59 protein-coding genes and 1 other RNA gene (1 of these 60 running past the window's edge) are annotated in these 49,968 nt (G+C 62.8%); 23 read left to right on the top strand and 37 right to left on the bottom strand.

The window, feature by feature from the left end:
* Together ATC00_RS33265 and ATC00_RS08495 are read left to right on the top strand one after the other, a co-directional pair.
* On the top strand, positions 1-280 hold a 280-nt coding region (locus ATC00_RS33265), incomplete at its 5' end, for a hypothetical protein (protein ID WP_206744266.1).
* A gap of 159 nt (positions 281-439) precedes the next feature.
* Positions 440-1,150: a thermonuclease family protein gene (locus tag ATC00_RS08495; protein WP_037386733.1), complete on the top strand. Its 711-nt coding sequence runs from the start codon at positions 440-442 to the stop codon at positions 1,148-1,150.
* A gap of 5 nt (positions 1,151-1,155) precedes the next feature.
* Here the strand turns inward: ATC00_RS08495 and ATC00_RS08490 are convergent, their stop codons facing one another.
* The 3 genes from ATC00_RS08490 to ATC00_RS08480 all read right to left on the bottom strand — a co-directional run bounded on the left by ATC00_RS08490 (position 1,156) and on the right by ATC00_RS08480 (position 3,892).
* Positions 1,156-2,055 carry an aminoglycoside phosphotransferase family protein gene (locus ATC00_RS08490; protein WP_037386735.1) on the bottom strand — a complete coding sequence of 300 codons (900 nt, stop codon included), beginning with the start codon at positions 2,053-2,055 and terminating at the stop codon, positions 1,156-1,158.
* A 3-nt stretch (positions 2,056-2,058) separates the two neighbouring features.
* The gene (locus tag ATC00_RS08485; protein WP_037386737.1) at positions 2,059-3,327 is read right to left on the bottom strand and encodes an NAD(P)/FAD-dependent oxidoreductase; all 1,269 of its coding nucleotides are present in this window, start codon (positions 3,325-3,327) and stop codon (positions 2,059-2,061) included.
* A gap of 100 nt (positions 3,328-3,427) precedes the next feature.
* Entirely contained in the window at positions 3,428-3,892 is a 465-nt protein-coding gene (locus ATC00_RS08480) for an Lrp/AsnC family transcriptional regulator (RefSeq protein WP_064252510.1), read from the bottom strand.
* 219 nt (positions 3,893-4,111) lie between these two features.
* Between ATC00_RS08480 and ATC00_RS08475 the strand changes: the two genes are divergently transcribed.
* Complete coding sequence (locus ATC00_RS08475) at positions 4,112-4,831, top strand: aspartate/glutamate racemase family protein (RefSeq protein WP_064252509.1); 720 nt, start codon at positions 4,112-4,114, stop codon at positions 4,829-4,831.
* A 49-nt stretch (positions 4,832-4,880) separates the two neighbouring features.
* On the opposite strand, the gene ATC00_RS33820 is transcribed toward ATC00_RS08475, so the two are convergent.
* Both ATC00_RS33820 and ATC00_RS08470 read right to left on the bottom strand, forming a co-directional pair.
* Positions 4,881-5,009: a hypothetical protein gene (locus tag ATC00_RS33820; protein WP_268801629.1), complete on the bottom strand. Its 129-nt coding sequence runs from the start codon at positions 5,007-5,009 to the stop codon at positions 4,881-4,883.
* 38 nt (positions 5,010-5,047) lie between these two features.
* Positions 5,048-5,452 carry a winged helix-turn-helix transcriptional regulator gene (locus ATC00_RS08470; protein ID WP_064252508.1) on the bottom strand — a complete coding sequence of 135 codons (405 nt, stop codon included), beginning with the start codon at positions 5,450-5,452 and terminating at the stop codon, positions 5,048-5,050.
* Between the two features lie 153 nt (positions 5,453-5,605).
* On the opposite strand from ATC00_RS08470, the gene ATC00_RS08465 reads away from it, so the two are divergent.
* On the top strand, positions 5,606-6,493 hold the full coding sequence (locus ATC00_RS08465) for an SDR family oxidoreductase (protein WP_064252507.1): 888 nt from the start codon (positions 5,606-5,608) through the stop codon (positions 6,491-6,493).
* A gap of 128 nt (positions 6,494-6,621) precedes the next feature.
* On the opposite strand, the gene ATC00_RS08460 is transcribed toward ATC00_RS08465, so the two are convergent.
* From ATC00_RS08460 to ATC00_RS08450, 3 genes are all read right to left on the bottom strand, one after another.
* On the bottom strand, positions 6,622-7,047 hold the full coding sequence (locus ATC00_RS08460; RefSeq protein WP_064252525.1) for a DUF983 domain-containing protein: 426 nt from the start codon (positions 7,045-7,047) through the stop codon (positions 6,622-6,624).
* Positions 7,048-7,249: 202 nt separating this feature from the next.
* Positions 7,250-8,647 carry an aminotransferase-like domain-containing protein gene (locus tag ATC00_RS08455; RefSeq protein ID WP_064252506.1) on the bottom strand — a complete coding sequence of 466 codons (1,398 nt, stop codon included), beginning with the start codon at positions 8,645-8,647 and terminating at the stop codon, positions 7,250-7,252.
* 172 nt (positions 8,648-8,819) lie between these two features.
* Positions 8,820-9,572 carry a pyridoxine 5'-phosphate synthase gene (locus ATC00_RS08450; protein WP_064252505.1) on the bottom strand — a complete coding sequence of 251 codons (753 nt, stop codon included), beginning with the start codon at positions 9,570-9,572 and terminating at the stop codon, positions 8,820-8,822.
* A gap of 183 nt (positions 9,573-9,755) precedes the next feature.
* Between ATC00_RS08450 and ATC00_RS08445 the strand changes: the two genes are divergently transcribed.
* The 5 genes from ATC00_RS08445 to ATC00_RS08425 all read left to right on the top strand — a co-directional run bounded on the left by ATC00_RS08445 (position 9,756) and on the right by ATC00_RS08425 (position 13,773).
* On the top strand, positions 9,756-10,466 hold the full coding sequence (locus ATC00_RS08445; protein ID WP_064252504.1) for a DUF899 family protein: 711 nt from the start codon (positions 9,756-9,758) through the stop codon (positions 10,464-10,466).
* Between the two features lie 198 nt (positions 10,467-10,664).
* The gene (locus ATC00_RS08440) at positions 10,665-11,768 is read left to right on the top strand and encodes a hypothetical protein (RefSeq protein WP_064252503.1); all 1,104 of its coding nucleotides are present in this window, start codon (positions 10,665-10,667) and stop codon (positions 11,766-11,768) included.
* A 343-nt stretch (positions 11,769-12,111) separates the two neighbouring features.
* Positions 12,112-12,786: a MerR family transcriptional regulator gene (locus ATC00_RS08435; protein WP_064252502.1), complete on the top strand. Its 675-nt coding sequence runs from the start codon at positions 12,112-12,114 to the stop codon at positions 12,784-12,786.
* 275 nt (positions 12,787-13,061) lie between these two features.
* Positions 13,062-13,304: a glycine zipper 2TM domain-containing protein gene (locus ATC00_RS08430; protein ID WP_037386768.1), complete on the top strand. Its 243-nt coding sequence runs from the start codon at positions 13,062-13,064 to the stop codon at positions 13,302-13,304.
* Between the two features lie 115 nt (positions 13,305-13,419).
* Positions 13,420-13,773 (top strand): EF-hand domain-containing protein, encoded by a 354-nt coding sequence (locus ATC00_RS08425; protein WP_064252524.1) that lies wholly within the window; start codon positions 13,420-13,422, stop codon positions 13,771-13,773.
* A 55-nt stretch (positions 13,774-13,828) separates the two neighbouring features.
* Here ATC00_RS08425 and ATC00_RS08420 read toward each other — a convergent pair whose 3' ends face one another.
* The 7 genes from ATC00_RS08420 to ATC00_RS08390 form a co-directional block, all read right to left on the bottom strand.
* Complete coding sequence (locus ATC00_RS08420) at positions 13,829-14,515, bottom strand: hypothetical protein (protein ID WP_037386771.1); 687 nt, start codon at positions 14,513-14,515, stop codon at positions 13,829-13,831.
* A gap of 21 nt (positions 14,516-14,536) precedes the next feature.
* A complete protein-coding gene (locus ATC00_RS08415; protein WP_064252523.1) occupies positions 14,537-15,721 on the bottom strand; it encodes a gluzincin family metallopeptidase in 1,185 nt (394 codons plus the stop codon).
* A 36-nt stretch (positions 15,722-15,757) separates the two neighbouring features.
* On the bottom strand, positions 15,758-16,564 hold the full coding sequence (locus tag ATC00_RS08410; RefSeq protein WP_037386774.1) for a TfuA-like protein: 807 nt from the start codon (positions 16,562-16,564) through the stop codon (positions 15,758-15,760).
* Positions 16,565-16,568: 4 nt separating this feature from the next.
* The gene (locus tag ATC00_RS08405) at positions 16,569-17,777 is read right to left on the bottom strand and encodes a YcaO-like family protein (protein ID WP_037386776.1); all 1,209 of its coding nucleotides are present in this window, start codon (positions 17,775-17,777) and stop codon (positions 16,569-16,571) included.
* Entirely contained in the window at positions 17,761-20,835 is a 3,075-nt protein-coding gene (locus tag ATC00_RS08400) for an ATP-binding protein (protein WP_064252501.1), read from the bottom strand. Before ATC00_RS08400 ends, ATC00_RS08405 begins: the two co-directional genes overlap by 17 nt.
* A 276-nt stretch (positions 20,836-21,111) precedes the next feature.
* On the bottom strand, positions 21,112-21,744 hold the full coding sequence (locus ATC00_RS08395) for a LysE family translocator (RefSeq protein ID WP_064252500.1): 633 nt from the start codon (positions 21,742-21,744) through the stop codon (positions 21,112-21,114).
* A gap of 35 nt (positions 21,745-21,779) precedes the next feature.
* Positions 21,780-22,907 (bottom strand): ATP-dependent DNA helicase, encoded by a 1,128-nt coding sequence (locus ATC00_RS08390; protein ID WP_064252499.1) that lies wholly within the window; start codon positions 22,905-22,907, stop codon positions 21,780-21,782.
* Positions 22,908-23,171: 264 nt separating this feature from the next.
* On the opposite strand from ATC00_RS08390, the gene ATC00_RS08385 reads away from it, so the two are divergent.
* The 4 genes from ATC00_RS08385 (at position 23,172) to ATC00_RS08370 (ending at position 26,107) form a co-directional block, all read left to right on the top strand.
* Entirely contained in the window at positions 23,172-24,260 is a 1,089-nt protein-coding gene (locus ATC00_RS08385; protein ID WP_064252522.1) for an AbrB family transcriptional regulator, read from the top strand.
* 131 nt (positions 24,261-24,391) lie between these two features.
* Complete coding sequence (locus ATC00_RS08380) at positions 24,392-24,766, top strand: COG4315 family predicted lipoprotein (RefSeq protein ID WP_037415719.1); 375 nt, start codon at positions 24,392-24,394, stop codon at positions 24,764-24,766.
* Entirely contained in the window at positions 24,750-25,298 is a 549-nt protein-coding gene (locus tag ATC00_RS08375; RefSeq protein ID WP_037386789.1) for an RNA polymerase sigma factor, read from the top strand. The genes ATC00_RS08380 and ATC00_RS08375 overlap by 17 nt, the downstream gene beginning before the upstream one ends.
* Positions 25,295-26,107: an anti-sigma factor family protein gene (locus tag ATC00_RS08370; RefSeq protein ID WP_064252498.1), complete on the top strand. Its 813-nt coding sequence runs from the start codon at positions 25,295-25,297 to the stop codon at positions 26,105-26,107. The genes ATC00_RS08375 and ATC00_RS08370 overlap by 4 nt, the downstream gene beginning before the upstream one ends.
* Before the next feature lie 9 nt (positions 26,108-26,116).
* Here the strand turns inward: ATC00_RS08370 and ATC00_RS08365 are convergent, their stop codons facing one another.
* The 5 genes from ATC00_RS08365 to ATC00_RS32505 form a co-directional block, all read right to left on the bottom strand.
* Positions 26,117-26,512 (bottom strand): nitrile hydratase accessory protein, encoded by a 396-nt coding sequence (locus ATC00_RS08365; protein ID WP_161951903.1) that lies wholly within the window; start codon positions 26,510-26,512, stop codon positions 26,117-26,119.
* Positions 26,481-27,140, bottom strand: coding sequence for a nitrile hydratase subunit beta (gene nthB / locus ATC00_RS08360; protein WP_064252497.1), 660 nt, complete (start codon positions 27,138-27,140; stop codon positions 26,481-26,483). Before nthB ends, ATC00_RS08365 begins: the two co-directional genes overlap by 32 nt.
* Positions 27,137-27,781: a nitrile hydratase subunit alpha gene (gene nthA, locus ATC00_RS08355; protein WP_064252496.1), complete on the bottom strand. Its 645-nt coding sequence runs from the start codon at positions 27,779-27,781 to the stop codon at positions 27,137-27,139. The genes nthB and nthA overlap by 4 nt, the downstream gene beginning before the upstream one ends.
* 90 nt (positions 27,782-27,871) lie before the next feature.
* The gene (locus ATC00_RS08350) at positions 27,872-28,465 is read right to left on the bottom strand and encodes a LysE family translocator (protein ID WP_064252495.1); all 594 of its coding nucleotides are present in this window, start codon (positions 28,463-28,465) and stop codon (positions 27,872-27,874) included.
* Between the two features lie 115 nt (positions 28,466-28,580).
* Positions 28,581-28,895 carry a hypothetical protein gene (locus ATC00_RS32505; protein ID WP_156911496.1) on the bottom strand — a complete coding sequence of 105 codons (315 nt, stop codon included), beginning with the start codon at positions 28,893-28,895 and terminating at the stop codon, positions 28,581-28,583.
* A gap of 87 nt (positions 28,896-28,982) precedes the next feature.
* Between ATC00_RS32505 and ATC00_RS08345 the strand changes: the two genes are divergently transcribed.
* Positions 28,983-29,828 (top strand): aldo/keto reductase, encoded by an 846-nt coding sequence (locus ATC00_RS08345; RefSeq protein ID WP_064252494.1) that lies wholly within the window; start codon positions 28,983-28,985, stop codon positions 29,826-29,828.
* Between the two features lie 229 nt (positions 29,829-30,057).
* Here the strand turns inward: ATC00_RS08345 and ilvN are convergent, their stop codons facing one another.
* From ilvN to ATC00_RS08330, 3 genes are all read right to left on the bottom strand, one after another.
* Positions 30,058-30,630 (bottom strand): acetolactate synthase small subunit, encoded by a 573-nt coding sequence (gene ilvN / locus ATC00_RS08340; protein WP_037386807.1) that lies wholly within the window; start codon positions 30,628-30,630, stop codon positions 30,058-30,060.
* Between the two features lie 21 nt (positions 30,631-30,651).
* Positions 30,652-32,430, bottom strand: coding sequence for an acetolactate synthase 3 large subunit (locus tag ATC00_RS08335; protein ID WP_037386810.1), 1,779 nt, complete (start codon positions 32,428-32,430; stop codon positions 30,652-30,654).
* A gap of 242 nt (positions 32,431-32,672) precedes the next feature.
* Positions 32,673-34,013, bottom strand: coding sequence for an Ig-like domain-containing protein (locus ATC00_RS08330; protein ID WP_037386813.1), 1,341 nt, complete (start codon positions 34,011-34,013; stop codon positions 32,673-32,675).
* A gap of 266 nt (positions 34,014-34,279) precedes the next feature.
* Here ATC00_RS08330 and ATC00_RS08325 point away from each other — a divergent pair, with 266 nt between their 5' ends.
* Together ATC00_RS08325 and ATC00_RS33900 are read left to right on the top strand one after the other, a co-directional pair.
* Positions 34,280-36,262, top strand: coding sequence for an ATP-binding protein (locus ATC00_RS08325; RefSeq protein ID WP_173827767.1), 1,983 nt, complete (start codon positions 34,280-34,282; stop codon positions 36,260-36,262).
* Positions 36,263-36,716: 454 nt separating this feature from the next.
* Complete coding sequence (locus ATC00_RS33900) at positions 36,717-37,148, top strand: hypothetical protein (protein WP_037387274.1); 432 nt, start codon at positions 36,717-36,719, stop codon at positions 37,146-37,148.
* An 11-nt stretch (positions 37,149-37,159) separates the two neighbouring features.
* Here the strand turns inward: ATC00_RS33900 and miaA are convergent, their stop codons facing one another.
* Positions 37,160-38,071: a tRNA (adenosine(37)-N6)-dimethylallyltransferase MiaA gene (miaA, locus tag ATC00_RS08315; RefSeq protein WP_064252492.1), complete on the bottom strand. Its 912-nt coding sequence runs from the start codon at positions 38,069-38,071 to the stop codon at positions 37,160-37,162.
* Between miaA and serB the strand changes: the two genes are divergently transcribed.
* Positions 38,070-38,957: a phosphoserine phosphatase SerB gene (gene serB, locus ATC00_RS08310; protein WP_037386820.1), complete on the top strand. Its 888-nt coding sequence runs from the start codon at positions 38,070-38,072 to the stop codon at positions 38,955-38,957. The two genes, miaA and serB, sit on opposite strands and share 2 nt — an antisense overlap.
* Positions 38,954-39,526, top strand: coding sequence for a GNAT family N-acetyltransferase (locus ATC00_RS08305; protein ID WP_037386822.1), 573 nt, complete (start codon positions 38,954-38,956; stop codon positions 39,524-39,526). Before serB ends, ATC00_RS08305 begins: the two co-directional genes overlap by 4 nt.
* A gap of 39 nt (positions 39,527-39,565) precedes the next feature.
* On the opposite strand, the gene ATC00_RS08300 is transcribed toward ATC00_RS08305, so the two are convergent.
* The 8 genes from ATC00_RS08300 to ATC00_RS08265 all read right to left on the bottom strand — a co-directional run bounded on the left by ATC00_RS08300 (position 39,566) and on the right by ATC00_RS08265 (position 46,148).
* The gene (locus ATC00_RS08300; protein ID WP_037386827.1) at positions 39,566-41,074 is read right to left on the bottom strand and encodes a Do family serine endopeptidase; all 1,509 of its coding nucleotides are present in this window, start codon (positions 41,072-41,074) and stop codon (positions 39,566-39,568) included.
* Positions 41,075-41,282: 208 nt separating this feature from the next.
* On the bottom strand, positions 41,283-41,669 hold the full coding sequence (locus tag ATC00_RS08295) for an ACT domain-containing protein (RefSeq protein ID WP_037386830.1): 387 nt from the start codon (positions 41,667-41,669) through the stop codon (positions 41,283-41,285).
* Positions 41,670-41,675: 6 nt separating this feature from the next.
* On the bottom strand, positions 41,676-41,861 hold the full coding sequence (locus ATC00_RS08290) for a DUF2065 domain-containing protein (protein ID WP_012708553.1): 186 nt from the start codon (positions 41,859-41,861) through the stop codon (positions 41,676-41,678).
* A gap of 7 nt (positions 41,862-41,868) precedes the next feature.
* On the bottom strand, positions 41,869-42,801 hold the full coding sequence (hflC, locus tag ATC00_RS08285) for a protease modulator HflC (RefSeq protein WP_037386835.1): 933 nt from the start codon (positions 42,799-42,801) through the stop codon (positions 41,869-41,871).
* Positions 42,798-43,880, bottom strand: a complete 1,083-nt coding sequence (hflK, locus tag ATC00_RS08280; RefSeq protein ID WP_037386837.1) for an FtsH protease activity modulator HflK — start codon at positions 43,878-43,880, stop codon at positions 42,798-42,800. Before hflK ends, hflC begins: the two co-directional genes overlap by 4 nt.
* A 203-nt stretch (positions 43,881-44,083) precedes the next feature.
* Positions 44,084-44,623 carry a dihydrofolate reductase gene (locus ATC00_RS08275; RefSeq protein WP_037386840.1) on the bottom strand — a complete coding sequence of 180 codons (540 nt, stop codon included), beginning with the start codon at positions 44,621-44,623 and terminating at the stop codon, positions 44,084-44,086.
* Positions 44,616-45,221, bottom strand: coding sequence for a glutathione S-transferase (locus ATC00_RS08270; RefSeq protein ID WP_037386843.1), 606 nt, complete (start codon positions 45,219-45,221; stop codon positions 44,616-44,618). Before ATC00_RS08270 ends, ATC00_RS08275 begins: the two co-directional genes overlap by 8 nt.
* 132 nt (positions 45,222-45,353) lie before the next feature.
* A complete protein-coding gene (locus ATC00_RS08265; protein WP_064252491.1) occupies positions 45,354-46,148 on the bottom strand; it encodes a thymidylate synthase in 795 nt (264 codons plus the stop codon).
* Positions 46,149-46,326: 178 nt separating this feature from the next.
* Here ATC00_RS08265 and ATC00_RS08260 point away from each other — a divergent pair, with 178 nt between their 5' ends.
* Positions 46,327-46,749: a gamma-glutamylcyclotransferase family protein gene (locus tag ATC00_RS08260; RefSeq protein ID WP_064252490.1), complete on the top strand. Its 423-nt coding sequence runs from the start codon at positions 46,327-46,329 to the stop codon at positions 46,747-46,749.
* Positions 46,750-46,760: 11 nt separating this feature from the next.
* Here ATC00_RS08260 and ATC00_RS08255 read toward each other — a convergent pair whose 3' ends face one another.
* From ATC00_RS08255 to ATC00_RS08240, 4 genes are all read right to left on the bottom strand, one after another.
* Entirely contained in the window at positions 46,761-46,979 is a 219-nt protein-coding gene (locus ATC00_RS08255) for a hypothetical protein (RefSeq protein ID WP_037386852.1), read from the bottom strand.
* Positions 46,980-47,039: 60 nt separating this feature from the next.
* On the bottom strand, positions 47,040-47,282 hold the full coding sequence (locus ATC00_RS08250; protein ID WP_064252489.1) for a hypothetical protein: 243 nt from the start codon (positions 47,280-47,282) through the stop codon (positions 47,040-47,042).
* A 19-nt stretch (positions 47,283-47,301) separates the two neighbouring features.
* A complete protein-coding gene (locus tag ATC00_RS08245; RefSeq protein ID WP_037386856.1) occupies positions 47,302-47,508 on the bottom strand; it encodes a hypothetical protein in 207 nt (68 codons plus the stop codon).
* Positions 47,509-47,766: 258 nt separating this feature from the next.
* Entirely contained in the window at positions 47,767-48,075 is a 309-nt protein-coding gene (locus ATC00_RS08240) for a DUF2853 family protein (RefSeq protein WP_037386859.1), read from the bottom strand.
* Positions 48,076-48,203: 128 nt separating this feature from the next.
* Between ATC00_RS08240 and ssrA the strand changes: the two genes are divergently transcribed.
* From ssrA to ATC00_RS08220, 4 genes are all read left to right on the top strand, one after another.
* Positions 48,204-48,561: a transfer-messenger RNA gene (gene ssrA / locus ATC00_RS08235) on the top strand.
* A gap of 200 nt (positions 48,562-48,761) precedes the next feature.
* A complete protein-coding gene (locus tag ATC00_RS08230) occupies positions 48,762-49,271 on the top strand; it encodes an SspB family protein (RefSeq protein ID WP_037386862.1) in 510 nt (169 codons plus the stop codon).
* Positions 49,272-49,286: 15 nt separating this feature from the next.
* Positions 49,287-49,508: a DUF4169 family protein gene (locus ATC00_RS08225; RefSeq protein ID WP_037386865.1), complete on the top strand. Its 222-nt coding sequence runs from the start codon at positions 49,287-49,289 to the stop codon at positions 49,506-49,508.
* 93 nt (positions 49,509-49,601) lie between these two features.
* On the top strand, positions 49,602-49,832 hold the full coding sequence (locus tag ATC00_RS08220; RefSeq protein WP_037386867.1) for a ribbon-helix-helix domain-containing protein: 231 nt from the start codon (positions 49,602-49,604) through the stop codon (positions 49,830-49,832).
* A gap of 29 nt (positions 49,833-49,861) precedes the next feature.
* Here the strand turns inward: ATC00_RS08220 and ATC00_RS08215 are convergent, their stop codons facing one another.
* Positions 49,862-49,968, bottom strand: the 3' portion of a protein-coding gene (locus tag ATC00_RS08215; RefSeq protein ID WP_064252488.1) for an AsmA family protein. Its footprint extends 3,637 nt past the window's final position; the window shows 107 of its 3,744 coding nt (coding positions 3,638-3,744); the start codon falls outside the window, past its right edge; its stop codon occupies positions 49,862-49,864.

Here is a 49,968-nt window from a genome sequence, read left to right as displayed (position 1 = left end):
GGCGGCTCCGGCGGTGGCGGTGGCTCCGGTGGTAGTGGCGGCAGTGGCGGCGGCGGCTCCGGTGGTGGCGGTGGCTCCGGTGGTGGCGGCGGCTCCGGCGGCAGCGGCGGCTCCGGCGGTGGCGGTGGCTCCGGCGGTGGCGGTGGCAGCGGAAATAATGGAAATGGCAACGGCGGTGGCGACGGGACCCCGGGCAATTCCGGTAAAAGCGACGACACGCGCTAACGCATCGCAGTTACTGCGCGATCGCATCAAAGAGTGTGACGCTCGCCGAGCGTGACATAGCAGCTACCGAGGCAAACGACGACAAGGGGCGGGTTCCGACGGGGCCCGCCCTTCGTCGTGGAGGACGTGAGAAACGAAGGCGCCCGACCTTCGCGAAAACCTTTCAGCAACTCCTCGATCCGATAATGCCCGCGCAATTCAAGGATCGAATCGGATGGCCAAGGCAAAATCCCCGCGACGGAAACGCAGCACACGCTCGAAAGGCGGCCGGGGCGGCATGATGCCCTGGTATCTGGCCGCTACGATTCTTATCGGCGGCATCATCGGCTATGACCACCGGGAACAACTCCGCGACTGGGTGGACGATCGCGAAACGACTGCGTTCCTTTCGAAACCGGAGAAGGCGCCCGAGAAGAAGCCGAAGACGGCGGGCATCGCCCCGCCTCCGAAGGAGCATACGGGTTCCGTCGCGGCGAGACCTGCCTTGGTCCCACCGGCACCGGTCGGCAGGCCGATGCAGCAGCCGCCGGCGCAACTCGCCTCCGTTGAAACGGGAAGCAACACGTTCTTCTTCTGCGGCATTCGCCACGACAACTGCGTGATCGACGGCGATACATTCCTCTTCAACGGTGAAAGAATTCTCATCGCCGATATCGACGCGCCCGAGACGAAGCTCGCGAAATGCGATGCGGAGCGGTCGCGCGGTTCCTATGCCAAGGCAAGGCTGCGTGAGTTGCTGAACGCCGGCGAATTCACGCTGGTTGCTTCGGCGGGCGGCTTCGCCGACGAGGAAGCGGGGAAGCCGCGTGTGGTCATGAGAGGCGGCAGGTCGTTGGGAGACCTCCTCGTTTCTGAGGGGCTGGTGAGAAAGCGCGCCAGCCGGCCGGCAAGCTGGTGCGGCCAGGCGGCGCGCGCCTCCGGCTGAACCCATCAACCGTACCGCAGGTGATCGGCGAGAACTTCGCCAATCACGCGCCGCGACTTTTCGACTTCGAGCCGATCGGTCCCCGGCATCTCGGCTGCAACGATCATCGCTTTCCACAGGGTCCAGCCGCGGCCGCGCGCCCAGGTTCCCCGGTCGAGAGGGAGTGCCGCACGAAACGCTGCGCGGCTTTCGCCGCTGAACATCGTCCAGGCAATCGAGAGATCGCAGGCCGGATCGCCGACGCCGGACGTGCCGAAGTCGATGACGGCGGCGAGACGGCCGCCTTCGACGAGCAGGTTGCCGGAACTGACATCGCCATGGAACCAGACCGGCTTTGCCGTCCAGCTGGCGACGAGCGCCGCCTCCCAGACGGATCGGGCCGTATCGGTGTCGATTTTGCCCGCAAGCGCCTCGAGCGCCCAGCGCGCTTCATGGTCGTAGACGGTGAGCGCACCGCCGCGGAAGAAATTGTGCTGCCCCGGTGACGGCCCGCCATCGGCGTCGATCCGCTGCAGAGCGGCAAGGAATTCGCCGAGCGTCGCGGCGAAGGCTGGCAAATCGCCGATCGGAGCATGCGTGGCGATCTCGCCATGGCGCCATCGATAGACGGACCAAGACCAGGGATAGCCTTCGTCCGGTCGCCCCATCGCCACCGGTTCCGGGATCGGCAGCGGCAGGTGAGGTGCCAGCCGCGGCAGCCAGCGCTGCTCCTTCTCGACCTGCAGCGCATAGGACGCGGCACTCGGCAGACGAACCGAGAGGTCATCGCCGAGATGAAAGGTCCGGTTGTCCCAGCCGCCATGCCGGACCGGTCGCACCGGCAGGTCCGTCCATTGCGGAAACTGCGCTGCGATCAGCCGCCTGACAAGGGAGCTGTCGATTGCGATGCTTTCGGAGGAACCCAAGGCTTATCCATCTCCACGCATCGTTTCCTTTTGCGTGATCAGCCGCGCGCTGTGCTGACCGCTCAGATAGATCCACAACCAACTCCAGGCCACCGCAAAACGGCTGCGAGTGCCGATCAGGAAATAGATATGAGCGAGGCCCCAGATCCACCAGGCAAGGCCGCCTTTGAGCTTTATCCTGCCGAAGTCGATGATTGCGGCCCGCTTGCCGATCGTGGCAAGACTTCCCTGGTGGCGGTAGCGGAAAGGGCCTGGCGCGGGCTGACCAGTGAGCCGGGCGCGGATCACCCGAGCCACATAGGCGCCCTGCTGCTTGGCGGCGGGCGCAATGCCCGGCACCGGCATACCATTCTCCTGCTTGACCGCGGCGGTGTCGCCAATAACGAACGCATCCCCGTTGCCTGGTGCGCTGAGGCCCTGATCGACCAAAGCCCGGCCCGCGCGGTCCGCCTCGATCCCGAGCCATTGGGCGGCCGGGGACGCCTGAACGCCCGCCGCCCAGACGAGCGTGCAGCTGGGCACGAAACTGTCCCCGATCCTGACGCCCTCCGCCGTGCAGTCAGTCACCGGCGTTCCGGTGCGCACCTCGACGCCGAGCTTCCCGAGTTCCCTCAGCGCATAGGCGGAAAGCTCTTCCGCAAAGGCCGGCAGGATGCGCGGCCCAGCCTCGACGAGGATGACACGGGCCCGGCGCGTATCGATGCGACGGAACTCGTCCGGCAAGGTTCGGTGCGCCATTTCGGCGATGATGCCGGCAAGCTCCACCCCCGTTGGACCGGCGCCGACGATCGTGAAGGTCAACAGCGCATCGCGCCTGGCAGGATCCTCCTCGACTTCCGCCTGCTCGAATGCGAGCAGCACGCGCCGGCGAATGGTCGTCGCATCCTCGAGCGTCTTCAGCCCGGGTGCGACCGCGGCCCATTCGTCATGGCCGAAATAGGCGTGCGTCGCGCCGGTCGCGAGCACCAGCGTGTCGTAGTGGACGGCCCGGCCGCTCGCCAGCCTCACGGCCTTTGCCGCCCTGTCGATGCCCTGCACCTCGCCGAGCAGGGTCGTGACCTCCGGTCGGTCGCGGTAGAGATGACGGATCGGCCAGGCAATCTCGGAGGTCGCAAGAATGGTGGTAGCGACCTGGTAGAGCAGCGGCTGAAAGAGATGGTGGTTGCGCCGATCGATGAGCGTGATGCGAACCGGCGCGCCCTTGAGGTCATGGACGAGTTGCAACCCGCCGAATCCACCGCCCACGACCACCACGTGATGTCTTTCCTGCATCGCTGCTGCCTCGTTCGCTGATAAACCGCACGCATCGACGGCGCTTCAGGTATCGCTCCGTCGCCGATCCTTGCGCCGCGCCATGCCGCGCCGCAGAACCTTACTCGGCGTAACGGACCGGAACCGCGGTGCCGCTTTTCAGGACCTCCATGGAAATCGATGCGGAAACGTCGAAAAGCTCCACCTTGCGCACGATCTGCTTGTAGACCATGTCATATTGCTCGACTCGCGGCAGGACAACCTTGACGATGTAATCGTAATTGCCGGTCAACCGGTGCGCCTCGACAATTTCGGGAATATCGCTGATCGCCCGCCGGAACGTCTCGATCCATTCATCGGAGTGATGCGCAGTCTTGATGAGCGCGAAGACCGTCGTGGGCACGCCCATCTTCTCCCGGTCGAGAACGACGATGCGCCTTGACACATAGCCCGCCTCCTCCAGCCGCTGGATGCGGCGCGAGCAGGCGGACAAGGAAAGGTTTACCCGCGCGGCGAGATCGCCCATCGCAATGCTCGCATCTTCCTGCAGAAGTGTGAGCAGCTTTCGGTCCCTCTCATCCAGCACGCCCTTTACTCCTCACTCTATGCCACAACGACGCCTGAATTTTGCACAAACAGAAGAAATAACGCAAAAACCTATTGATGTCTTTCTTAGATAGCCCTCAAAGCAAACAAATCCAACCCGAGTCGCGTCATAATCTTACCGGTGGAACGAGATAGGAAAGTGGCAACGCGCCCTTCCCGCTTCAGTTCCGGCGATCGGATGCAAAAAGGGAGCGAGTTGATGGAAATGCGCAAGATCGGCCTTATCGGCGGCATGAGCTTCGAAAGTTCGGCGGTCTATTACCGGATGGTCAACGAGGCGGTTCGCGAGCGGCTGGGCGCCTTGCATTCGGCCGAGGTGCTCCTCCATTCCGTCGACTTCCAGAAAATCGTCGACCTGCAGAAGGCCGGCCGCTGGGACGAGGCCGCCCGGCGCCTGTCCGAGGTTGCGCGCGCACTCGAAGCAGGCGGCGCCGATTGCGTGCTGATCTGCACCAACACCATGCACCTGATCGCCGACGCGGTTGCCGCTGCCGTCGAGATCCCGCTGATCAACATCATCGACGAGACCGCAGTTCGTCTCAAGGCCGCCGGCAGCCGCCGGCCGCTGCTGCTCGCGACCCGTTACACGATGGAGCACGGCTTTTATGCCGAGCGCATGAAAACGCACGGCATCGATCTGATCGTCCCCGATGCCGACGGTCGCACGCTGACCCACGGAGTGATCTTCGACGAACTCTGCGCCGGCAAGGTGCTGGACCGCTCGCGCGAGGCGCTGCTGGCACTCATCGAAAAGGCGAAGGCAGCAGGCGCCGATGCGGTCATTCTCGGCTGCACCGAGATCTGCCTGATCCTCGACCCAGCCAATCTGCCCCTGCCGGGTTTCGATTCCACGGCCATCCACGCCGAGGCGGCCGTCGAATTCTCCTTGAGCATGCGGGATGTAAGCCGCGCCGCCTGACGGAGCGCCAACGCGATTGCAGGCAGCGGACAGGCGGACCAGCGCGCCTTCAGTGCCGCAGATACATCCCCATCGCGGCAGCTAGAGCAATGCCGATAGTGATACCGAGCGGAACGCTATCGAGCGCGGCTCCTATGGCCGCGCCAACACCGATGCCGATTGCAATACCAACTGCCATCAGCTCGCCGATAGCACGGGCGTGTGGCGATAATCTGCCTATGGCACTTCATCAAACTCCGCCCGCGCCTTGCGGATTGCCTCGTGATTTTCGAGGGACCAGTCGACGAACAGTCTGAGGACAACCAGAAACGACCGGCCGAGGTCGGTGAGGCTGTATTCCACGCTCGGCGGCTGCGTCGGATAGACGGTGCGGCTCAAATAGCCGTCTCGCTGCAGGTCGCGCAGCGTCTGCGTCAGCATCCGCTGGGAAATGTCGGGGATCAGCCGGCGCAGTTGCGAAAAGCGCAGCGGCCCGTCGGCGAGCGACAGGATCATCAGCGAATTCCATTTGCCGCCGATATTGTCCATCACATCCCGCACCGGGCAGTCGTCGATGTCGAACGGCACGCCGCCGATCAGAGCCACGCGCTTTCCCTTCACCTTGCCGGTCGCCTTGTTCATGGCGGTACCCTTTCCGTAACCTTCGCAGAAAAAACTGCCTCCTTTACAGCTCTTAGCAGATTACGAGATAAGAGCAACTCTCAAAAAGAGACCAGCATTCGACATGGCCGTTCGAGGCGTTGCGAAGCTGGAAAGCGAAGTGAAAGGAAGATCATGTTCCAGAGATTGCTCGTAACCGGCGCTGCAGGTCAGCTCGGCAAACTCGTCCTCGATGCGGTTCTCGCCTCCGGCAAGACGAAGCCCGCCGACATCATCGCCACCAGCCGCGTTACCGCCAAGCTCGCCGATTATGCCGCCAGGGGCGTAGAGACCCGCGTCGCCGATTTCGACGACCCTGCCTCGCTTGAAAAGGCCTTTGCCGGCGCCGACCGGGTTCTTATCATCTCGACCGACACGCTTGACGAGCCGGGCAAGCGGCTGAAGCAGCACCTCGCCGCCGTCGAAGCCGCCAAGAAGGCGGGCGTCAAGCACATCCTCTATACGTCCATGCCCAATCCGGAAACCTCGGTCATTCCCTTCGCCGCCGACCATCTCGGCACCGAAAACGCCATCAAGGCGAGCGGGATTCCTTATACGATCCTGCGCAATGCCTGGTACATGGAAAACCTTTTCCTGGCCCTGCCGCATGCGCTTCAGACCGGGCAATGGTTCTCGTCGGCGGGTGAAGGCCGGATTTCGCACGTGGCGCGCGACGATCTCGCCAAGGCTGCTGCCGCCGCGCTGGAATCGGGTTCGACGGAAAGCCGCACCTATACGCTGACCGGAACAGAGGCGATGACGACCGCGGAGATCGCCGAACTCGTCGCAGCGGCAACCGGCAAGCCGCTCGAGGTCGTTCAGATCTCCGACGAGGCTCTTGCAGGCGGGCTTAAGGGAGCCGGGCTGCCGGACTTCTTCGTGCCGATCCTCGTCTCCTTCGACACCAATACGCGCGAAGGCCATTTCGACTTGGTGACCGATGACGTTGCCACCCTCACCGGCAGAACCCCGGTCGGGCTGCCGGCCTTCCTTGCGGCAAACAAGGCTGCGCTCGTTCAATAGCAATCGCCGCGATGACGACCGGCCCGGCGTCCGCCGCCGGGCCTTTTCCATGAGCGGCCGGCACGATCGCCTGGAAGACGCGATCGTGTGGCAGCACAATCTGATCCAAGGGAGTCCGGGGTGAACTCCTATGCTGCCCGCTGTCCTTCCTTCGCATCAGGAGACGTTGAATTTGGCTTGCGCATCAGCTTGCCCTCTTCGGCCTTGTAGAAGAATTGGCTGGCGACCAGCCAACCCTTCAGCGGTCGCAGGGGCGGAATACAGGTCAGCAGCATGAAGGGCCCGGTGAGCAGCAGATGCACCCAGAGCGGCGCGCTGTATTGCACTTCCAGCCAGACGCCGAGAAACACGCTGGGCACGCAGGCAAAGCAAATCACGAAGAAAGCGGGGCCGTCGGCTGGATCGGCGAAGGAATAGTCGAGGCCGCAGACCTCGCATCCTGGCCGGAGCTTCAAGAATCCTTCGAACAGATGCCCCTGCGCGCAGCGCGGGCAGCGACCACGCAGGCCCGTGTGCAGCGGCGACAGGGGCGGCCACTCCTCGCTTGAAGACATCATTCTTCCTTTCCAAAGATACGCTTCGCGCGCATGTGCAACCGCGAAATGAGATCGACCTCCCACAGTGCCCGGCGCCTGCTAAAGGCCTCGTCTCGGAGCATACATACCATACACTCTTGCTATTGTATGCATTCGCTGCTGCGACAATTCCGCCCGATGGCGCGCAACGCGCGGCGACAAAGAGCCAAAAGCCCCCCCGTCAGACGACGAGATTGAGCGCCGCGGGCGATTGCGCGAGAAGATCGGAAATGACGTCGAGGCTTCCTTGCAAGTCGGCCTTTGTCTCCGGTGCGCCGAGGCCGAGACGCACCGCCTCCGGCGGCTCGGAGAGAGCGAAGGCATCGCTCGCAACGACGCTGGTACCGGCTGCCCGGAGCCGAGCGGCAAACTCGCCGCGGTTCCAATGGGCCGGCAATCTCAGCCACAGGTGAAAGCTCTCGCGGTCGGTGAGGACGTCGGCGCCCGGCAGGCTGGCGGCAACCAGCTTCTGGCGGCGCCCCGCCTCGCCTCGTATGGCGGTCAGCACCGCTTGTGCCGTCCCCTCCCCGATCCAACGGGTAGCGATTGCGGCAGAAAGCGGCGAGGCCATCCCGACCGTTGCCCGGATGGCGCTCTCCAGGCGACCGGCCGCTATCGGATTCGGCACGACCAGATAGGCGATCCGGAGTGCCGGCGAGAGACATTTGGCAAGCCCCGCCACATGATAGACGAGGTCGGGTGCGAGCGCCGCAAACGGCGGCACGGGTGCTGCGGGCAATGCCCCATAGGCGTCGTCCTCTATGATCGCGACCCCGTATCTGCGCGCAATCGCCACGATCGCCTCGCGCCTCTTCAGCGGCAGCGTAGCTGTTGTCGGATTGTGCAGTGTCGGATTGCAATAAAGAACCTTGGGCCGCTGCTCGCGGCATACGGCCTCGAAAGCCTCCGGCACAAGGCCCTCTTCGTCCATTGCAACGCCGAGAACTTCGATGCCGAGATAGGCCGCCACGGAACGAAGACCCGGATAGGTGAGCGCCTCGGCACAGATCCTGTCGCCCTTCGTCGCCAGCGTGCCAAGAACCGCAAGCAACGCGCCCTGAGCCCCTGGGCAAACCAGCAGCCGTTCCGGCGACACCTCGCCGAGCCGCGGCTTCAGCCAAGCCGCCCCCGCCGCCCGGTCTTGCCGGGCACCGCCCACGGGTTGATAGCGCATCAGCACAGCCAAACCCTGCTCGTGCTGCAAGTCGGCGATATCGCGCCACAGGCGCTCCGCAAGCGCAGGATCATCGAAAAGCGGCGGCAGGTTCATGCTCATATCGACGAGTCCGGCCGAGGACGAACGGCCCGCGCCTCTCGGCCGCGCCCGCACATAGGTGCCTTGCCCCACGCGGCCTTCGATCAGGCCGCGGCGCCGTGCCTCGTTATAAGCGCGGCTCACGGTCGTGAAGTCGATGCCGAGGGCGGCCGCGAGCGCCCGCTGCGGCGGCAAGCGTGTTCCGGCCGGCAGCCGCCCCGCCGCGCTGTCGGCAGCGATCTGGTCGGCGATGGCGAGATAGCGCGGCCCGCGCGCCTTGCCAAGCATCGGCACCCACGAAAGCCTTTCGCGATTTCCAGCCATGCAAACCTCCGTCGTAATGTATGGATATTGCATGGAAGCGCTTACTGGGCAAGCACGCGGTTTCCGCCGCCGCGCGCAGGCTCTGGGAGGAGGCAAGCCTCAAAGAAAGCAAAGGCGCCGCCCTCGGCGGAGTTCTGGCCGATCCGGGATGTCGGCTGCCGTGGTGGAACGCTTACACGGTCTCTCCGCAGGCGCGGCGGAAGCGGCGCACGGTCTCCGCCATGCCGTATTCCAGCGCGTCGGCCGTCAGGGCGTGGCCGATCGAGACCTCGGCAAGCGCCGGGATATGCTTGGCGAGCCGCGGCAGGTTGGCGACGGTCAGGTCGTGCCCCGCATTGACGGCGAGGCCGAGATCGATTGCGATTGCGGCCGTGCGGCCGAGCTCATCGGCGATCCGTTCCGCCTTCTCAGGATCGTCGTGGCAGCCGCCATAAGGGCCCGTATAGAGTTCGATGCGGTCCGCCCCGGTCTCCTTGGCGATTTTCAGCGCTTCGGCGTCCGGATCCCCATCGGCAAACAGCGACACGCGGAAGCCCTTCTTCTTGAGGCGCCCGACGACGCTGGCGAGCAGCGTTCGGTTCTCGCGGAAATTCCAGCCGTGGTCGGAGGTCGCCTGCGCCGGATCATCGGGCACCAGCGTCACCTGCTCCGGTTCGTGTCGCTCAACGAGTTGCAGGAACTCCTCGTTGGGATAGCCTTCCATGTTGAACTCGGCGCCCGGAAATTCGTCGTCGATCAGGTTACGGATCGGCTGCAGGTCGGAAAACCGGATGTGCCGCTGATCGGGACGCGGATGCACGGTCAGTCCGCTCGCCCCCGCCTGAAGCGCGATCCGGCCGAGACCGGTCACCGAGGGCCATGGGAGATCGCGCCGGTTGCGCAGCATGGCGATGGCATTGAGATTCACGGAGAGCTTTGCGGGCATATTGAAACTTTCAAAGCGACAGCTGGAAGGCGGGCGTCGGCGACCAAACCGATCGTCGCAGTTCTACCGCAGATTTTGCAAGACCGGAAACGGCCTTTGCACGGCTTCATCGCGAAGTTTTGACACCACTTAATTATGTTGATATCAACGTTATCTGTCGCAACGATCAAGGAGGAGAGCACCATGACGACGCAGGCCCCACTCGTTCCCGCAACGGAACTCGCCGCAAGGAACCGCGCCCGCTTCCCGAACGAGAGTGCGGAGTATCGTCAGGCACGCAACGCCTTGCTCGCCGAGGAAATCGAACTCCGCCGCCATATCGAACGCGTGGCCGCGCAGCGCCGGCAACTGCCGCCGGGCGGCGAAGTCCCACGGACCTACGTTTTCTTAAGTGAGAACGGTCCTGTGACGCTCGACGATCTCTTTGGGGACAAGGACACGCTCGTCATCTACAGCTACATGTTCGGCCCGAAGCGTGAAAAACCCTGCCCCATGTGCACCTCAGTCATGGCCGCCTGGGAGGGGAAGGTGCCGGACATCGAGCAACGCGTCGCTCTGGCGATGGTCGCCCGCTCGCCGATCGAGCGGCTCCTCGAGGCCAAGAAGGCGCGCGGTTGGACCCAGCTGAAGGTCTATTCCGATAGCGACGGGAGCTTCACCCGCGATTATGTCAGTGCCGAGGACGCGGACGTCCCCGGCTACACGGTTTTCACCCGCCGAGACGGTACGATACGGCATTTCTGGAGCGGCGAGATGAACGGCGAAATGGCCGATCCCGGCCAGGACCCGCGCGGCGCACCCGACCCCGATCCGTTGTGGCACCTGCTCGACACGACCCCCGAGGGCCGCGGCGCCGATTGGTATCCGAAGCTCAACTATCGCCGCGACGCATAGTTTAGTTAGGTCACACTCTCTCGATCCGCCAGGATCCGGACATCGGCCGTGCCGCTCGCGCGGCGCGGCTCTCCGGCATGCGGAAAAGCTGCAATTTCTTGCTGCCCAACCTGACAACCACCATTTTTTCGGTCTAACTTCCGAATCAGGGTATTGTCGCCCGCTTTTCATTCGACACGGCTTCTTCCGGAGCAATTGATGACGCCAGCCGAAAGGCCCCGCGACGAGGCGATCCGCTCGGCGCTCGGCCGGATTCTCGACAGCAAGAGCTTTCAGCGCTCCGAGCGGCTGCGTGCCTTCCTCACCTATGTCGTCGAGAAGGAAATCGCTGGCGAAGCCGGGCAACTGAAGGGCTATTCGATCGCCGTCGACGTCTTCGGACGCAGCCAGGCTTTCGATGCCGATAGCGATCCGCTCGTGCGCGTCCACGCGGGAAAGCTGCGCAAATTGCTGAAAGGCTTCTATGACGCCGAGGGGGCTGGCGAGGTATGGCAGATCAGCGTTCCGAAGGGAACCTACGTGCCGGAGTACCGCCGGCTGCGGGGGCCTGCGGCGGAACTCCCCGAGGGGCCGGCCATGGCTGCGCGAGATCGCCCTTCCGAGCGCCGCCCCGCATGGCAGCCCCCTCCCTTCTCCTCCCCCTGGGCTGTGCTGACCGTGCTTCCGCTTCTTTTGTTCACGCCGTTGCCGTCACCGAAGGTGGCTCTTGACTTCGGTGCAGAAGCCAAGCTCGTGAATGGCCCTATGGCCGCCGTCCGGGGTCTTCCCTCGGCAGGTTTCGCCGTCGACGGGGAGCATGGGACCGCAGGGCATTTCGCGACGCTGTTGCGTGCAGCCGCGCTTCGTTACAAGACCCTTGCCGCGGCAGACGTGGCCGGCACCCCGCACCCGGCCGGTTCCTTGAATCCGGCGCTCGCCTTCTCCGTCAAGGTCGCCTGGCACGACAGCCCGGAGCCCGGCCTGCGGGTCACGCTTTCGCACAATGGCGAACGTGTACCGCTCCGCCAGGATTTCATCGGCGCGCAACAACTCGCAAATGAATCGGACCTCCTCTACCAGACCACCTCGCTTGCGGCGCAGCTCTTCGCTCTTGATGGCGAGATCTACGCCCACGCCGCTACGGAAGGGCTGCAGAGTACATTGATGCGATGCATGGTGACGACGGCGCGCTACAAGAAGCTCCTAACGCGCGGGGCCTTTCAGGAGGCCTGGACATGCCAGCAGGAACTTGCCCCGCTCAAGGGCGATGAACCGCTCTTCATCCTCTCCTCCAAGAAATCGAATGAGCTCTTCAGCCACTGAGCAGCTCAATCGGGCGGCAATGCGCCGTCCGTAAACATCGCCAAGATTTCGCCCGCAACATTGGGGGCTGTTCATTTCGATGATTCGCGCTTACCGTGAATTCGTGCATTAGACAGCAAATGCCTGGTTGCTCGATGGGGCGCCGCGCGTTCGAGGAGCGCGCGAAGGAGCTCCAGCCCGTTACTGCGGCTCGCGCCTCGAGAAGGCAGGGCCGGTGAAGGGCAAGCACATTGGTCTGTAGTAAATCGTGCCGTGCGCACGATGTGCCCCGAGAGGCAGCCGGTAGCGGCGATTGCGATGGCGGATCGCATTCGTCACGGCGCGGGAAACGGGGGGCGCGAAAATGCCACAGGATCCATGGAAGAATGCGGAGGCCGGCATAGCGCCCGGCACCGGCGGCTTTCTGCCGAAGCTGCCCATCCCCTATGGAGGCTCGAACGATCGGCTTGCCATTGCCGAAATGGCGGAGGCTTTCGGGGTGACGCATCGCACTTTGCACTTCTACGAAGAGAAGGGACTGCTGAACGCCGCACGCCTTGGTCCGATGCGTGTCTATGGCGAGGGGCATGTTCGCCGCATGGCTGTGATCAACGCATGCCGGGAGATCGACATGCCGATTGCCGCGATCCAGGACCTGATGGCGGCGCTCGACACGGCCCGAAGCCAGACCGAGGCCGACCGGTTCTTCGAGACGGCGCTTCGCTCGCGCCGGCGCGAGCTTGCGGCTCAGCAATCGATCCTGCGCCGCCAGATGCAACGCATCGCCGAGCTCCTCGAAAACGGCTCCGGCGGGTCCGCCGATCCGGCATCCGGGAACGTCCACCTGTCGCCGATCGAGAGCGAATGCCTCGGCCTGATGGCGGAAGGGCACGCTGCCGCCCGCATCGCGCAGCTGATGGAAATGGATATCACTGCCGCCCTCGCGCTTGAGTCCGGCATTATCCGAAAGTTCGATGCACAGAACCGTTTCCAGGCGATCGCGAAGGCCGTTCTCGCCGGCATGATTGCGTCGGAATAGCTCCGTCCGGCACGAATCTGCTCCACCAAGAGCTGCCTCCGAGAGGCGGAAGCGCGCAAAGAGTTGTCATCAACCGTCCATGGCGGTAGTATTCGCGCGCAGTTCCGGACGGCTTCGTCGGCAGACTGCATGTTTCGTCAATGAGCTGCTTCTGATCGAACAGAAGAGCCTCTCGCACTTCGGGAGACATACTCAGAAGCTTATTTGCATCCGACGCCAAGATTGGCGCCTCCGCCGATTCGTATTGCATTTGGACGAATATTTTGGAGGAGAAGATGAGCAAGCCTACTGTAACTCTCATTGTCTTTGGCGCCCTTGCCTTATCCGGGTGCCAGTCCGCTGCGACATCCCAGGGGGGACGCGGCGAGTTCGGCTGTATTGCCGGGACCGTCGGCGGCGCGATCGTAGGCGGCGTGGTCGGCGCGACCATCGGTTCAGGGACCGGCCAGCTTTGGGCCGTCGGCGGTGGTGCCACGCTCGGCAGCGCGGCCGGCAATGCCTTGACCTGCGCCTACTAAAGCGGAATGCGCTCGCGTAAGTTCGCGGCGCCCAGCTCTATATGTTTGTTTTGCCGCATTTGTGCGACGTCAGGCGATTCCGCCTGACCGCAAAATGCTCCAGCGGAAGGTCGCCATGCTGCCAAAACTCGTTCTTTCCACGGCGCTCGCGCTTTGCCAGCTCGTGCCGGCCGCGCAGGCCCAATCTGCGGCGATGAACCAAGGTCAGATGGATCGCCTCGACCGTGACGGAAACGGAGCGGTCGACCGCTCCGAATACCAGGCCTTCATGACGATGGCCTTCGCAAGCCTGGACAAGAACAAGGACGGCAGCCTGCGCTCCGACGAGGTGGCGCAGGCACTCACCGCCCAACAATTTGCCGCCACCGACAAGAACGGCGACGGCAGGCTCAGCCAGACCGAATTCCTGAACAGGGTCATGGCGGATTTCCAGGCCGCCGACCGCAGCGGCGACGGCAACCTGGAATAGCGGCGCGAACGCCGCCTGACGGCTTCCATGGACCGGGGACGTATCGTCGTATGCCTCAATCGCGGTGTCGAGCTGGCGCCAGCGCCATGGTTTGTGCATAGGCCATTGGCGAACGGCTGCCAGGCATGTTTTCGTCGAGAACCAGCGTTTTTACATCATCGGAACGAACGTCGAGAGCAATGACACGTTCGAGCTTGTCAATCTGCCAGACGGCGTAGCCAAGTTCCGGGACATATCCGCAGTCGCATCCGCAATCGCCACCAAGGATTTCTCTCGGCTCCGCAGGCAGATACATGATCTGTGGCTTCGGCAGCTTGTAGCAATGCCCTTCATAGGCGTATCCATAGATCACGCCAATGCTCTTTATGTATTTACTGTCGTCTCCACGAAAATTTCGCGAGGGAATGTTTATCTCTACAGTAAGTTTTAAAACCTCCGCCTGACTCTCATCAACTAAAGCCAAAACTATCTGCTGCTGAAAAAGGTCAATGAGCTTCTTTTGGGCAACACGCCTGATGATGCCGGAAATAAGCTTCTTATCCTCGCTACTTATCTCACGACCTCTCAGTTCCTCTTCGAGAGTGACGTCGATATTTCCGATTTCCTCAGGCGTAAATATCGACAGAGAGACAGCCGGGCGGCCATAAAGACGCACCTCGCTTGGATTGTAAGCGTCATATTGGGGGGCATCGAGGCCTTTTGCCGGGTTACCGACGCCGGGATGATTGCAACAATCGCTCATGTTCCTCTCCTTTTCCTGGCTTCACCTTCGACCGATAATCTCGCGCCATGCGAAATTTGCTTCCAACACCTCTGCGGCCGCGCCAGGGGCAGCGGCAATGACGGCGGTTGCCGCCTGATCCAAACGCATCGTTGTCGGATCGAGCGTCCGCAACGAAGACGCAAGAGCCTGTCCGACCGTGTCACGAGCGGCGGCCAAGCCGAGCTCGAAGATCAACGGCTTCACCCGAAAGGCTTCGGCCGTCGCAGCGCGGAACTCATCGAAATCCCGCTGGCTCAACGTGCGAAGGTCGATGTCGAGAAGCCTGCTGTCTGCGCAATCCCGGGCAACCAGCTCGCGGTGATAAAGCTCGACAATCGTATCGAAAATTGCGCCGACGAAGGGGAGCGCGCGGTCGTGCACTTCCCGGGTCACCTCCGACATGCGCCGAAAATTGGTGGCGAGCCGCACCTGGCTCTCAGGACTCGTTTCCGCAAAGCGGTTGAGCTCATTGTATAAGAGAAGATTACCCCTCGTTCGCCGCAGCAGCCGGTCAATGGCCGAGCCGAAATGCAGGAACGAGATCAGTGAAACAGCGTCGGAAAACGCCTCCGAAAAGGGAAAGAAGTCGGCTTCGCGCGAGACTATTGTCGGCACGCCGGTCTCGGACAGGAGGATCAGATGTCCGACTTCGTGAGCGATCGTATCGAAATTCAACGCATACGGCCGCCGCACTCCGTCGGTATCCGAGCATCCCAATTCCAGGAAGCCATAACCCGCTTGTGCGTTGTCCCAATTCACAAAGGCAACGATCTCGAGACGTGGAAAGGTCTGCTCGAAGAACCATCGAACCGGCCGGCCGAGGTAGCTCTGCCATATGTCGAGAACGAAGTGTACGCAGGCATAGGCGTGCACGGCCAGAAATTCTCGTGAGCTCGGCGATACATTGTCGAAATGACGGTCCGCCCCCGGCTGCGGCGGTGGGCGCCGGAGCCCTTCAAAGGGCGGCAGACGGTCGAAGCCGTATGGTTGCTTTTCGGAGAGCGGATCGATGACATACATCGCCGCGTCACTTGGCCCCACTCCGATTTCGTCCCTCAAAATCGGCAGCCAAACCCGGTCCGGTTGCTCGTATCCCGGAATGAAAGGAGGCTGGGGAAAGATCCAGAATCGCGTACCTAGACGCGCCTCGCCAGACTCGAGGGCCTCGTTCCGAAGCGAATGCATCGCACAATTGCCCCCTCGATCGATGAAATCCGGCAATCAGGGATTCAATTTATAAGTGTTCACTAATTTTGAGTCAATGCCGCCGGCTTCCAGGTCCCGGATGAAGGTGTTCGTCGCGGTCCAGGAATTCTGGTCGCCCGCCATCTGTGCCTCTCGCGCAAGGCGCGGTGCTGTGTGAAGTGCCAGCAGGGCGTCTTCTCTCTTCTGATACACCGCTGTCTGCCGCACCTCTTGAATGCGGCCATCCGTCCAGCCCGCCGCACCCAAAACCGCCGCAAGCGTCCGGTCGCGAAAGTTCATATTTCGCGCCATTGTTGTGAGCTGCGCCCGTTCGGCAGCACTAATGACCCTGCGGCGCATCAGCGTGGAAAAGGTGCGCTGCAGATCGACGAGCGCGTCGGTCAGTTGCAGGAAGCCGAGCTCGGCTGGCCCCGAATGTACCGCCACGGCGTCGTCCGGTACCAGCGCGGAAAGCGAACCGCGAACCTCAATCCGGGACGAAAGAGCCCATCGGCGATACCACCTGTAGATCAGGCCGACGCCGATCATGCCGAAGTCGCCGAGTTCCGCTGCTCTGAGCGCCCCCATGCTGGCGCCTCCGACCATGATAATTCCCTGTGCCATCGCCCAAAGGATTTCCTTGTGTCTGACGGCGGGCCGGTCCTCGAACTGGCCGTCGATCAGGACCATGGCACGGGGCCGGAAGGCGTGCGCGGCCAGCAGAATGTCACCCTGGGCGGCGGGCTGCAGATAGATCGCGTCGAGCACCGCACGGGCGTCCTCGACCCGCAGGGTCGGACCGAGAAACACCAGGATCGGACCGTCGTCTCTCGCATCTGCCATCTGCTCACCGTACAACAGAAAAAGGCTGGGCGCGGGCGAGGACCGTCCTCACGCACCGCACACCCGTTTCGAGATCATGCCCCACCGGCACGGCGATGGCTGGACCCAGGCCGGCCGCGAGGACGCTGCTCAACAGGGAGCCAGCATCAGGAATCGCCGACCCAAGCGCCCCCGGCATCGGGCTTGCGACACCGTCCGCGATCAGCTTGCGGGCTCTCGCTACGACGTCCTCGGTGCTTCGCTTGTAATGTGCCCTCGTCTGATCATCGCGAGCACCGGAGATCGCCCCTGCCCTCGCCGCCAGCGCTTCGAGCATGGCGCTCATGGCGGCTGCTTCGACGCTCGGACCTGCGGCATAGCCTTCCGTCGGCAGGGCGAGCATCGGCTCTCCAGGACCCGTCTCGATCGTCTGGCACCAGATTACCGGAACCCCCGTCGGCGAAGGGGCCTGCCACAGGGCGACGGCTATGCCGCAGGATTCTGCAACGGAACAGACCTGATCGACCCCAGGCCCGAGGCCCGTCGTCCGAATGCGCATCCGGTCGAAAAACCCGTGCGTGGCGAAGGCTCGGGCCATGGCGTCGCGCTCGATGCACTCGAACAAGCCGTGCAGATAAGCGCTGTGGGCGTCGACATGGCAGGCCAGACCCGTTGTTGTGCGGACAAACCAGCCATCATGGACCGGTGGCGGTTCCGTGTAACAGGTGTGGACCAGTTCTACGGGAACCGGCAGCGCATGTCCCGTGGCGACATCGACGCCCATGATCCAAGCTATGGTCCTGCTCCGCCAATCTTCCGAACCGGCCACGACAAGAGTATCGAACAGGCCATTGGCGATTTCGAGTTCCTCGGCCGTCGCCAAAAAGATACGGTCGGCGGGAATGGCTTCGGCATAATAGCGCTCCAGCGATTCCATGATTGCTCCCATTGAGGCTTCAATCGTCGTGAAGCCCCGCCCCAGAGAGGTGACTTCCGATAAAGCCGCCGGACGAACGGCTTGCACCACGGGGAGCCCCAGCCGGTCCAGTCCCGTCAGGTCGCCGATCCGTGTTATTCGAGCTCGCCGGCAGAGTGGCATAAGTGTCTGGAACCGGCGTTTGGTCTCCTCAGGCGTAGGGTGAACGGAAAGGATGGCGCGCCTGTTTGCAACTATGGACGCATGAAAATCGGCAAGATTCCCATTCAGGCTGGTCCGATCAGCGCCCTGCGACAAGACCCAGCTCCTGCACCGATCGACGGGCGCGCCTGACTAGCGTTGTCGCCCCCTGGCTTTCGGCAATTTCGACGGCCGATCGAAGGTCTGCCGCCAGCGCATCCTGAGGCGCTCCAGCTTGTGCGCTGAGAACCGCACGACAGCGGTGAAGCTCCGCCAGCCAATAGGCGTGGCCTGTTTCCTCGGCCTTTTGGATCGCCTCGTTCACAATGTCGATCGCGTCCCCGATCCTGCCCGCGCGCCCCACCAAAGTGGCACGCATATAGAGATAGATCGGCAGGTCGGCGACCGCGCCCAACTTCCTGAGAAGCGACAGGCCCTCTCGGAAAACACTGTGGCCGCCCGCGAGACTTCCCCGATGAGCCTCGGCCCAGCCCCTAAAGAGCTGCGACAGGCCCGAGAGGGATTGCATGTCGTGCTTCCTGGCAAAATCCGCCATCCGCGCCGAAACCTCGATGAGGCGGTCGAAATCGTCCCGATAAAACGCCGAGACGGCTTCCGTATCGAGCGAATGCGCCTTGCTCGGCGCATGCGCTATGCGGTCGACAAAGGCGATCATCCTGGACAGCGCCGCATCCGATGCCTTGGTTTGCCCGGTCAGCCAAAGGGAAAGCGCCATCTGCCCAAGCCCGCAGACCTTCGCGTCGTGCCCACCGAATTCCGTTCGGCTCTTCCTCGCGGTTCGCTCGTCATAGAGGGCCAGGCCGGCTTTGATCGCATCCTGGGTTTCCCGGTGCCGGCCGAGATTGAAATCGATGGCCCAGATGCAGTGGTTCACCTGCAGTTGGATCTCGGGATCGTCGGCCTTCGCCAGCATCGACTGCACTTCCAGGGCACGGTCATGCATGGTGCGGAAGTCCGACCCGGTGAACCACCAGCCCCAGTAGATCGGGAACCACTTGGATTGCTCCTCCATGGGCTGCCGGCGAGCGATTTCCACGCCATCTTCGTAGAGCTTTCGCGCTGGAGGCGAGTTCAGCCCCACCAGCCCCGTCAGGATCGGCCCGAGCGCCGTCAGCGCCGCTAGCTGCAGGGTCTCGACCGCGCTCCCCTCACCCAATTGGCTGCAGAGCGCCAGCGCATGTTCCAGATACTGCCGCGCCTCGATCATTGCCGAGCGGCTCGAGCTCTCCTTCCCGGCGGCGATCAACAGTTCGACCGCATTCTCGATGAGCCCTGCCCGCTCCGCATGCTCGGCCAGTGCGCCGGTGTCGATCCAGGCGGCCACGCCACGGCTCTGGTTGACGGCACCGAAGAGCCGCCGGTGCAGCACCTGGCGCTGCTTGCGCAGCAGCGCGTTATAGATCGTCTCCTGAATCAGCACGTGGCGAAAGCCGTAGGCGATCCGTCCGGGCGCCCGGACGCGTGTCAGGAAGCCGGTCTCGCACAGCATGTCGGCCGCACTTGCGATTGCCTTCTTGCTGAATTCTGGCAGAAGCACGCGCAGCAGCGGCAGCGTCACCTGGGTGCCGGCGGCGGCCGCCGCCCGCGCCACTTCCCGGGCCGGCCCCAGATGCTGCAGCCGCGCGTCAAGGATGGATTCGAACGCCGATAGGTGGACCGGCTTCAGGTTCTCCGACAGGCTCGCCTCATCGGCTTCGGCACTTTGGGATGCCCATTGGCAGATTTCCTCGATGAACAGCGGCACGCCGCCGGATATCCGTTCCGCCACTTCGAAGAGCTCCGGCAGCCTCGCCAGCCGATGCTCCGGCCACTTCGCCCGGATCGCCAGCCGCGTCTCGTCACTGTCGAGCGGCCGCAACGACAGCCGCAGCGGGTTTGCCGCTTCCAGCCACTCGGCGGGCGCACCGCGGCGCGACGTCAAGATGAGAAAGATCGGGAATTGACCGATGAGCCGGGCCGCTTCGCCGAGCAGATCGCGCGAGGTCGGGTCTATCCAATGGATATCCTCTACGGCGACGACCACCGGCCCGCTTCGCGACACTGCTTCGAGCGTCCGCAAAAGCGCCCGGTGCGCCTTTTCACGGATTGCCTTGGGGTTGTCAGTCGCCAGAAGCTGGTTTCGTCCCTCTGCTCCGAGCAGATAGGCGAAGACATCGATCGCCTCCTTGTCCTCGATGCCGTTCCGCCCGAACAATGCCGCCACATCGGACGCCGTGACGCCCATCTGGCCGTTTCTCGTCGTCGACCCGGGAAAGCTGTGCAGGAGGGGATGCAGCGTCGAGCGCAATCCCCCCGGTAGGCACTGAAAGAAGAACAGCTTCGAGCGCCGATCCCGCGTTCTCCTGCGGATCTCCCGCAAGAGGCGGGACTTGCCGATGCCGGCGTCCCCCTCGATGAGCAGGCTTGCGCCCCGGCCGTCACGAACGCCGTCCCAGGTGCGAACGATCGTATTCAGCTCGCTCTCGCGGTTGATGAACGGACCGCGCAGCCGCCCGTAGGCATGGAAGCGATCGACCTCCATCTTGTGCCCAAGAGCCCGCCACACTTTCTCGGGTGTCGAAAAGCCCTTGAGCGGCTTGCTGCCCTGAAAAACGAAGGCGTGCGATCGCCCGGCCAGGTTGCGCGTCTCCTCCGAGACCAGGACGCTGTTCGGCTCGGCGATGACTTGCAGGCGAGCGGCCATGGCGAGTGCCGCGCCGGTGACGGGCTCCTGCAGCCAGCTCTCGCGCTCCATGTCGCGGATCAGGGCCGCGGACGTAGCGATCCCGACGCGGACGCGAAGATCATCCCGCCCCCACTCTCGGCCGACGCGCTTGCAGGCATCGACGATATCGAGCCCTGCCCGGATGGCGAGCGAAGCCGCATCCTTGGCATCGAGATCGATCGGAAACAGCGCCACGCCGCCATCGCCCGCCTCATGCTGCATCACTCCGGAATGCGCGGCGATCGACTGCCTGCTCGACCGCTGGAAGGCGGACATCAGGTCCTGATAATCCTCGATGTCCATCACATGCAAGAGATCGGTCGACCCGACGAGGTCGTAGCAGAGCGCGGTAACGATATGGCGCTCGCTGCCATGCGCCGACGAACCGCCGGCACGCGCCGTGCGATTGACTGCTTTTCGTGGTGTATTGGTCCGGTTCTCGCGCAGCATGCACCACCACCCCGCGTTCGGCAGCGCGCTCCCCGAAGACTATACGCGCATGTTCAAGATAAATAATCTGGTTCTTGTATTTCCTGAAATATCCGGCTTGAGGAGGCGTGCTGCAAAGTCCAGCCTCTTCCTCTCCCTTCTGCGAAGCCAAAGCTGCTCGCCGGACCTCTGTATGTCAATCGGCGAAGAGTTGAGGCGATCCAAATTTCTCTAGTCTTGCCTGTATATATCCGTGCCCGGGCCGATCGTGACCGGATGATCGGCGCGGCCATTTCGTCAGCTCTTCTGCAGGGCGAGATGGGCACCCAAGCCAATGAGGGTCGCGCCGCCGGCACGCTGAACGAGCCGCTGTATGCGGCTCGAACGCCTGAGCCCCGACAGAAGCGCGCTGGCAAGCAGGACACAAAGTATATCCGCCGACGAAAACATAAGGTTGACGATCGAACCCAGCACGACGAATTGCGCCCACAGGGGAAGCGTCGCCGATGGGTCGATGAACTGCGGCAGGAAGGCGACGAAGAAAATCGCGGTTTTGGGGTTCAGAACCTTGACTGTGATGCTTTCGAAAAGGGCGCGCCGACCCGATTTCGCCTGCATTTCCGGCAGTGCCACCTCGCCTTCGGCCCTCGCGCGGAAGAGCGAAACACCCATCCAGATCAGATAGGCGGCACCGGCCAGCTTTACCGTCAGATAGAGCGTGGGCACGGCATGAAAAAGCGCCGAGAGCCCCGCAGCCGCTGCAGCGACATGCACATAGCCGCCGATGTGAATACCGAGCGTCGCCATCACGCCGGACCGGCGGCCGCGCGCCATCGTCTGGGCTGCCGCGTAGAGCATAGCCGGGCCCGGCACATAGGCGAACAGCGCGGTGGTGATGAGAAAGGTGATCAGCAAACCGGTCGACGGCATTGTTGGCTCCTCTCAGAGAACGGATTCACAGACCATCACCGGACGATCGTCAGCCGCTCCGCCGCACGGGTGAGTGCAGTATAAAGCCAGCGCTCACGCGTGTCGCGGAAGGCCCAGCTCTCGTCGAAGAGCACGACATTGTCCCATTGCGAGCCCTGCGCCTTGTGCACGGTCAGCGCATAGCCATAGTCGAACTCGTCATAGCGCTTGCGGGTGGACCAGGGAATCTCGCCCTCGACCTCCTCGAAGGCTCCCTTCAACAGCTTGATCTTCGCCGCGCCGCGATCCATGTCGTCGTCTTCGGGACGGATCATCAGATTGATCCCCGGCTTCACCGTCTCCTTCGACGAGCTCATCACCTGCCAGAGTGAGCCGTTGAGCAGGCCCTTGGCCGGGTCGTTCCTGAGGCAGACGAGCTTGTCGCCCGATTGCGGATACTCGCTCGTAAAGCCCTTCAGCTCGCGCAGACGCTGGTTGTAGCGCCGCCGCGTCCGGTTGGTGCCGACAAGAACCTGGTCGGCCTCAAGCACCAGCGGCTGGGTCACCTCGCTCTTGGAGATGATCTGCGCGGTGCCGTAATCTCCGTGCATGAGCTCCTTGCCCTCACGCACATGCATGGCGAGCTGGATGATCGGGTTGTCGCGCGCCTGGCGGTGGATATCGGTCAGCAGATAGTCCGGCTCGTGATTGGTGAAATAGCCGCCGCCCGACACCGGCGGCAACTGACCCGGATCGCCGAGCACGAGGATTGGCGTGCCGAAGCTCATCAGGTCCTTGCCGAGCGCCTCGTCGACCATGGAGCATTCGTCGATGATGATCAGCGCCGCCTTGGCGACCGGGCTCTGGCGGTTGATGGCGAACATCGGCGCGATCGAGGTCTTGCCGGTTTCCTCGTCCGCGACCTCCTCCTCACCGCGCGGCCGGTAAATCAGCGAATGGATGGTCTTGGCACTACTGGCGCCCTTGGAGCGCAGCACCTGCGCGGCCTTGCCGGTGAAGGCCGCAAAGAGCACCTCGCCATCGACATGCTCTGCAAAATGCCGCGCGAGCGTCGTCTTGCCGGTGCCGGCATAACCGAACAGCCGGAAAAGCGGCGAGCGGCCTTCCTTCAGCCAACGCGAAACGGCCTTCAGGGCCTCATCCTGTTGCGGAGCGAACTGCATGACCTGCAGTGTCAGGATTCGGTGGCTTGGCGCAAGCCCGGATTTCTACCTGCCAACGGATGCCGTCGAGCCGCGCCAGCACGAAATCTTCTGCGGCGGGCGAGCCGTCAATCAGTTTCATGCGCTGCAAGCGGCAGCCCACTCTGCATCAGATCGCACGTGGCAGTTTCTTGCCCTGCACTTGAAACGGCTTGCGCGATGCTGCTAACAACACGGCGACTGCATACTGTGTGCACGAGCAGCTGTCCTCGCCGGAGAATGCCGTTGAAGCCGGAACAGCCCGCAACGCCGATGACGCCCGAAAGCACCGGTCTCGGTCGCTTGCCGCGCACTTGGCAATGGTGCCTGCTGGCCATGCTTTCCCTGATGTTTGCTGCTCTTTTTGAAATAGCGGGCATCCCGGCCGGGCTTCTCATGGGACCCATGATTGCCGGCGCGCTTGTCGGAATGAACGGCGGCACGATCCGCCTGCCCCGCCAGTTCTTTTTCTGCGTCCAGTTCGTCCTGGCGATGATGATCGCCGGCTCGATGCGACCCGATCTGTTCGCCACCTTCTCCAGCAACTGGCCGCTCTTCCTCGCCGTTATCCTGTCGGTAATCGGCGTCAGCACGCTGTGCGGCTGGACGATCACGCGGATGCGCATTCTGCCGGGAACGACGGCGATTTGGGGCTCCTCGGCCGGTGCGGCGTCGACCATGCTGCTGATGGCCGACGCCTATGGAGCGGATGCCCGCCTCGTTGCCTTCATGCAATATTTGCGGGTAGTCTGCGTCGCCGGTGCCGCAACGATGGTCGCGCATCTCTGGGTCACAGGCACGGAGGCCGAGATGGCAACCCGCTGGTTTGCACCGGTCGCCGGTTTGCCCTTCCTCGCGACGCTCGCCGTCGGCGTCGTCGGCGGTTTCCTCGGCAAGCTGCTGCGCGTGCCGGCCGGCGCTTTCCTCGTCCCGTTCGCGATCGGCTCGGCTCTCAATGTCTCCGGCATGCTGACGATCGAATTGCCGCAGTGGCTGCTGGCGCTCTCCTTCGCGCTGCTCGGCTGGAATATCGGGCTGGGCTTCACCCGCAGCATCATCGCGCATGCGCGCCGTGCCTTCGTGCCAACGGTCATCTCCATCCTCGTGCTGATGGCCTTTTCCGGATCGCTCGCACTGCTCCTCACCAAGGCGGTCGGCATCGACCCGTTGACAGCCTATCTCGCCACCAGTCCCGGCGGCCTCGATTCCATTGCCGTCATCGCCGCCTCGAGCGATGTCGATCTGCCCTTCGTCATGGCGCTGCAGACGGCCCGGCTGCTGATCATCACGCTGATCGGCCCGGCTCTTGCCCGCTTCGTCGCCGACCGGGCCTGACGCGGCCACTGTCCCCGCGGAAGCACCTTTTCTGGCAATTGCAACCAAAACGAGCGCGAGGGAATAAATCCGTCGTTCGCCATGTCTCATCCATGAACCCGCTTGGAACGGTTCTAGGAAGGAGCCCCGCAATGAGAACGATCCCCTTGACCATCACCATTTGCCTCGTCACCAGCGCTTCCGCTTTCGCGGCACCGCCGGTCAAAACGGTGGAGAGCGAAAAAGGTCCGGTGCTTGCCGCGGCAAACGGCATGACGCTTTACACCTACAAGGATGATCAGAAGGGCGTCTCCACCTGCTATGATCAATGCGCAAAGAACTGGCCGCCCTTCATGGTGGAAGGCGACGCGATGGCAGAAGGCGCCTATTCGATCGTCGAACGCAAGGACGGCAGCAAGCAATGGGCAAAGGACGGCATGCCGCTCTACTTCTGGGTAAAGGACAAGAAAATGGGCGATATCACCGGTGACGGTGTGAAGGGCGAATGGGATGTCGCACGGCCGTGACGATTCGGAAGCAGGTGCGGATGCTTCCGCACCCGACGCTTTCGAGGAAGACGTCCTCACCCTGATGCCGGCGCTCAGGCGCTATTCACGCAGCCTCGCGCGATCCGATACGGACGGCGAGGACCTTCTGCAGGACTGCGTCGAAAAGGTGCTGGCGCGCCGTCAGCAATGGCGCGGCGTGAACCTGCGCGCCTGGGCCTTCACGATCATGACGAACCTCTACCGCAACCGTCACCGCCATCGCGCCCTGCATCCCGAGGTCGAATATGAGGAGGCTCTCGGCCTCGTGGCGGAAGACCAGAATGCCGACCCTTTGCAAAGCCGCCGGCTCGAACGCGCGCTGGAGCGGCTGTCGGTCGACAACCGCTCCGTGCTGATGCTCGTGGTGATCGAAGGATACCGATATCAGGATGTGGCGGAGATGATGGCTATCCCGATCGGCACGGTGATGTCGCGCCTATCGCGCGCCCGCCGCCAGCTCGCCGAAGCGATGAAGGACGACAACGTGATCGCCCTGCGGAGGCCCAAATGACGGACGAATTCAACACCGTCTCCGAAGACGAACTGCATGCCTATGTCGATGGCCAGATCAGCGAGCCGGAGCGGAGGCGTATCGAGGCCTGGCTCGAAAGGCACCCGGATCGTGCTCAGGAAGTCCGCGAATGGCAAGCCCAGGCGGCGGCGCTCCAGCACCATTTTGCATCCTATGCCCGTGATAGTGAGGGCGATCGGGCGCTGGTCTCGGCCCGTCGAGGCCGGGGGCAGGGCGTCGCGTCGGCTCCTGCGCCCGTCCTTCTGCGGATCGCCGCCGGTCTCCTGATCTTCGCCGCCGGTGCCCTGACCGGGTTCTACGCCCCTGCGATCGTCTCCGGAGACCGATTGCCCGAGACGGCTGAGAACCCCGACAGCCTTCCGCGCCAGGCGCAATCCGCTTTTCTCGTCTATGCGAGCGAGGTGCGCCATCCGGTCGAGGTCGGCTCCGACCAGGAGGCGCATCTTGCGACCTGGCTCGGCAAGCGGCTCGATTACGGGTTGAAGATTCCGGATCTGACGGCTTTCGGATTTTCGCTCGTCGGCGGCCGGCTGATCCCCGTCAACGGCACGGCGGGCGCCCTGCTGATGTATGAGGACGGCTCCCGCCAGCGGCTGACCGTGCTTCTCGGCCGCAACAGCGACAATCGCGAGACGAGCTTCCGCATCGCGAGCCAGGGCGACCTCGAAACCTTCTACTGGATCGACGGCGAGATCGGCTACGCGGTTACCGGCGAGGTGCCGCGCAGCCTCCTGCAGCGGGTCGCCGACGCGTGTTACCGCCAGTTCGAGGGGTCCGAAGGCTCATAGCACGCGGCCTCATCCTCGTCGCAGCGGATCGTTCTCCAGGACGATAGGCTTGCCATGCGGCGTCCCTTCGGCAGCACGCTGCCAGCTTCGGACGAGCGCTTCCAGCTCCGGCCCAGAGGTGATGGAAAGCTGCTCGACCAGGTGGCTGAGGGCCGCCACCCAGCAATCATAGTAATCGCTGCCGTCCGACTTCCGGCCGGGCTTGTGGAGTTCGGCCGAAAGCGCCTCTGCCCATTCGCTCCAGGAAAACACGCCCTGTTCATGGAGCCGGACGGTCATGGCGAAGGCGGCAGCCTGCCAAGGCTCGGCAAAGACTGGATCGCCGTCCGCCGATTTCGGCAGTTCGGCAGAGGCGACCAGCGGAGAGGTGGTGCTACACGTGCTCAAGATAGCTCTCCCAGGCATCGATCGAGACGGTCAGTGACTGATCGGCGCCCTCGCCCCAAATTTCCCCGGCATCAAAGACGACCGTGTAGACCCATTGCGGATTCTCGCCCTTGCCGTGGGCGTTGTCGTCCGGAAAGACAAAATTGCCCTGCACCGCTTCCACCACGCCGACTTTGGCACGGGCGTAGCGCGGCAGGCGCGTGTGGGTTTCCGGATGGAAGTTCTTCGTACGGACACGGTCGCCGACGCCGAAACGCGGCGGCGTAGCGACCGGCCGGTCGCAAGGCCCGCCTCTGGCGAGCACGCCCGCCACCATATCGGCCTTGAGCACCCGCTTCGGCTCCCGCCCCTTCTCGTGCATATGGCCGTCATCGAGCTCCGCTTGGGTCACGAAGCCGTGGCGCGTCAGGAGCGTTTCCAGCGCACGGGTCCAGATCTCGTAATAGCTTGCGGCAAGATAGGTGGCGGGGGGCAGGCTTTCGCGCGCATGCCGGCTCTCGTCGATCGTCCAGGCGCCGAAGGCTCCGCAAGAGAGCGTGATCCCGAGTGCGCGCTTTTCCCATTCCGCATGGAAATAGGGCTCGTCCTTTTCCGGCGCGATCGGCCCAAGGCCATGCTGGCCGCCAAGGTCGTGAGGCCCGTTCATGGCTTGGCCTGCCGGGAAAGGGCGAGCCCGGTGCCGATCATCGAGTCGCGCGTGACGAGATCGGCGAGCGCCTCCTCGCTGAAGTCTTCGGTGCCGTCGGGCCGCTCCGGCACCACGAGATAACGCAGCTCCGCGGTCGAATCCCAGACGCGGATCTTCTTGTCGACCGGCAGCTCCAGCCCGAATTCGGCGAGCACGCCGCGCGGATCGATGACGGCGCGCGAGCGATAAGGTGGCGCCTTGTACCAGACGGGCGGCAAGCCGAGCACCGCCCAGGGGTAGCAGGAGCAGAGCGTACAGACGATGAGATTGTGGGTATCGGGCGTGTTGAAGACGGCGCGCATATGCTCGCCCTGCCGGCCGGTAAAGCCGAGGCTGGCGATCGCAGCGGTGGCGTCGCGCCTCAGCCAGTCGGCGAAGTCCGCATTGCTCCAGGCCCTGGCGACGACGCGCGCACCATTGCGCGGACCGACCTTCGTCTCGTAGGTGTCGACGATCGCATCGATTGCCGCCAGGTCGATCAGTCCCTTCTCCGACAGCACCGTTTCCAGCGCCTTCACCCGAGCTTCCACATCGTTGAAATGATTGTCGTGATGGTGATGGCCGTGATCGTCGTCGTGGCCACGATGATGCTCGGACATTCCGTGCCTCCTCCGCCGGAAATCCGGCCATTTCTAACGCATTAGGGCGGGAATCGGAATCGATATTTCAAGAGTTTGATCGATCATTCCTTACTTCAGCATCGGCCAAAGGCTGACGACGAGCAGCACGGCCATGGTGATGTTGAACCATTTGAGCCGCGCCGGCTCGGAGAGCCACTGTCTCAGCGCCGAGCCGAAGCCCGCCCAGGTCGAGACGCTTGGCACGTTGACGAGCGCGAAGACGAGGCCGACGACGAGCACGCTCGCGAGATAGCTTTCGCCACTGGTATAGGTTGCCATGGCCGAGACAGCCATCACCCAGGCTTTCGGATTGACCCATTGAAAGGCGGCAGCCTGGAGGAAAGTCATGGGCGCGGCACCTGCTTTGCCCTCGCCAAGCGAGCGCGAGGATCCGATTTTCCAGGCAATCCAAACGAGATAGGCACCGCCGGCGAACTTCAGTCCCGTATAGAGAAGCGGCACGGAGTGAAGCAGCGCGCCAAGGCCCAGTCCAACCGCAATCAACAGAAGGAAGAAGCCGCCCCCGATCCCGAGCATATGCGGGATAGTACGGGCGAAGCCGAAATTCACGCCCGAGGCAAACAGCATCATATTGTTCGGGCCGGGCGTGATCGATGTCGTGAAGGCGAACAGGAACAGCGCCAGAAGCGTATCGGCTTGCATGCATTTCTCCCAAGGCATTGTTGAGACGGTCGCCGGCAGCGACGTTCCCGCATTTTTGGAAATTTAGGTCAGGCTAACTGACCTAAATCCAAAGACCAGTCAAATCTTGTCATGGTCACAAAACCGAAAGCGATGAATCGCCCAATGCTAGGAAGGAAGGCAACAAAAAAGGCCGGGTGAAAACCCGACCTTCCTCATCATCTCGACCTGCCGATGCCAGTACATCCGTGGTCAAAGGCAGGGAGATGACATCTGTTGAACGAATATCCGCACCGCAATGGCCCGCCTTGCGTCTCCGCAGGCAACCAAACTCGGGAGAACCTCGAGACATCGCGCGTTGGCGCAATAAAGAACGTCGCCGATCAACATCGATGAGCCGCATGTAGTGAGACAATGTGGTCTTCGCAAGGCATTGGACGAAATTATTCAATCAGGTCTCCTGTCGCCCGCAGCTCATGGACTTTTTCCGCCCCGGTTGCCATTTTGTCATCGTCAGAAGCGAGCGAGGGCGCATGTCATGCACGATCCTATCCCGACCACCACGTTCCCGGATGGGCGCAAGGTTCCGGTCCTCGGTCAGGGAACCTGGCGGATGGGCGAGAACCGTACCAAGGCTGCCGACGAAATCCGCAGCCTCCAGATTGGGCTTGATCTCGGCATGACGCTTATCGACACGGCCGAAATGTACGGGAACGGCGGCTCCGAGCGGATTGTGGGCGAGGTGGTCCGCGGCCGTCGCGACGAAGCCTTCATCGTCAGCAAGGTGCTGCCCTCCAATGCCAGCCGGTCGGGCACTATTGCCGCCTGCGAGCGTAGCCTCCGCCATCTCGGCACCGACCGCATCGATCTCTATCTGCTGCATTGGCGCGGCGGCTATCCGCTCGCCGAAACCGTCGCCGCTTTCGAGGAGTTGAAGCGGGACGGCAAGATCATCGCCTGGGGCGTTTCGAACTTCGATGTCGACGACATGGAGGAGTTGATATCGGTGCCGGAGGGCGGCAACGTCGCGACAAACCAGGTGCTCTACAACCTTGGCCGCCGCGGGATCGAGTACGACCTCCTGCCCTGGTGCCGCGACCGCAGCGTGCCGATCATGGCCTATTCGCCGCTCGACGAAGGGCGCCTGCTCCACGATGCGGACCTCGTCCATATCGCCAAGGCGCACCAGGCAACCCCCGCCCAGGTCGCCCTCGCCTTCTTAAAGACACGCGCCGGCGTGATCTCCATACCGAAGACCGGCTCCGCCGAGCGCTCCCGGGAAAACCGCGACGCCATGGATATTCACCTGACGGCGGAAAACCTCGCCGAACTCGACCGCGTCTTCCCGCCGCCAAGGAGGAAGATGCGGCTGGAGGTTATTTGAGAACACAGGGAGGCAGCCTTGCCCAAACGAGCTTCACGGGAAGAATGCCCCTCCCCAACCCCTCCCCACTGGTGGGAGGGGCTTGGCGCTCGCGGCGCGCTCCTGCAATTTTTATCGCTTCATGCTCGCTGGATCGGGCAGGAAGTGCCGGGAAGGGCGCGGCAGGTTCAGCCCCTCCCACCTGTGGGGAGGGGTTGGGGACGGGCGCGCACCAAAGGCGCGCAATCCCTCACATCCCCTGCGGTCCGCGGTTCATCGCCGCAATACCCGTACGGCACACTTCGATGAGTCCGAGCGGCTTCATGATGGCGATGAACTGCTCGATCTTCGACGGCTTGCCAGTGATCTCGAAGACGAAGTGATCGATATTGGCGTCGATCACCGAAGCACGGAAGGCGTCGGCAAGTCTCAGCGCCTCCACGCGGTGCTCGCCTGAACCATGCACCTTGACGAGCGCCAACTCGCGCTCGACCGGTCGGTCGTGGCCGAGGCCCGCGGCGCGCACGGTCAGGTCGACGACGCGGTGCACCGGCACGAGCCGCTCGAGCTGGTTCTTGATCTGCTCCAGCACGTGCGGCGTGCCGCGGGTGACGATGGTGATGCGCGACAGATGCGCCTCGTGCTCGGTCTCGGAGACCGTCAGGCTTTCGATGTTGTAGCCGCGGCCGGAAAAAAGGCCGATGACGCGGGCCAGCACGCCCGGCTCGTTGTCGACGAGGACGGAGAGCGTATGGGTCTCCGCAAGCTGCGTCTCCTTGGCGATGAAATAGGCGGAACCCGTCGGCTGAAGATGTGCACTCATTCTCTTGTTCCTACCTTTTCATCAAACGAGCTGGCGGCCCTTGGCGTCGATCGCATTCGCAACCGCTTCGTCCGTCGCCTCGTCGGGCAGCAGCATTTCGTTATGCGCCTTGCCGGACGGGATCATCGGGAAGCAGTTGGCAAGGTTGGCGACGCGGCAGTCGAAGATCACCGGCGCCGGCGTGTCGATCATCCGCCGGATCGCATCGTCCAGTTCGCCCGGCTTCTCGCAACGGATGCCGACGCCGCCATAGGCTTCGGCCAGCTTGACGAAGTCGGGCATCGCCTCCGTATAGGAATGCGACAGGCGGTTGCCGTGCAGCAGCTGCTGCCACTGCCGGACCATGCCCATGTACTGGTTGTTGAGGATGAAGATCTTGACCGGCAGCCCGTACTGGACCGCACAGGACATTTCCTGGATGCACATCTGGATCGAGGCGTCGCCGGCAATGTCGATGACGAGACTCTCCGGATGCGCGACCTGGACGCCGATGGCGGCCGGAAAGCCGTAGCCCATCGTCCCCAAGCCGCCCGAGGTCATCCATCGGTTCGGCTGCTCGAAGCCGAAGAACTGCGCCGCCCACATCTGGTGCTGGCCGACCTCGGTGGTGATGTAGGTGTCGCGATCCTTGCTGAGCTCGTAGAGCCGCTGGATTGCATATTGGGGCATGATGACGTCGTCGTTTGGCGTATAGGCCAGCGAATTGCGCGCCCGCCACTTGGCAATGGCACCCCACCAATCATTGAGACGCGCCTTGTCGACCGTCTTTGCCGCTGCGCGCCACAGCCGGACCATATCTTCGAGGACATTCCCGACGTCGCCGAGGATCGGAACATCGACCCGGACGTTCTTGTTGATCGACGACGGATCGATATCGATGTGGATCTTCTTCGAGTTCGGCGAAAACGCGTTGAGCCGGCCGGTGATGCGGTCGTCGAAGCGGGCGCCGATGCAGATCATGACGTCGCAGTCATGCATCGCCATGTTGGCTTCGTAGGTGCCGTGCATGCCGAGCATGCCGAGCCAGTTCTTGCCTGAGGCCGGATAGGCGCCGAGCCCCATCAGCGTGGAGGTGATCGGGAAGCCGGTGAGGTCGACCAGCTCGCGCAGGAAGTGGGAAGCCTGCGGTCCCGAATTGATGACGCCGCCGCCGGAATAGATGATCGGCTGGCGCGCCGACTTCATCAGAGCGATCGCTTCCTCGATCTTTTTCAGGTCGCCCTGCGTCTTCGGCTGATAGCTCTTCTGCGTCGGAACGGCGGAAGGGGGCGTATAGGTGCCGGTCGCGAACTGAACATCCTTCGGGATGTCGACGACGACCGGCCCCGGACGCCCGGACTGGGCGACGCGGAACGCCTCATGGATGATGCGGGCCAGATCGTTGACGTCCTTGACCAGCCAGTTGTGCTTGGTGCAGGGCCGCGTGATGCCGACCGTGTCGCATTCCTGGAAGGCGTCCGAGCCGATCAGTGGCGTCGGAACCTGGCCGGAGATGCAGACGAGCGGGATCGAATCCATCAGCGCGTCCTGGAGCGGCGTGACGGCATTGGTGGCGCCGGGACCGGAGGTGACCAGCATGACGCCGACCTTGCCGGTGGACCGGGCATAGCCCTCGGCCATGTGGCCGGCGCCCTGCTCGTGGCGAACAAGAATGTGCTGGATCTCTTCCTGCTGGAAAATTTCGTCGTAGATCGGAAGCACGGCGCCGCCCGGATAGCCGAAGATGTGTTCGACGCCATTGTCCTTCAGGGCCTGGAGAACGATCTCCGCCCCTGTCATCTGGTTTTCAGTTCCGCTCATTGGCCTGCTTCCGTCCCTTTTTTAAGGCTTGGGGTGATTAGCTTGTTTGAGGACATAAAAAAAGGCCCCATCAGGAGCCTCGTTCAGCGCATGGGTGGCTACCGCCGGATGGTTACACCATCCTGCCCATGCGCCGTCCCACCACAAGAATAACCGCGAAATTTTTCATGGGGCGATTTGATAAACAGAAATCCGTGACCCGTCAACGCTGTTTTGCCAAATGCCTTTTCCGGACCGCGGACCTAGAAAACCAGGAAATCCTCCGCGGCGAGCGAAATCCCGCGGCTCACGATGGCGAACCGAACTGCATCTGCGCCCCCGATGCCATCCGCATCGTAAAACAGCTCCCCACGGGCTTGGTCATATATGATGCGGTCGTCCTCGTCGGCCGCAGCCTTGCCGAAAGCCAAGGCCTCGCTGTCCAGCGTGCCTACTGAGAGCGCCGCAAATACGGCGGCGTCGAGCCTGAACAGGTCATCGGCCGCGCAGAAGTCCAGGACGCGGTCGCAGTTTGCCGTCCCCGGAGCAACGTCGAACAGGAAGGAATCGGCTCCCTCCCCGCCGATCAGCTTGTCGCGACCGACGCCACCGCTGAGGATGTCGTTACCCGCGCCGCCATTCAGCCGGTCATTGCCCTCCACGCCCTCGAGCGTATCGTCGAACCGGCTACCCACGATCCGGTCGTTGCCGCCCGCGGCGGCGACCAGCACAGCGTGGTCATACGCCTGATAGCTGATCTTCTCGGCCGCATCGGTTAGTGTGATCGATTGAGCTGGCGGAGTGATCGTTATGGTGATGGTCGCCAGATTGCTGTTTCCGTGACCATCGGTGACGTAGATGGTGAAGCTGTCGGTCCCGAGAAAACCCGCCTCGGGAGTGTAGTCGAACAGGTTTCCACTTAGGAAATCCTGATGAAAGTGAAGGCTGCCCCCGTATTCACCCTGAGGGAATGGATAATAGCCGCTTTCGTAGCGCGTCTCCTGTTCCAGCGTGCCATGGGCCGGCCCCTCCACGACAATGAAGGCCAGCAGATCGAAATCGGTGTCCGCCGCACTAAAGGCCACGTCGTCGAGGGACTGGCCAGGGAGAAGCGTGAAGCTCATATCGGTCGCTACCGGGACATGGTTGACGAAGCTGTCCAGCTGCAGCGCGCCATCCTGCAGGATGATCTGGTGTTGGCCGTACTGCGTGTTCTCGCCGCCAAAATATTGGTTTGCACCGATCCAGGTCACCGTGATGTCAGCGGGACTTTCCGCGGTCACTGAGACGATCTGGGCCGAAAGATAAGCGGCCTGATCAGACAAGCTGCGAATGTAATTCCCCTCGTTGTCGAAGACGAGGGTCTCGATCGGCGTCGCGATCTCGGTCCTGCCGTCATGGGTGAAGGTCGTGATCGTGAAGAACCCGTCGAACACGTCGATCGAAGCCACTTCAATCGAACCAAAAGGGTAATCCGCGCGTGCGCCGACGGGGCCGAGAACATTTCCATTCGATGCCGTTATCGTGAAGAGGACCGCATCAGGGCTTTGATTGTCGAGGTCCTCCCAGACGATCAACTCGCTCCCATTGCTCAAGCTCGGCATGGCTTCCCCCTCGTCGACGCGGAGAAATGAATGGCTGCGCGGTTCCTGTCGTGGATAACACGGGCCAAGCGTCGCGACATCCCTCAATGCTTAGGGATGTGAGCGAAGATCATTCTGGCCGTTTGAACCTGATGGGCGCCACAGAGTGTGCAACCACTTATTAAAATCGTTCCGCTATTCTGGAACGCTATTAGCCGAGGTGTGCGTTGTTCAACAGTGAAACTCAGGCCCCGAGCAGTGCCGGGGAACAGGATCGCCGCGACGGCATGAAGCCGGGAAACCGTTTCCTCGGACGGGTCGTCGCATGCAACGGGTCGCGCGCGACCATCGCAGCCGTGGCCGAGGGGGGCGAGACCTCGCTCACCGAACTCTGGTCGGTCGGTCGGCTGATCTCGATCTCGGTCGGCACAAACCGGATCGTCGCTCTCGTCTGCTCCATGCAGACCGCGGCCGAGGAATGGAGCGAGGAGAACAGCAACACCTTCCGCATCGAAGTCGAACTGATGGGCGAGGTCTTCAAGGGGGCCGACGGACAGGAAGAGTTCTCGGCCGGCATCAGCCGCTATCCCTATCTCGGCGCCATAGCGCATCGTATCCGTGCCGCCGATCTTGCGCGGATCTATGATTCCAGGCAGGCGGACAGTTGCGTCATCGGCAAGCTGACGCAGGACGAAAGCCTCGATGCCACCATCCATGTGCCGTCGATGCTCGCCAAGCATTTCGCCATCGTCGGCACGACCGGCGTCGGCAAGTCGACGGCCGTCACCCTGCTGCTCAACAAGGCGATTGCCGCCGATCCGAAGCTGCGCGTCCTGATTCTCGATCCGCACAACGAGTTCGCGGCCGCCTTTCCGGAGAGTGCGGTGGTCATCGAGACCGATACGCTCGACCTGCCGTTCTGGCTCTTCCGCCTCGAGGAATTCGCGGAAGTCATCTTTCGCGGCCGGCCGCCCGTGCCCGAAGAGCTCGACATTCTGCGCGACGTGATCCCCGATGCCAAGAAGGCCTTCAAGGGCGGCGAGTCTGGCCTGATGCGCCGCCAAACCGAAAAAAGCTCGATCACCGCGGACACACCGGTCCCCTATCGCATCGCCGATCTGCTGGCGATGATCGACGAGCGCATCGGCCGGCTCGAGGGCCGCAACGACAAGCCGCATCTGCGCTCGCTGAAGGTCAAGATCGTCTCGGCGATCAACGATCCGCGCTATCACTTCATGTTCTCATCGAACACGATCACCGACACGATCCAGGACACGATCGCCAAGATTTTCCGCATACCGGGCGAAGGCAAGCCGATCGCCACGTTCGAACTCGCCGGCATCCCATCCGAGGTCGTCAATTCCGTCGCTTCGGTGCTCTGCCGCATGGCGTTCGAAATCGGCCTCTGGAGCAATGGCGGCATCCATATGCTGGTGGTCTGCGAAGAGGCGCACCGCTATGTGCCCGCCGATCCGACGCTCGGTTTCCTGCCGACGCGCCAGGCAATCGCCAGGATTGCCAAGGAGGGCCGCAAATACGGCGTCTCGCTCGGCATCATCACGCAGCGCCCCGGCGAGCTCGATCCGACGATCCTGTCGCAATGTTCGACCGTCTTCGCCATGCGGCTCGCCAATGACCGCGACCAGGAAATCATCCGTTCGGCAATTTCCAATTCGTCGATCTCGACCACCAGCTTCATTTCCTCGATCGGCAATGGCGAGGCGATCGCCTTCGGCGAGGCCGTGGCGGTGCCGATGCGCATGCGCTTCGGCCGGGTTGAAGAGGCGAGGCTTCCCCGCGCGCACGGCATCATCGACAAAGTCGACGAGGATGCGCCGCCGGTCGTCGACCTTCGTTCGATCGTCAGCCGCATGCGCGCCATGAACGGGCCGGACATTTCAAGCTTCCAGCAAAGCTATCTTGCCGCCCAGAGCACCCTGGCGGTTCCCTATGAGGATCGTACCGGCGATGCGACCGACGAAGTCGAGCCGGTGGATCCGCGCGACGATTTCTCCGCGGCCGCGCTCGAATCCTATCGGCCCGAAATGTTGCCGCGCGGATCCGAGCCGACCAATCCGCAGCTTGAACGCTTCAATCAGATCCGCGAGCAGATCCTCTCCGGGCAGGCAGAAAGAGACGCCGCGCGGATGCTGAACACGCCGGCGCAGCCGGAGCGCGGCTTCTCGGGCGCCGCAATCGAACCGCAGCGCTCGGGATCGTTGCGCGAGAGCCTGCTGAAGCGTCCTCTCGGAAGCATCATCCGCAAATAGCAGGGATCGGATCGTGACCTCCGACGTTGTTGCCATAAAACGCGCAGCAACCGGACAGGAGGGTGCAATGGACGAGCAAGAGGCCTGGGAACGGGAGCGCCGACTGTGGCTCGAAGGTGCCGGCGCATACCAGCAACTGCTCGATGACGAATGCCTGATGGCATTTGCGCCGGTGGGCATCCTCGGCGGGGTGGAAATCATCCGGGCTCTCGACGGCGCGCCGCGCTGGCTGGACGTGGAGATGACGGAGCGGAGGAGCGCCCGGCCCAATGACAGCCTCCTCGTATTGGCTTACCGCGCCGACGCCCGACGCGACGCCCATGACCCCTATGCGGCCTATTGCACCTCGACCTATTCACGAACCGGCGAGGTGTGGCGGCTCGTCCAGCACCAGCAGACGCCGATCGATCCGTCGGCAAGGCAACCGGGCACGGCGCCGCGACAGGGGAACTCAATGGATGAAATCCTTCGTAGCTTTTTCAAGCGCTACGAGAGCATGGCAAATCGGGTGCTCGCCAGGGAAATGGATGTAGCCGAGACGACCTACGCCTTCGCATCCGATTTCATCGCGGCCTCGCCGGCGGGCGTCATGGCGGGGAAGAACGACCAGAGCCTCAAAGCCTCGATGGAAAAGGGTTACGCCCGCTACAGGGAAATCGGCACGAGGGAACTGAAGATCCGCGATCTCAAGATAACGCCGATCGATGCGCTGCATTCGCTCGTCCGCGTCGACTGGCGGTCGGTTTATGAGGCGGATGGCAGGCCCGATGTCGTCATCGACTTCGAGGTCCACTATCTTGTCCAGCTGCGCAATGGAGAGCCGAAGATCTTCGGCTGGGTGAGCGGCGACGAAGAGGCCGTGCTCCGGGAACACGGCATCGGCTGAGCGAAACGCGCCTAGAGAACTTCGTCTGGCTGCGCGATCCGCCGCCAGCTGTCATCGAGCTGGTTGCGGAACCAGGTCATCTGGCGCTTGGCATATTGCCGCGTCGCCGCCGCTCCCGTGGCGACTACCTCCGCCTCGCTCATCTCGCCCCTCAGCATCGCGGCGATCTGCTGCACGCCGATTGCTTTCATCACCGGCATGTCCGGCGAAAGCTTCAGCGGCAGGAGCGCCTGCACCTCCTCGACCGCTCCGCCTGCCAGCATCGCCTCGAAGCGCCGATCGATCCGGCTGTGAAGAAGCGACCGTTCGGGCAGCACGACGATCTTCCGGGCTCGGTCCGGATCGACCACCACCGGGCCGCGCATCTGCTGAAAAAGACCAATCGGCTTACCGGTCGCCTCGACGACCTCGAGGGCGCGGACGATCCTTTGCCCGTCCTCGGGCCGCAATTGTGCCGCCGCCTGCCGGTCGCTGCGTTCGAGTTCGGCGTGGAGTGCGGCAGCCCCTTCTACCTTCAGCCGCTCTCGCAACCGCTCCCGGATCGCCGGCGGAATCTCGGGCATGTCCGCTAGGCCACCGGTCAGGGCCTTGAAATAGAGACCGGTACCGCCGACGAAAACGGGCAACCTGCCCTCGCCGCGCAGCCTTGAGAGCAATGCCTCGGCGTCGCGCAGCCAGGCGCCGGTGGAATAGTGGCGCCCCGCCGGCACATGGCCGTAGAGAAAATGCGGGATGCCGCCCATCTCGGACGCATCGGGACGTGCGGTCAGCACTTTCAAAGTGTCGTAGACCTGCATGCTGTCGGCATTGACCACCACGCCGCCATGGCGCTTCGCCAGCGCCACCGCAAACGCGGACTTGCCGCTGGCGGTCGGCCCGGTTATCAGGATCGCGTCCAGATCTCGTTCAAGGTTTCTCATCATGGCTCTCGTTGCCACGCTTATCGCCAATCCGTCAAATCCTGTCCTGACCCCTGCGCTGGCTGAGGCTGCGGCCGTGGCCGTTGAGGCATCCGGGCTTTACTGGCTGGCCGATGGCGTTGCCTGCGACCTCGCCCTCAAGGACGGTACGGATCCAAATGAAGCCGAAGCGCGGCTGCGGGCGACGGTGGATGGAGCCGCGATCGACGTCGCCGTGCAGGACGCCGAGACGCGCCGGAAGAAATTTCTCATCGCCGATATGGATTCAACGATGATCGGCCAGGAATGCATCGACGAACTCGCCGCGGAAGTCGGCCTCAAGGAAAAGGTCGCCGCGATCACGGCCCGCGCTATGAACGGCGAGATCGCCTTCGAGCCGGCGCTTATCGAGCGCGTCGCGCTCCTGAAAGGCCTACCCGCCACGGTCATCGCCGAAGTGATCGCCAAGCGTATCACCCTGACCCCCGGCGGACGCGAGTTGATTGCCACCATGAAGGCGAAGGGCCATTACACGGCGCTCGTTTCCGGCGGCTTCACCGTCTTCACCGGTCCAATTGCCGAAAAGCTCGGCTTCGACGAAAACCGTGCGAACGAGCTCCTGGAAGATAACGGAGCACTGACCGGCGAAGTCGCCCGGCCGATCCTCGGCAAGCAGGCGAAGGTCGACGCGCTGATCGACATTACGGAACGGCTCGGCATCTCGACGGCGGACGCCATCGCCGTCGGCGACGGTGCCAACGATCTCGGCATGCTGCAGCTTGCCGGCAGCGGCGTGGCCCTGCACGCCAAGCCCGTCGTTGCCGAACAGGCGAATATCCGCATCGATCATGGCGATCTCTCAGCCCTCCTCTATCTCCAGGGCTATCGCAAGACGGATTTCGTGACGTGATCATCCGCAAGACCGAGCGCCTCATCATCCGCAACTGGCGTGAGGGCGATCGCGATCTCTTCGCCGAGATCAACAACGATCCGAAGGTGATGGAATTTTTTCCGTTTCGACGTGACCGGGCGGCGGCCGATGCGCTGTTCGACCGCAATGCCAGCACCATCGCCGAGACGGGCTTCGGCTTCTTCGCGCTTGCGCTGCGCGATGGCGACGTGCCGATCGGCTTCTGCGGCCTGTCCCGCACCCATCTTGCGCCGCATCTGCCCGGCGGCACGATCGAAATCGGCTGGCGCCTTGCCGTTTCCTATTGGCGCAAGGGCTACGCAACCGAGGCGGCGCTGGCGCTCCTCGACCACGGTTTCGGTGAAAGGAATCTCGGCGAAATCGTCTCCTTCGCGGTGGCGACGAATGCCCGGTCGATCGCCGTGATGAGGCGCATCGGCATGCGGCCGGACCCATCTCGCGACTTCGATCATCCGGGCGTGCCCGACACGCATCAGCCTCTGAAGCGCCACGTGCTTTACACGATCACGGCGGACGAATGGAGGCTGGGCGCAAAGACACCGAACTGATTTCGGCGCCTCTCCGGCGAGCTCGAAGGCTACGCCTCGCTACTCCATCCGCACCGTCACGAAACGCAGCTCGCCGGTCTTGCTGGCGATCATCAGCAATGCGTTGCGGCGGCCGTCGGCCTTCAGTTCACCGACGCGGGAGGTGACGTCTTCGGGCGAGTCCATTGCCTCCTGACCGACCTCGACAATGACGTCTCCCGCCTCGACGCGGCGCTCGGCGGCGGGCGAGTTCGGCTGAACCTCGGTCACAACGACGCCGTTGACATTCTCGGCAATTCCAAAGCTCTTGCGGCGATCGGCGTCGAGCACCGCGAGCTTCATACCGAGGACGACATCCGTCGCCGGCAACGTAGCGGCCGGCGGCTCGCTCGGCTTGGCGCTCTCTTTTTTCAGTTCCCCGCCAGTTCCGGCGGCCGCCAGGTGCTCGCCATCCTCGAGCCGGCCAAGCGTCACGCGCACCGTCTGCTCCTTTCCGTCCCGAATGATGACGACCTCTACCGCCTTGCCGACAGGGCTTTCACCGACGGCACGCATGAGATCGCGCATTTCGCCGATCTCCGTTCCGTCGAACCGGATGATGATGTCGCCCGCCTTGATCTCCCCACGCGCAATCGGGCCGCCCTCGATGATGCCGGAAACCAGAGCCCCTTTCGGCACGCCCATCTTCAGACTCTCGGCGATATCCTCGGTAACCGGCTGAATGCGCACGCCGAGCCAGCCGCGCCGCGTCTCGCCGAACTCCTTGAGCTGGTCGACGACGTTCATCGCAAGCTCGGTAGGCACGGCGAAGCCGATGCCGACCGACATGCCGGTCTGCGACAAGATCGCGGTGTTGATGCCGATTACCTCGCCCTGCATGTTGAACAGCGGCCCGCCGGAATTGCCCCGGTTGATGGCAGCATCCGTCTGGATGAAGCTGTCATAGGGTCCGGCATTGATGTTGCGGCCGCGCGCCGAAACGACGCCGACGGAGACGGACACGCCGAGGCCGAAGGGATTGCCGACGACCATGACCCAATCGCCGATCCTGATCTTCCGCGAATCGCCAAAAGATACCGCCTTGAGCGGCTTCTTGGGCTCGACTTTCAGCACCGCCAGATCGGTCTTGGTATCGGTGCCGACCAGCTTCGCCTTCAGCCGGGTGCCGTCCGAGAGATTGATCTCGATATCGTCGGCATCTTGGATGACGTGATTGTTGGTGACGATATAGCCGGACGGATCGATGATGAAGCCGGAGCCAAGCGAGTTGACCGTGCGCGGGCGTCCGCCCTCGCCGCCCTGCCCCTTGAAGAATTCGTCGAAGAATTCCTGATGCGGCGAACCCTCCGGCACCTGCGGCATCGGCGCATTGTCATCGTCGGCCTTGACGTTCTGCGAGATGGAGATGTTGACCACGGCATCGAGCAGGCTTTCGGCGAGATCGGCGACCGAGGGCGGCCCGGCCGCCGGCCGCGGCAGCGCCGTTTCGGCAAGAGCCGTATTGGAAAAGAGCAGTGCCGTCGCAGCCGCCAGCACCAGGCTGCGGAAGATCTTGGGTAGTTTCGACAAGTCGCTGTGCTCCTGTAATTCCGTTGGCCACGCCGTCCACGGACTTCGGTCGTCCGCGATCACCACGTGATCCCTTCCCATTCGTTTCGGCGAATTATACCACTGCCGCAAGGCGTTGCCGCGGCTGCTTCGCGCAGCAAACGATCTTCTGTTGAAGATACGGCGGATTTCCGGAGCGTCCAGACACGATTTCCTGATCTTCGGCGGATCAGCTGGTGATTTCGTGGCCGTGCTCCTTCAGCGCCTGTACCGCCTTTTCGAGATCGGAACCGGCAACGAAGACATAGTCGGTGCTGAAGGTCGAATTGGCGAAGACGCCGACACCGGCCGCCGAAAGCGGGCGGAGCACAGAAGACAGGACCCCCGGCACATCGAAGCTGAAATGCTGCTCGATGCGGAGGCAGCGCCAGCCAAGCGAACTCTGGACGCCCGAAGGGACGCGGGCGGCACGGCAGACGAGCGTCATCTCCTCGCGCGAACTCGAAACGGTCCAGAACCCTGGCCCGGGCAGCCACTCCGGAATAGCGGACCCGATTGTCAGGCGGGTAATCGCATATTCGGCATCGACCAACCGGATCAGCAGTGTATGTGGCATTTCGCACTACCCTCGAAGCAACCAAACAAGTCCGACGCCAACCGCCACCGATGTGAGCCCGGCGAGGCGCAGCTGATGCTCCGGGACATACGGCAAACGCTTCGCCAATTCCACAAGAACCAAAGGGGCCAGTGCGTACACCAGCCCCTCGATGATCAGGAAAAACGCAAACCCGGTCAAAAGATCGGACATCGTCCGCTCAATCTCCGGTCGCAGGCGCCGCCGGTACGGTCGGCGAAAGCGGCGCCGCCGCCCCGTCCGCGCTGTTGAAATAACGGAAGAATTCGGAATGCGGCGACAGCACCACGGTTGTATCCGGATTCCCGATCGACTGTGTATAGGCCGCCATCGAGCGATAGAACTCGAAGAAACCGGGATCGCGTTGGAAAGCGTCTGCGAAGATGCCCGTCCGCTCGGCTTCGCCCTCACCTCGAAGGATTTCCGAATCGCGCTGGGCTTCGGCGACGATCTCGACCACCTGGCGATCGGCAATGGCGCGCCGGCGCTGGCCCTCTTCGTTGCCGCGGGCGCGGATCAGTTCCGCCTCGGCCAGACGCTCCGCCTTCATGCGGTCGTAGGTCTGCTGCGAGACTTCCTGGGTCAGGTCCGTCCGGCGGATGCGGACGTCCTCGATGTTGAGACCGAGCGATTCCGCGTCTCCCCGAAGATCGGCGCGAACCTCGCGCATCATCGAGGCGCGCTCGTCCGAAAGCGCCGCCTCGAAACCCCTCAGGCCGTAAACGCGCCGCAGCGATGCGTCGAGACGCGTGCGAAGCCGCGCTTCGGCAGATTCGCGATCACCGGACACCGTTTCGCGGAAGCGGCGGGGATCGGCGATCCTGTAGACCACGAAGGCGTCCACCTCGTAAAACTTGCCGCCGGAAACCTGCACGCGGATATTGTCGAGGTCGAAGCGGAGCGCCTGGTCCTCGACATATTGCACGCGATCGGCATCCATGAAGGCGAAGGGCAGCTTGAAATAAAGCCCCGGCTCGGTCTTCACGTCGCGGATTTCACCGAAGCGCACGACGATCGCCTGCTGGCGCTCATTGACGACGAACACCGACGAGTAGACGACCACCAGCAGCGCCGCGAGAACGATGAGAATGATGGAACTGCGATTGTTTATCATTGGGTACCTCCCGACTGCGCGGGCCTGCCGATTTCGTTGAGCGGCAGATAGGGCAGCACACCCTGGCCGTTCTTCTCGTCGAGAATGACCTTTTTCGACTTGCCGAGAACATCCTGCATGGTTTCGAGGTAAAGCCGTCTGCGGGTGACCTCCGGCGCCTTGGAATAGGCGTCATAGACCGAAATGAAGCGCTGCGCCTCACCCTGGGCTTCCTTGACGACGCGGTCCTTGTAGGCGGCTGCCTCTTCGCGGATTTGGGCTCCCTGGCCGCGTGCCTTGCCGAGCACCTGGTTGGCGTATTGGTTGGCTTCCTCGACGAAGCGGTCCTCGTCCTGTTCGGCACGCTGCACCTCGTCGAAGGCGTCGGCCACTTCGCGCGGCGGCGCCGCATCCTCGATCGCGACCGTGTTCACCGAAATGCCGGCGCCATAGGTGTCCATTGTCGCCTGGATGGTGTTCTTGACGTCGGCGGCGATCGCCTGACGGTTGTCGCGGAAGATGTCCTGGGCCGGACGCCGGCCGACAACCTCGCGCATGGCGCTCTCGGCCACCTGCTGCAGCGTGTCGGCCGGATTCTCGACGTTGAAGAGATAGGACTTCGGATCCGTGACGGAGAAGAGCACCGAGAACTGCACGTTGACGATATTCTGGTCGCCGGTCAGCATCAGCCCGGCGCTCGATTGGGCGCCGACGCGGCTGCCGATATTCAGCTGCTGCTCCGTCACCTTGACGATCTCGACGGTTTCGAGCGGCCAGAAGTGGTAATGCAGGCCGGGCATGGAGATTTCCTCCTTCGGCTTGCCGAAGCGCATCTCGACGCCGCGTTCATCCGGCTGGACGGTGTAGATCGAATTCAGCAGCAGGAAGCCGACGATCAGCAGGCCGACGATGACGAAGATGCCGCCATTGAAGCCGCCCGGAACGACGTTCTTCAGCTGATCCTGGCCGCGACGGATGATCTCTTCCAGATCCGGCGGGCCGCCCCGGCCTCCGCGCGGTCTGTTTCCCTGACCCCATGGCCCTTGATTGCCGCCGCCGCCCCACGGGCCGCCGCCGCCATTCTGATTGCTCCAGGGCATCAAAACCTCTCTTCAAAGAATATTCACTCGCTGGACGCCCCGCAGACATGCGGCCGGTCACGACGTGATCCCGTTATAGGTATCATGTGCATTGCTTTCAACGCGATACGGGCGAGTTCACCGTAAAGTGCTAAAAATAGTTGACGGCTTCTCGACGCGATCGGAAAGGAACGAAGCGGGCATTCGCCGCCGATCGGCTTCGACTATTTTGGCAGCGTTTCGCGGCGGCGCCACGTGACAAAATGCATCGCATGACTGTCCTTCTCACCGCGCGGCAGATCTTCCTCGAAAACCTTTTCGAAGGATTGGGGATCGATCGGCGGAAAGCGCGTGTCGCCCTCCACTTCAGCTTTGACCTCGGTCACGTGCAGCACGTCGGCAAGGTCGATCGACTGCCGGTAGATCTCCCCGCCGCCGATGATGCAGATTTCCTCGGCGCCGAGCTCCGCCGCATGCGCTCGGGCCTTTTCGAGCGCCGCAGGGAGCGAAGACGCAACCTCGGCTCCGGCGGCCGCAAAGTTCGGGTCGCGGCTGATGACGATGTTCGGCCGGCTTGGCAGCGGACGGCCGAGCGATGCCCAGGTCTTTCGCCCCATGATAACCGGCTTGCCGATCGTCAGCGTCTTGAATCGCTTTAGGTCCGTCGAAAGCCGCCACGGCAGGTCGCCCTCGCGCCCGATCACGCCGTTGGTCGCAACCGCGACGACGATGACGATTTTCGGCTCCGGTCTTCTGTCAGTCATGGAAACCACTCGGTTTGCTGTCGATTTCGCGGGCGCGCAGCAGCGCCGGACGGTCGGTCACGACGTGGATGTAACGGTCGATGACGTCGCTTTCCGGCAGGATCTTGCGCATCCATTGGAGGGCGCTTGCGAGCAGGAGGTCGGCCGCGCTCATCCGGTCGCCGATGAGATAGGGCTGGCGCGTCAAGACATCGATGACATGCGCGGACATCTCGGTGTAGAGGCGCGCCAGCATCGGGTTGCTGACCGTCACGCCGGAGATATGGGCAAGCGCCGTCGGCTCGATCACGCCGGCATAATAGGCGAGCCAGGAGAGATAGGCACCGCGATCCGGGTTACCGGGCGGCCGCCCGAGGCTGCAGTCGGGATAGTGATCGGTCAGATATTGCACGACAGCGGCCGATTCCCAGACGAGCGTTCCGTCGTGCAGCAGGGCCGGCACTTGCTTGTGCGGATGCGGATTGTTTTCATCCGGGCCGCCGGACCCATCCCAGCGGCGAATATTGACGTAGCGAATCTCGTATTCGGCGCCGAGCTCCTCGAGCAGCCAGATGATCCGCGACGAGCGCGACAAGGGTGCATGGATCAATGTCAGCATCAGAACCTCCCGTTCCCGCCGGCTTTTCTAAACATCACCGGAGCAACCGGCCGGCCGACACTTCGCCATTTGCAGAACATATAAGAGGGATTGGCAGACCCATCCCCGCATGCCTCTGCCTGGACTTCGCGATCAGACCGCGACGGGCGCCTTTATATGTGAATCGGCTTCGTAGCCGACGAGCGTAAAGTCCTCGAACTTGAAGGAAAAAATGTCCTTCACCGCCGGATTGATCTCCATCTTCGGCATCGCCTTCGGCGTCCGCGTCAGTTGCAGCCGCGCCTGCTCGAAGTGGTTGTGATAGATATGCGCGTCGCCGAGGGTGTGGACGAAGTCACCCGGCTTCAGCCCGGTCACCTGCGCCACCATCATCGTCAGCAGCGCATAGGAAGCGATGTTGAATGGCACGCCCAGGAAGATATCGGCGGACCGTTGATAGAGTTGGCAGGAGAGCTTGCCGTCCGAGACGTAGAACTGGAAAAGGCAATGGCACGGCGGCAGCGCCATCTCGTCGACCAGCGCCGGGTTCCAGGCCGAGACGATGTGCCGGCGGGAATTCGGATTGGTCTTCAAGCCCTCGATCAGCCCGGCGATCTGGTCGACGTGGCCGCCGGCCGGCGTCGGCCAGGACCGCCACTGGTAGCCATAGACGGGGCCAAGCTCTCCCCTTTTGTCGGCCCATTCGTCCCAGATGCTGACGCCGTTTTCCTTGAGATAGGCGATATTCGTCTCGCCCATCAGGAACCACAGGAGCTCGTGAATGATCGAACGCAGATGCAGCTTCTTGGTGGTCAGCACCGGAAAGCCTTCCGAGAGATCGAAGCGCATCTGATAGCCGAAGACGGAGCGCGTGCCGGTGCCCGTCCGGTCGCCGCGGTCGGTTCCGTTGCTCATCACATGGTCGAGAAGCTCTAGATACTGCCGCATGGTCCTTAGCACCGCCGATTCGTTAGTGTCTTGAAAATAGGATGAAGCCACTGCGGAACCAATGCCGCGGCGACGTTTTCCCGCGATTTGGCGTTTCTATCGCGGGCCGCACGCGCGGAGCCGGAACAGCCGGTGACCCTGCACGTTGGAGGGGCCACCGCATCGGAGCCTTGGCTTGATGGAGAGACCTCAGTTCGTTTTCGTTTTCGGCACCTTGAAGAAAGGCTTCCCGCTGCATCGGCGCGGCCTGGCGCATGCGGCCTATCTCGGGCCTTATCGCACCGCCAGGAACTATCCGATGCTTGTCGCCGGACCATGGTTCGCTCCGATGATGTTCCATGAACCCGGCAGCGGCTTGCGTGTCAGCGGGGAACTCTATGAGGTCGATCCCGTCACGCTCGAACGACTCGACCGCATGGAGTCGATCGGCAAGCCCGGCAATTTTCGGAGACGTATACGCGTCGTGCCGAGGCGGCACGGCCGCAGCTGCAGGGCTTTCGCCTACTTCAAGGCTAGGTTTCTGGCCGTGCCCGTCCACACCGGATATCTGCGATCCTATGAAGACCGGCGCTTCGTGCCGCCATGGCGACGGGAAATGTAGTGCGCTAACCTCTATTTCGCAGGTCGCCGGTTTCCGGCGTGGTCCTGGTATTGCTCTGTCTTCGTCGCGTTCTGGTCAAGGCCCCTCGCCTGGGAGTGTTGCGCCTTGTCGCGGTTGGACAATACGTCGCTCTCGCCGACCATTCCTTCTTTCATCGTGGTACGGGCACCGCTGCCGGAGCCCTTTCCCTTGTCTGGCTTTCCGATGTTCTTACGACTGGCGTTGGCCATGGCCATCTCCTTTTGCCGCTCAGCTTTCACAAGGCTCTGGAATCGCCGAAATGAAGCGGACTACCGCCCGGTGTCCTTGTGATGCCGGCTTTCCTGATTCTCGCCTCTCAGAATGCTGCGATCGTTCTCCTCACGCGCATCCGCATGCGCCGTATCGAGCTTCTGCCCCTTCTGCTCGGCCTTGCGCAGAGCATCTGAGCGCTTGAGTTCCGCTTCGGCATCGAAATCCTTGCCGGCATTCGATGTGTTCTCGCGGCCCTGAATTATGCGTTGCTGGTGTTCGTGCGTCTTCCTGCCGACCATGATCGGATCTCCTGATGGCTCATTTGTTGGTTCGGCCGCGATGGCCCGGATTGGCGCCCCCCTGCGGCGTCGGGTCGTTCGCCACATCGCCTTCGCTCGTGTTGTCTCGCTTCAGGCTTTCGTAATCCGACGCTCCACGGATGCCCTTGGACTGACCGATTCCGGGATCCTGCTTGAGGTCCTTGTCGCTCGGCCGTTGTGTTTTCGGATGTTTTGAGGTTGTCATCGGGGTGCCCTTCCCTTCCTGCCGATCTTGCCGCGCCAGCGGGCATCGCCGGCCTTATCTCTCCCTTAACCGGGCCCGGCAGCGAATGTTCCGAGAATTGGGGGACGATTACAGGCCGAGCCGGTTCGACGTCTCGACGAGAGCGGCGACGACGATGCCTGGGCAAGGATGAACATGGATGGGCGTGGAGAACCGACAGCGTCGGCACCCGAGGTAAGGGTACGGTGACGGATCCGCCCATCCCCTCGCCTCTTCCGATCAGAGCGTCTGCAGTTTGCCGAGTTCCTTCGCGACGAGGTAGTAGAAGGTCACGCGTGACTTGGAACGATCCTCGGCCATGGCCTTTGCAGCCGCAGCAATCGCCGCATGTGCCTCCGACCCGCCGACGCCGAGCTTCTTCTCGCACCACCTCTCCCTGACCCGCTCCAGTTCGTCGGGATCGGAGGTCGAGACCAGCGCCGAATCGCGATTTCGAAGGGCGATGCCGAGGTGACGCACGATCTTGTTCACGACGGCCTCATCGGCACCGCTGTCGTATTTCTGCACGTCTGCGAGATAGTCGGTCATGCTTCCCTCCATCTGACGAGTGTTGGCTGACGCTGCCCTGTTCGCGATCCGCGTGCAGCAGAGAAAGTTTTTCACGCTTTTCGCGCATGTCAAGACGCGAGCCTCATCCGTCTGATTTCCTTTCTCCACCCCTTTTCTTGGCCTCCGGAAAGACCTATATGACAAGAGCCGTCTTCGGGCGGCTATGGCAATAAACGGGCGATGCAATAAACCCATTGGACCCGGGGGCGGTACCCGGCGCCTCCACCAAAAACCGGTCGGCTGGACCGGTTTTTGATGGGGGCGAAATAGGATCGACAAGGGCGTAAAGATCGACTTTTTGCTCGGCATTGTACCACCGTTATCGGGCTAAACTTATAGTTGCAAACGACAACTATGCTGAAGCACGTCTCGCTGCCTAACGGCGGTGCGGCACTTCAAATCAAGTCCTTCCGGGTAGCACCGTAAGGCGGGGTCCGAAGGCACCTGGCAACAGAAGCCTTCACCTTCTCCCCCGTGCTGAAATCGGCTATAGATGCCTTGTTAATTGACTCGTCCGATTTGGACGGGCAATGAGACGAGACATGGCCGGTGACAAACGGCCTGACGCCGACAGGCCCGAATAGGGCATTGAATTGCTGTATGAAACGCGATTTCGATCCGAGCCATCATGCGGTAAAGTGAGTTTGAAGAAAGACGGGGATCATATGGGCCAGGACCACATCCGCTACGATATTCTGGCGCAGGACGCGCTCCGCGGCGTCATCCGCAAGGTGCTGGCCGAAGTTGCCGCTACCGGCCATCTCCCCGGTGACCACCATTTCTTCATTACTTTCCTGACGGGGGCTCCCGGCGTACGCATCTCGCAACATCTCAAGGCGAAGTACCCGGAACAGATGACGATCGTCGTCCAACATCAATTCTGGGACCTGAAGGTTTCCGAGACCGGATTTGAAATCGGCCTCTCCTTCTCCGATACGCCGGAGAAGCTGGTCATCCCCTTCAATGCTGTTCGCGGTTTCTACGATCCGTCGGTGAATTTCGAGCTCGAGTTCGATGTCGCGGCCGGCGAGGACGACGAGTCGGACTCGGCAGAGATCACCGCTTATCCGGTCAACGAAGCCGATGAGGCTGAGCAGAAGAGCCCGGCGGGCGACGGCCCGAAGGGCGGCGGCGGTTCGGTCGTCTCGCTCGATTCCTTCCGCAAGAAAAACTGACCGCCGGAGCGTGGCATGAGCGGCGACGTCGTCAACCTGCGTCAGTTCCGCAAGCGTCAGGCTCGCGTCGAGCGGGAGAAGCAGGCTGAGCAGAATCGGATGTCCTTCGGCCGAACGAAAACGGAAAAGTCCCTCACGACGGCCCTGAACGAAAAGGCGTCGAAGACGCTTGACCAGGGCCGACTGGAAGGGCTGGCAGCGCCAGGTCGGCCCATTGCCGATAGGGACGAGGCCTGAGCCGCCCTTCAAAAAAACGATTCCCCCACAAGGACTTGGAAACGATTCGGGAATCGGATTGCCAACCCGTTGAATCGACTTGTGAGGCCAGGAATGATCGCCAAGCATTCGGCGACGCTGCATGGACACCGCACCAGTTTCACGCTTGAGGAGCCCTTCTGGCAGGAACTGAAGTCGATCGCCAAGAGCCGCGGCATGCCGCTCGCGCGGCTGATCGCGGAGATCGACGACGGGCGCGACCCGGAGGGAAACCTCTCTTCGGCGCTGCGGCTATACGTGCTTGCCTGGATCAAGGCCCTGGCGAAGTCCACGGAGACTCTTTGAGCGCCCTACCTCAATTTCCTGACTTCGATCTACCGCACGGTGATGTCGGGCAGCATGTCGAAATTCAGCCCCGGCCCCGCCGGCGGGCCGGCGTTCTCACCGGCAGGGGGCGGCGCATTCCGCTGAACGTCCTGCA

This window comes from Sinorhizobium americanum (assembly GCF_001651855.1).
Taxonomy (GTDB): domain Bacteria; phylum Pseudomonadota; class Alphaproteobacteria; order Rhizobiales; family Rhizobiaceae; genus Sinorhizobium; species Sinorhizobium americanum.
This window is presented reverse-complemented; position numbering and strand designations above follow the sequence as displayed.

Coding starts and splice junctions, on each gene's coding strand:
- ATC00_RS08495 (WP_037386733.1), top strand. CDS start 440: ATGGCCAAGGCAAAATCCCCGCGACGGAAACGCAGCACACGCTCGAAA.
- ATC00_RS08485 (WP_037386737.1), bottom strand. CDS start 3,327: ATGCAGGAAAGACATCACGTGGTGGTCGTGGGCGGTGGATTCGGCGGG.
- ATC00_RS08475 (WP_064252509.1), top strand. CDS start 4,112: ATGGAAATGCGCAAGATCGGCCTTATCGGCGGCATGAGCTTCGAAAGT.
- ATC00_RS33820 (WP_268801629.1), bottom strand. CDS start 5,009: ATGGCAGTTGGTATTGCAATCGGCATCGGTGTTGGCGCGGCCATAGGA.
- ATC00_RS08470 (WP_064252508.1), bottom strand. CDS start 5,452: ATGAACAAGGCGACCGGCAAGGTGAAGGGAAAGCGCGTGGCTCTGATC.
- ATC00_RS08465 (WP_064252507.1), top strand. CDS start 5,606: ATGTTCCAGAGATTGCTCGTAACCGGCGCTGCAGGTCAGCTCGGCAAA.
- ATC00_RS08460 (WP_064252525.1), bottom strand. CDS start 7,047: ATGTCTTCAAGCGAGGAGTGGCCGCCCCTGTCGCCGCTGCACACGGGC.
- ATC00_RS08455 (WP_064252506.1), bottom strand. CDS start 8,647: ATGGCTGGAAATCGCGAAAGGCTTTCGTGGGTGCCGATGCTTGGCAAG.
- ATC00_RS08450 (WP_064252505.1), bottom strand. CDS start 9,572: ATGCCCGCAAAGCTCTCCGTGAATCTCAATGCCATCGCCATGCTGCGC.
- ATC00_RS08445 (WP_064252504.1), top strand. CDS start 9,756: ATGACGACGCAGGCCCCACTCGTTCCCGCAACGGAACTCGCCGCAAGG.
- ATC00_RS08440 (WP_064252503.1), top strand. CDS start 10,665: ATGACGCCAGCCGAAAGGCCCCGCGACGAGGCGATCCGCTCGGCGCTC.
- ATC00_RS08435 (WP_064252502.1), top strand. CDS start 12,112: ATGCCACAGGATCCATGGAAGAATGCGGAGGCCGGCATAGCGCCCGGC.
- ATC00_RS08430 (WP_037386768.1), top strand. CDS start 13,062: ATGAGCAAGCCTACTGTAACTCTCATTGTCTTTGGCGCCCTTGCCTTA.
- ATC00_RS08425 (WP_064252524.1), top strand. CDS start 13,420: ATGCTGCCAAAACTCGTTCTTTCCACGGCGCTCGCGCTTTGCCAGCTC.
- ATC00_RS08420 (WP_037386771.1), bottom strand. CDS start 14,515: ATGAGCGATTGTTGCAATCATCCCGGCGTCGGTAACCCGGCAAAAGGC.
- ATC00_RS08415 (WP_064252523.1), bottom strand. CDS start 15,721: ATGCATTCGCTTCGGAACGAGGCCCTCGAGTCTGGCGAGGCGCGTCTA.
- ATC00_RS08410 (WP_037386774.1), bottom strand. CDS start 16,564: ATGGCAGATGCGAGAGACGACGGTCCGATCCTGGTGTTTCTCGGTCCG.
- ATC00_RS08400 (WP_064252501.1), bottom strand. CDS start 20,835: ATGCTGCGCGAGAACCGGACCAATACACCACGAAAAGCAGTCAATCGC.
- ATC00_RS08395 (WP_064252500.1), bottom strand. CDS start 21,744: ATGCCGTCGACCGGTTTGCTGATCACCTTTCTCATCACCACCGCGCTG.
- ATC00_RS08390 (WP_064252499.1), bottom strand. CDS start 22,907: ATGCAGTTCGCTCCGCAACAGGATGAGGCCCTGAAGGCCGTTTCGCGT.
- ATC00_RS08380 (WP_037415719.1), top strand. CDS start 24,392: ATGAGAACGATCCCCTTGACCATCACCATTTGCCTCGTCACCAGCGCT.
- ATC00_RS08375 (WP_037386789.1), top strand. CDS start 24,750: ATGTCGCACGGCCGTGACGATTCGGAAGCAGGTGCGGATGCTTCCGCA.
- ATC00_RS08370 (WP_064252498.1), top strand. CDS start 25,295: ATGACGGACGAATTCAACACCGTCTCCGAAGACGAACTGCATGCCTAT.
- ATC00_RS08365 (WP_161951903.1), bottom strand. CDS start 26,512: ATGCCTGGGAGAGCTATCTTGAGCACGTGTAGCACCACCTCTCCGCTG.
- nthB (WP_064252497.1), bottom strand. CDS start 27,140: ATGAACGGGCCTCACGACCTTGGCGGCCAGCATGGCCTTGGGCCGATC.
- nthA (WP_064252496.1), bottom strand. CDS start 27,781: ATGTCCGAGCATCATCGTGGCCACGACGACGATCACGGCCATCACCAT.
- ATC00_RS08350 (WP_064252495.1), bottom strand. CDS start 28,465: ATGCAAGCCGATACGCTTCTGGCGCTGTTCCTGTTCGCCTTCACGACA.
- ATC00_RS08345 (WP_064252494.1), top strand. CDS start 28,983: ATGCACGATCCTATCCCGACCACCACGTTCCCGGATGGGCGCAAGGTT.
- ilvN (WP_037386807.1), bottom strand. CDS start 30,630: ATGAGTGCACATCTTCAGCCGACGGGTTCCGCCTATTTCATCGCCAAG.
- ATC00_RS08335 (WP_037386810.1), bottom strand. CDS start 32,430: ATGAGCGGAACTGAAAACCAGATGACAGGGGCGGAGATCGTTCTCCAG.
- ATC00_RS08330 (WP_037386813.1), bottom strand. CDS start 34,013: ATGCCGAGCTTGAGCAATGGGAGCGAGTTGATCGTCTGGGAGGACCTC.
- ATC00_RS08325 (WP_173827767.1), top strand. CDS start 34,280: ATGAAGCCGGGAAACCGTTTCCTCGGACGGGTCGTCGCATGCAACGGG.
- ATC00_RS33900 (WP_037387274.1), top strand. CDS start 36,717: ATGGATGAAATCCTTCGTAGCTTTTTCAAGCGCTACGAGAGCATGGCA.
- serB (WP_037386820.1), top strand. CDS start 38,070: ATGGCTCTCGTTGCCACGCTTATCGCCAATCCGTCAAATCCTGTCCTG.
- miaA (WP_064252492.1), bottom strand. CDS start 38,071: ATGATGAGAAACCTTGAACGAGATCTGGACGCGATCCTGATAACCGGG.
- ATC00_RS08295 (WP_037386830.1), bottom strand. CDS start 41,669: ATGCCACATACACTGCTGATCCGGTTGGTCGATGCCGAATATGCGATT.
- ATC00_RS08290 (WP_012708553.1), bottom strand. CDS start 41,861: ATGTCCGATCTTTTGACCGGGTTTGCGTTTTTCCTGATCATCGAGGGG.
- hflC (WP_037386835.1), bottom strand. CDS start 42,801: ATGATAAACAATCGCAGTTCCATCATTCTCATCGTTCTCGCGGCGCTG.
- hflK (WP_037386837.1), bottom strand. CDS start 43,880: ATGCCCTGGAGCAATCAGAATGGCGGCGGCGGCCCGTGGGGCGGCGGC.
- ATC00_RS08275 (WP_037386840.1), bottom strand. CDS start 44,623: ATGACTGACAGAAGACCGGAGCCGAAAATCGTCATCGTCGTCGCGGTT.
- ATC00_RS08270 (WP_037386843.1), bottom strand. CDS start 45,221: ATGCTGACATTGATCCATGCACCCTTGTCGCGCTCGTCGCGGATCATC.
- ATC00_RS08265 (WP_064252491.1), bottom strand. CDS start 46,148: ATGCGGCAGTATCTAGAGCTTCTCGACCATGTGATGAGCAACGGAACC.
- ATC00_RS08260 (WP_064252490.1), top strand. CDS start 46,327: ATGGAGAGACCTCAGTTCGTTTTCGTTTTCGGCACCTTGAAGAAAGGC.
- ATC00_RS08255 (WP_037386852.1), bottom strand. CDS start 46,979: ATGGCCAACGCCAGTCGTAAGAACATCGGAAAGCCAGACAAGGGAAAG.
- ATC00_RS08250 (WP_064252489.1), bottom strand. CDS start 47,282: ATGGTCGGCAGGAAGACGCACGAACACCAGCAACGCATAATTCAGGGC.
- ATC00_RS08245 (WP_037386856.1), bottom strand. CDS start 47,508: ATGACAACCTCAAAACATCCGAAAACACAACGGCCGAGCGACAAGGAC.
- ATC00_RS08240 (WP_037386859.1), bottom strand. CDS start 48,075: ATGACCGACTATCTCGCAGACGTGCAGAAATACGACAGCGGTGCCGAT.
- ATC00_RS08230 (WP_037386862.1), top strand. CDS start 48,762: ATGGGCCAGGACCACATCCGCTACGATATTCTGGCGCAGGACGCGCTC.
- ATC00_RS08225 (WP_037386865.1), top strand. CDS start 49,287: ATGAGCGGCGACGTCGTCAACCTGCGTCAGTTCCGCAAGCGTCAGGCT.
- ATC00_RS08220 (WP_037386867.1), top strand. CDS start 49,602: ATGATCGCCAAGCATTCGGCGACGCTGCATGGACACCGCACCAGTTTC.